We start from the raw sequence: 57671 nt of genomic DNA, 5'->3' as shown, positions 1-57671 counted from the left end.
TTCAGAGGTGTGCTCGGCAATGGCCATCTCCTTGAGCGGGTATGGCCGGATTATGGTGGCTGGAGCGCCGACGGGCAAATGCCGAAGTGAGGGCTGGCTCTCAGTTATCATGCCCGAGACTTCGCGCATGCCAATAATCGCTTACCCGCCGGAACATTTTGTCGACGTAGTAACCACCAAGGGGAAAACTAATTGCTGCACTTAAAAAAAGCCAAGGCAAGACTTTTTCATAGCTGGTATCAGGAAAAAAGAACATAAGGGGTGTCGGAACAACCAACCCTGCGAACATCCCGCCTACCCCTCCCAATGACCAGCCCCAGGAGACGTAACGCGATAGCCATGCGCCCAAAAGAAAGCCCGTGAGATATACAGCTCCGGTAGCAAGCGCCGGCGCGGGCTGACCAGGTGGAACAAAGAAAATCACGAAGAAAAAATTAACGACCGCTGCTAAAACGATGCCATAGACAATTAACTTTATTAGTTTCATTCCCACCTCGCAGGACAGTTAGTAAAGATGGAGTCATCTGCACCACCCGCAAGCAAAATATCCTCTACATAACTCACGCAATTACTGGGAATAGCAAGCCAATACCAAATATTTACGCTTAACGATTCAATCTTTTTTTGAGCACCCTCGGGATTGGAAATGAAGACCCGGCGCCTGAATATCTCAGTCTTCGCTCCCTCTCTCACATATCTTTGGTAGCCTGCCTCAGTGAGGTGAAATGGCCGATTCCAGCCATATACATGAAAGTAGTGATAGCCAGCTTTTAGCAAAGCGTGGCCACAAAAATTAATCCCATCACCACTCACAACCACCAGCCAAGTGTCATTCCAATCAAACGGAATCGCATCGCAGGAATAAAGATGGGTTCCAAGATAAGCCATAGCACGACCTCAAACAAAAGATCGTGCAAACCTAGCTCCAGTAGCGCTGAAAAATAAAGCGCAAATCCCAGCGCAACGAAACTTTCAGAAACAGCCTACAAGGCTGGAAGACTTGAGCGTTAAGTTAGCTGGAAAAACCCTACAACTTCAGCGCACCGACTCAAACTCATGCCCACACGCCAGGCAGTGACTCAACCACTCCCCCAGGAACAGATTGAGTTGGGCCTTTTCATCGGGCTGATGCATGTCGGCGTTGGGATAAGGATAAATGCCCTGAAAACGCCGCGCGTGTTCGGCGCCGATGACTTCGGCCATGCGCGCGTCGTGATAGACCTGGACTTCCAGCACAGGCACCGGCAGCCAGGGCAGGCTGTGCTCCTGGCGCACTTGTAGCGTGGTGGTGTAAGGACAGTCGAGTATGACCTCGACCGCCAGCACGCCCAGCATCTGATCGCCTTGCGTGACAGCGACCTTGCGTGAGCGCTGTGCATTGCGCATATCGGGTAACAAACGCATCAAGCGCGCGTAGTTCGCCTCGCAGGCTGCTTGCAGCCCGGCGAGGTCGACACGATAGCGCTCGCGCAGAAGATTCACGACCATAGCCCCCTTATCTCGGCGCGATTGAGCGCCAGCCATTGTATTGCGATGATAGTTGCCGCATTGACGATGCGTCCGTCTTTCACAGCCTGCATGGCATCTTCGAAGGACCAGACCGACACACGGATGTCTTCGGCTTCCTCTTCCAGGCCATGCAGCCCCCCTGCGCCTTCACTGTCGCATTTGCCCAGGTAGAGATGAACGAACTCGTTGCTGCCTCCAGGCGAAGGGAAATACTTGGTGATCGGCCAGAGTGCCTCGAAGACAAGCCCAGCTTCCTCCTCTCCCTCACGGTGAGCAACCTGTTCAGGCTCCTCTTTTTTGTCGATCAGGCCTGCAACCATTTCGATCAGCCAGGGGTTGGGGTACTTGCCCACCACGCCTACCCGGAACTGCTCGATCAGCACGACCTGATCGCGCTTGGCATCGTAAGGCAGCACGCAGACAGCGTCGTGTCTGACAAACAGCTCGCGCTTGATTTCCGGGCTCATGCCGCCGTCGAACAGTTCGTGGCGCAGGTGCAGTCGATCCAGCTGGTAGAACCCCTTGAAGCAGGTTTCGCGCTGAGTGATCTCGTGCTTCGTCGGTATCGATTTCGGGGTATCAGTCATACTTCTCTCACTGCTTGAGCACCTGTGTCCTGGCCCCATCCTAACGCGCTGCTGCGCTGGATGCAGCCCTTTGAGTTGGCAAATCCGGCCCTCAGGGTAGACGACGGCAAGCGAAAGGTTCTCTAATCGGCCCAGTGGCGAACTGATTGCGCCACCCGTAGTCGAAGCTGGTTGCCGTTACATCCGAGTGATGGCCCTTTATGCCAATGCCAAGGATCAACATGTCGTTTCTGAAGATCATTTCACTGGCCTGTCTGGCCCTGATACTGGGCGCCTGCCAAAGCCTTTTCCAACCCAATCTGCGCAGTCCGCTGACCGTTCAGCGTGACGCCTCCGAGCTGATCAAGCCCGGCTGCACCACAGACGATTGCCCGCTGGTGAACATCGACACCGTGCATTTCCCGGACGAGCCCAAACTGGATGCAATCGTTCAGCGCACGCTCCTGCAACTGACCCGCAGCGACACCGATGGTCCCGTTCCGCCAACGATCAAGGCGTATCAAGAGCAATTCCTGAGCCGTGCCCCGGCGCGCAACAGCAGTTACCTTCAAGCCAAAGTACGCGAGCAGCATGACGGAATCGTCGTCGTGGAGCTGTCGAGCTACCTGGACACCGGTGGCGCTCACGGCAATCCGGGCCGCGCGTTCATCAACTATTCGCGCCAGCAGCAGCGCGTTCTGACGCTGGCCGATATGCTGGTACCGGGCCAGGAAAGCGCGTTCTGGGAAAAAGCCGAACTGGCGCATCAAGCCTGGCAAGTGAGCACCAAGCTGGACAAGGACGCCGACTTTCAGAAGATGTGGCCATTCAAGCGAACTTCAAACGTCGCCCTGACGTACGGTGCCGTCATCCTGAAATACCCGGTGGACACCATCGCACCTTATTCGATGGGCCACATCGAGCTGAAGATTCCCTATCCACAGCTCAACGGGATCATCAAGCCTGAGCTGTTTCCGGGCCGGAGCTAATGGCTTTACTCAGGATCATCTGCAACACGCCAGCGACGACGAGCGCTGGCAGTGTTGCGCCGATATCCGGATAAAGATTGGCGAGCAGATGGTAGGTGAAAATCCCGCCGAGCCACGCCAGCAAGGTCATCCAGCGCAGACCGGTCGTCGCGGCGCCATGGCTGCGACGGCGCAGGATGAAATGATCCACCAGCACCACGCCGAACAGCGGCGCGAACACCGAGCCGATCAACAACAGGAAGTTCTGGTACTGCGCCAACGGGGCGAAGCACGCAATCACCGTGCAGATGATGCCGATCGCCAGCGCCAGATGTTCAACCTTGGCCTTCAACAGAATCCCGCTTGAAACGGCAGCCGAATGAATGTCGGCGAACGCATTTTCCGATTCGTCCAGCAGGATCAGCAACAGCGGAACGCCCATCCCTGCACCCGCCAGCGCCAGCAATAACGCATTGGCTTCGCCACTGGGTGCGAACGCGAGGGTGTAGGCGACGCCCAACGTCATCAGCCAGAAATTGCCGATGAAGAACCCCAGGACTGTCCCGCCGAATACGCCCGTCGCGCGTTTGCCGAAACGGGAGTAATCGGCAATGAGCGGCAGCCAGGATAGCGGCATCGCAATGGCGATATCGAAGCCAACCGCAAAAGGCAGCGAACCATCGCCGGCCCGGGACCAGAGCGCGGCCAGATCAGCTTTGGCGAATAGATTCCAGGTCAGCCACGCGCACGCCGCGAGCAGCAGCCAGATGCCCCACTTGCGCAAAATCTGCCGCACGAATGTGAGCGGCCCACTGACCGCGAGCAGGGTCGCCAGGCCGCCGAACAGCAGCGTCCACAGCAGCGGACTTGTCCACAGACTGCCTTCGCTGAATGCCCCGGCAGCGAGCAAACTGGCCGCGTCGCGCATCACGATGATCTCGAACGAACCCCAACCGACCAGTTGCAAGAGGTTGAGAATCGCCGGCACGCCCGCGCCTCTGGTGCCGAGGCTGAGCTTGAGCGCGGCCATCGACGACAGGCCGGTGTCGCTGCCGATTACGCCGACAGCCGCGAGCAGCAAGACGCCCACCAGAGTGCCCAGGACGATCGCGAGCATCGAGCCAGACATGCCGAGCCCCGGCGCCAGCAACGCACCGGTTTGCAGCACCATCAGGCCGATGCCGAGGGAGAACCACAGGGAAAACAGATCGCGCCCGCCGAAAACCCGCTTGCTGGCGGGGACGGGAATATCGGGTGAGTAGGTGCTGGGTGTGTTCACGTCGCAATCTCAATTGTTTAGACGACGATCATTCCCACGCTCTGCGTGGGAATGCCGCACGGGGCGCTCAGCGCCCCCTTGACGCAATGCGTCAAGAAGGGCGTTACCACGCGGAGCGTGGGAACGATCAATCAACAGGGGTAAAACCGCGTCAGACCTTTTTGTAAAGCTGACTGCCTTCCTGCCTGAAGCGCTCGGCCTGTTCGCGCATGCCTTCGGCCACGGACAGATCAACCGCCTCAATCTTCTGGTTGGCCGCGTATTCGCGGACTTCCTGGGTGATCTTCATCGAGCAGAATTTCGGCCCGCACATGGAGCAGAAATGCGCGACCTTCGCCGAGTCCTTTGGCAGGGTTTCGTCGTGATAGGAACGGGCCGTATCCGGATCAAGCCCAAGGTTGAACTGGTCCTCCCAACGGAATTCGAAGCGCGCCTTGCTCAACGCGTTGTCGCGAATCTGTGCGCCGGGGTGGCCTTTTGCGAGGTCGGCAGCGTGGGCAGCGATCTTGTAGGTAATGATCCCGGTCTTCACGTCATCCTTGTTTGGCAGACCCAAGTGTTCCTTGGGCGTGACATAGCAGAGCATCGCGCAACCAAACCAACCGATCATGGCGGCGCCGATACCGGACGTGATGTGGTCATAGCCGGGGGCGATGTCGGTGGTCAGCGGGCCGAGGGTGTAGAACGGCGCCTCGTCGCAGCATTCCAGCTGCTTGTCCATGTTCTCTTTGATCAGTTGCATCGGCACATGGCCCGGGCCTTCGATCATGCACTGGACGTCATGCTTCCAGGCAATCTTGGTCAGTTCGCCAAGGGTTTCCAGTTCGCCGAACTGCGCTTCGTCGTTGGCGTCGGCAATCGATCCTGGACGCAGGCCATCGCCCAGCGAGAAGCTGACGTCGTAGGCCTTCATGATTTCGCAGATTTCATCGAAGTGGGTGTAGAGGAAGTTTTCCTTGTGATGCGCCAGACACCACTTGGCCATGATCGACCCGCCACGGCTGACGATCCCGGTGACGCGCTTGGCGGTCAGCGGCACATAGCGCAGCAGCACGCCCGCATGGATGGTGAAGTAGTCGACGCCCTGCTCCGCCTGTTCGATCAGCGTGTCGCGAAACAGCTCCCAGGTCAGGTTTTCAGCGACACCACCGACTTTTTCCAGCGCCTGATAGATCGGCACAGTGCCAATCGGGACCGGCGAGTTGCGAATGATCCACTCGCGGGTTTCGTGGATGTGCTTGCCGGTGGACAGGTCCATCACCGTATCCGAGCCCCAGCGAATGCCCCAGGTCAGTTTCGCCACTTCTTCCTCGATGGACGATCCCAGCGCGCTGTTGCCGATATTGCCGTTGATCTTCACCAGGAAGTTGCGGCCGATGATCATCGGCTCCAGTTCCACATGATTGATGTTGGCGGGGATGATCGCGCGGCCTCGGGCAATCTCCTCGCGCACGAACTCAGGGGTGATTTCTTTCGGGATGCTGGCGCCGAAGCTGTGGCCGGCGTGTTGCTGCTTCAAAAGACCGGCAGCGCGGGCCTCTTGCAGCTTCATGTTTTCGCGGATGGCGACGTATTCCATCTCGGCGGTGATGATGCCCTGACGCGCGTAGTGCATCTGGCTGACGTTGGCCCCGGCCTTGGCGCGGCGCGGGTTGCGCACGTGGGCGAAGCGCAACTTGGTCAGCTCGGCATCGGCCAGGCGCTGTTGACCGAAGTCGGAACTCAGGCCATCGAGGCGTTCAGTGTCGCCGCGGTCATTGATCCACGCCGAGCGCACGTCGCCCAGGCCTTTGCGCACGTCGATGATGACGTTGGGGTCGGTGTACGGGCCCGAGGTGTCGTACACGCAGACTGGCGCGTTGATCTCGCCACCGAAGTCTGTGGGGGTAACGTCCAGGCTGATTTCCCGCATCGGCACACGGATGTCCGGACGCGATCCTTGAACGTAGATTTTCTGCGAACGGGTGAACGGCTGAACCGACCCCGAATCGACCTGGGCGGACTCACTCAGATTGGCGTTTTTTAGTGTTGTACTCATCACGGGCTCTCCAGACATCATCCAGCGGCGGATTGATTTGTCGGAGCGTGAGCCTGATTCGAACGGACGGATGCACCCTGGAATAGACACGGATGCTGAGAATCGAAAGACGAGGACTGTTCAGAATTTGAACAAAGACGACCCCGGACGACACTCAAGAGGACTCGCCGGGAGACGAGAAATCTTGTTCCCTACGCAGGCACTAACCTGATCAGGTTCAACGGGATCCGGATTATCCGATCTCAGCCTCACAGCAAGGCACCCCGACAAGAACGGCGTCAGTCTAGACGTCGCGTGTGGCAAACGCCAAGCGCGGAATTCAAACGCTTGTTAAATGGCTGTTTTGCCGGATTGTTGTCGACATCGTCCGGAACTACACTCGCTACGCGACGCCAAAGCCATCGGACCAAGATTTGGCGACAACAACTACTAGGGAATGTCTATGCTGCGCAAACTTTCACTGGCCATTGCCGTGTCGTGTGCTTCGAGTGCGATGGCCGGGGCAGCTGACTTGCCACTGCCGACCAAGACCGGTCTGGTGAGCGTTTATCAGGAAGCGGTCAACAACAACGCCGACCTGGCGGCCGCGCGCGCCAACTACGACGCGCAGAAAGAGATCGTGCCTCAGGCTCGCGCAGGCCTGCTGCCGAACATCTCGGGCGGCGCCGACATCAACGACACCCGAACCAAGATCGACGAACCCTCTGCCGTGATCAACCGCAGCGGCACGGTCTACCGCGCGACGCTGAGTCAGCCGATCTTTCGCGCCGATCGCTGGTTTCAACTCAAGGCTGCGAAGAACGTCAATGAGCAGGCAATTCTCCAACTGTCCGCAACCGAGCAGAACCTGATCCTGCAAAGCGCCGAAGATTATTTCGCAGTGCTGCGCGCCCAGGACAATCTGGCCTCGACCAAAGCTGAGGAAGCCGCGTTCAAGCGTCAGCTCGATCAGGCCAACGAGCGGTTCGATGTCGGGCTTTCGGACAAGACCGATGTGCTTCAGGCGCAAGCCAGTTATGACACGGCGCGCGCAGCACGCATCGTTGCCAAGCGTCAGGTGGATGATGCGTTTCAGGCGCTGATTACCCTGACCAACCGGGACTACAACTCGATCGAAGGCATCGTTCACACATTGCCGGTGCTGGCGCCGACGCCTAACGACGCCAAATCGTGGGTCGATACAGCGACCCAGCAGAACCTCAACCTGCTGGCCAGCAATTACGCTGTCAGCGCTGCGGAAGAAACTCTGCGCCAGCGCAAGGCCGGTCATGCGCCGACAGTCGATGCCGTGGCGCAGTACGAAAAAGGCGACAACGACCCGCTGGGCTTCACCAACCCCAACTACACTGGGCAAAGTTTTCATGGCAGCGTCGAGCAGCGCACCATCGGCCTGCAGGTGAACATTCCGATCTACAGCGGCGGCCTGACCAGCTCGCAAGTCCGCGAAGCCTATGCCCGCCTCGGCCAGACCGAGCAGCAACGCGAAGGACTGCGCCGCCAGGTGGTGGAAGACACCCGCAACCTGCACCGCGCGGTGAACACCGACGTGGAGCAGGTGCAGGCGCGCAAGCAGTCGATCATTTCCAACCAGAGCGCGCTGGAGGCCACGGAAATCGGCTATCAGGTCGGCACACGCAACATCGTTGACGTGCTGGATGCGCAGCGTCAGCTCTACGCCTCGGTGCGCGACTACAACAACACGCGCTATGACTACATCCTCGACAATCTGCGCCTGAAACAGGCCGCTGGCACCTTGAGCCCAGGCGACTTGCAGGATCTGTCGCGCTTCCTGAAACCGGACTACAACCCGGACAAAGACTTCCTCCCGCCTGATCTGGCGAAAGAAGCCGCGAAGAATTTCGAAAGGCCGACCGAGCGATAATCCGACGTCAGACCCGCAGGATCGAGGGTCTGGCGCTGGATGAGCTGCGGTGGATCGTCAGCCTTCGCGAGCAAGCTCGCTCCTACAGGTTTTGTGTCGTGGCTCGATACCAGTCAGCGACGCATTCCCCTTGTAGGAGCGCGCTTGCCCGCGAGTGCTGCGCAGCCGATCGTCCGAGTGCGGCCCAGAGCAAGCTCGCTGCTACAGGACGTGCGTCCGAGCCACGGCCTGGCGACCCCGCCTAACCTGTGGGAGTGAGCTTGCTCACGAACAGGCTGGTGCATCCGGCGGGAATGCAGCGTCAGGGCCCGGTTGCCGCGGATTCAGTGCAGCAAGCGGCCGATACCGTTCAGCAATTTCTGCAGCGCGCCCTGATTGGCTTTCATCACCGCCAGCCCTGCATCGGCCATGGCCTTCGCGGCTTCGGGGTGTTCGATCAGTCGCCTGACCGATGCAGCCAAGGCTGCCGAGTCGCTTGCCTCCTCCAACGCTCCCGCACCGCGCAGCATCGCGGCAATTTCGAGGAAGTTAAACAGGTGCGGACCGCTCAACACCGGTTTATCCAACGCCGCTGGCTCAAGCAGGTTATGCCCGCCATTGGGCACCAGACTCCCGCCGACGAACGCGATGTTCGCCAACGCATAGAGAAACAGCAGTTCGCCCATGGTATCGCCGACGAGCACCGACGTTGCCTGCGTAACGGGATCGCCCGTGGAGCGTCGAACGCTGGAAAAACCTTGCTGGCGAGTGAGTTCGAACACGCTGCCGAAACGTTCGGGATGACGCGGCACCACGATGAGCAAGGCGTCGGGGTGCGATTGCAGCACGTCGCGATGGGCGGACAAAACCACTTCATCCTCGCCGGCATGGGTGCTGGCTGCGATCCATACCGGGCGCTGAACAAGTCCCCAAGCCTCGCGCTGCTGCTCCGCGCGCGCCAGCAATTGGGGGTCAATCGTCAGATCGAACTTGATCGACCCGGTGACGACCACCGATTCCGCACGCGCGCCCAGATCGAGAAAGCGCTGAGCCTCGACCTGCGTCTGTGAGGCAATCAGGCTCATCTCGGCGAGCATCGGCCGCGTAAGCCTGGCGAACCGTGCATACCCCCGCGCCGAACGCTCTGACAACCGGGCGTTGGCGAGGACCGTTGGTATTCCCCGCTTCGCGCACTGATGGATGTGATTGGGCCAAAGCTCGGTTTCCATGATGACACCGATCTTCGGCTGAACATGATCAAGAAACCGCGAGGCCGCCCACGGAAAGTCGTAAGGCAGGTAGCAATGCTGCACGCGCGGCTCGTTGGCGAACATCGACTGAATGCGTTCGGAGCCGGTCGGCGTCATGCAGGTGATGGTCACCGGAAGCTGCGGATATCGCGTCAGCAGCGCTCGAATCATGGGCGCTGCAGCGATGCTCTCGCCCACCGACACGGCATGAACCCAGATACCGCCACGCTGCATGGCAGGCAGCCCAAAGGCGAAGCGCTCACCGATTCGTTGCGCGTACGCAGGCGCCTTGCGGGCACGAAGCCAGAGGCGCAGTGCAATAAAAGGCAGTCCAAGATGAAACAGGAAGGTGTAGAGAGTTCTATTCATGGGCGCGGAGTTTATCAGCCAATGGCCTTCAAATGATGAGTGAAACATTCGGCGAGCCAGCGCGCGGCAGGCCCGAGTGGCTCATCGCGTCGCCAGACCATTTCCACCACCAGCGCCGGCGGCGTCCATTCGCTGCTCAGCTCGATCATCTGATTTTGATAGGTCGGGTATTGCACCACGTGACGCGGCAGCCAGGCCCAACCCAGTCCTCTCATCAGCAGTTCTGCCATGGCGTAGAAACTGTCGGCACGCCATACCTGAGGGCTCAGTTGCTCACCGCCGGGGTAACCGCTCTGCTGCGGCGTAATGAGCAGCTGTCGATGCCGCGCCAACTGCTGGCGCGTGACAAGCGGCTGATCCGCCAACGGGTGACTGGTTGCACAGACCGTCACCATTTCAACGCTGCCCAGCGCTCGCCGCTCCAGGGCTTGAGGCATCTGTTCATGATGGAACAGCAGACCGAGATCGGCGCGACGCTCCAGCAGTTTGCGGGCAACGTCGCCCTGAGCGCCGCTGGCCAGTTGCACCTCGACACTCGGAAACCGATCGTCCAGCGCCTCAAGGCTGTCCAGCACCGGCTGATAAGGCATGGCTTCGTCGAGCGCCAGACGCAGGCGCGCCTCCTGCCCCCGCATCAGCGCCAGCGCCCGGCCATCCAGTCGTTCGCACTGACGCAGCAGCTCCCGAGCTTCTTCCAGCAACGCACTGCCCGCTTCGGTGAGACGCGGCTGCCGACCACTGCTGCGGTCGAACAGACTCACCCCCAAGTCGGATTCGAGCATCGCGATCGCGCTGCTGACCGCCGACTGCGCGCGTTTCGAAGCGCGCGCCACGGCAGAAAACGAGCGCTGCTCAGCGACGCTGACGAATAACTGGATTTGCTCGAGACTCCATTGCATCAGCCACAACCTATCAGCCAGTCAGATAGGTAATGACTTTACCGCATCTGAGCAACGCCTAGAATGGGCACAAGAATCAAGAACGCTTGTCACTGAGAGTCTCGCCATGCCTGCTTACTACCTGCTCGCCATCGCCATCTGCGCTGAAGTCATCGGTACCGTCTCGATGAAGGCGGTCAAAGGCTTCAGCACCCCGCTGCCGTTGCTGCTCGTCATCGTTGGCTACGCCGTCGCCTTCTGGATGCTGACCCTGGTCGTGCGCACCATTCCGGTGGGCGTTGCCTACGCGGTATGGGCAGGCATGGGCATCGTCATGGTGAGCATTGCAGCGCTGTTCATTTACGGACAGAAACTGGATCTGCCCGCCATCGCCGGCATGGGCCTGATCGTCGCGGGCGTGGTGGTCATCCAGCTGTTCTCGAAAACGGCGGGTCATTAAAGGGGTCATTGAAAAGCGGCTTCCCCTATAATGGCCGCTTCGATTCGCCATTCGAGGTGCGCATGTCATCCGCTATTTCCACTGACGTCCTGATTGTCGGCGCTGGCGTTGCCGGGCTCTGGCTCAACGCACGTCTGCGCCGACAGGGCTTTTCGACAGTCGTGGTGGAAAACGCCGGCCTTGGCGGCGGGCAGACGTTCAAGTCTCAGGGGATCATTCACGGTGGCGCTAAGTACGCTTTGCACGGCGCACTGTCCGGCGCCTCGGAAGCCATTGCCGACATGCCTCGGCGCTGGCGTGAGGCGCTCGCTGGCAAGGGCGAACTGAATCTGTCCGGCGTACGCCTGCTGTCTGAAGCACATTATTTGTGGTCGCCAGGCACCATCGCAGGCAATCTCACCAGTTTTTTCGCGAGCAAAGCCGTGCGCGGCCGAGTCGACCAGGTCAAGGGCTCGGAGCTGCCGCCAGCGCTGCAGAACCCCCGTTTCAAGGGCAAGGTTTATCGCCTGGCCGAGTTGGTCATCGACGTCCCGAGCCTCGTTGAGAACCTGGCCCAGCTTGCCGGCGACAGCCTGCTGGCCGGAGCCCTCATCGAACCTTTGCGTCACGAAGGCGAGCTGGTGGGCTTGCGTGTAGACGGTCGCGATATTCACGCCCAGCGCATCGTCCTCAGCGCGGGCGGTGGCAATGCCGAGCTGCTCAGCACCCTCGGTGTCAGCCATCCAGCCATGCAGCGTCGTCCGCTGCACATGGTGCTGGTCAAGGGTCCGACGCTCAAGCCGCTGTATGCGCATTGCCTGGGCGGCGGGCCGAAGCCGCGCATTACCGTGACCACTCACCCCGCAGCGGACGGCCAATGGGTGTGGTATCTGGGCGGCGATATTGCCGAGGCCGAAGGTGTCGCCCGCGACCCGGCGGAGCAGATCGCCGCTGCGAAAAAAGAACTCTCACAGCTGCTGCCATGGGTCGATCTCAGTCAGGCGCAATTCGCCACGCTGCGGGTCGACCGCGCAGAACCTCAGCAGACCGGCCTCGTGCGCCCGGACAACGCTTTCCTCGACGTGCAAGGTCGGCTGATGGTCGGCTGGCCCACCAAGCTGGCGCTGGCGCCGGACTTCGCCGACCGCGTGCTGGCGTCACTGTCCCGTGACGCCATTCACCCGATCCCGCAACCCACGCACAGCGACTTCCCCAAGCCGCCGCTCGCCACTCCTGTCTGGGATCTGCTGCTGCCATGAAAACCCTGCACGACTTGCATCGCCCACTGGGCAATCTCGGCATCAATGTGTCACCGATCGGCCTGGGCACGGTCAAGCTGGGCCGTGATCAAGGTGTGAAATACCCTAACGGCTTCACGATCCCCGATGATCACGAGGCGCAGATGCTGCTCAAGCTGACGCGGGATCTGGGTATCAACCTGATCGACACCGCCCCTGCCTATGGACGCAGCGAGGAACGGCTTGGCCCTTTGTTGCGCGGGCAGCGCCAGGATTGGGTGATCGTGAGCAAGGTGGGCGAAGAGTTCGAAGCAGGTCAATCCAGCCACGACTTCAGCGCAGCCCACACGCGGCTGTCGGTGGAGCGCAGCCTCAAGCGGCTGGAAACCGACTTCATCGATCTGGTGCTGGTGCACTCGGACGGCAGCGACCTGCACGTACTCACTGAGTGCGAGGTTTACCAGACGCTGGCCGACCTCAAGCGCGAAGGCAAGATTCGAGGCTTCGGGTTTTCCGGCAAAACCGTCGAGGGCGGGTTGCGAGCGTTGCAGGACGGCGATTGCGCAATGGTCACTTACAACCTCAACGAGCAAGGCGAAAAGCCGGTCCTCGACTACGCTGCTGCTCACGGCAAAGCGATACTGATAAAAAAAGCGCTGGCGAGCGGGCACGTTTGCCTGAGTCCCGGTGTCGATCCTGTGCAAGCCAGTTTCGAGCTGCTGTTTGGGCATCCCGGCGTCACTGGTGCTATCGTCGGGACGATCAATCCGCTGCACCTGGCCCATAACGTGGCAACCGCCGCTGCCGTGATTCGTCGCCAAGCCTGACTCGGGCGGCCGACCCCAACGCAAGAAGGAGCCGATATGCCGCGAACGTTGATTCGGAAAAACCCCAGCAACTTCAAGACCCTGCCGTTGTTTGTCGAAGCCACTCCCGAAAGCCTCAGCTACCAGAGCGTCGGGATGCCGCTGAATTTCGCCCAAACCCTCTCGCGCCGCCGCAAGATCGAAGTTGAGAACAGCGAGCGCTTTTCCACTGAGCTCGCCAACCTCGGCGTCTCGGTGCGCCTGACGCTCAACTGGCAGAACCGTGATTACTGGGTGCTCGTACGCCAGCGTCGGCAGGATCGCGGCGATGTGGTGTTGAAGCTGATTTCCGGATATGTCCCTGCGCACGAGCTGAACCTGCCGCTGCACACGGCCATTCAGGAAGTGGCCGAAGAATGCCTGATCGAGACGCCGCAAGGCTGGCTGGGCGGCCGCTTCAACGACACCTGGCTGCCGGCGCCCTACGCCGCAGCTCTGCATTATCGTGAAGCCATGCCGTTTCGCCTGAGCCCGCTTTCGGGCGCCGCTCGCCCGGTACGCTGCGGCAGCATGACCCTGATCGAACGCCCCCGCGCGTATGTGCACCTGCCTACTGCCTCACTGCAACTGATCTACGACATGCGCCTGGAAGTGCCGAAAGAAGCGCGGCCGCTCAGTCTTTTTCACGTCGATGAGAGCCTTGAGAACGACCAGCTGGTTGCGCGACTCAATCGCAGCAAACCCGACCTGTACTTGATGCCGCTGGAAAACGGCGCGCCGCTGCCTCAGCTGTTCACCCTGAAAAACGACAAGCTTTCACCGGCCGGAACCCGAGGCCTTTATCTGGCAGAAAGCTTTGCCGCGCAGGATGGCTGGGTGGTGCGCGACGAACGCATTCGCTGGAAAGACTGGATCGTCCAGCAAGGGCTGGCGCCCGGCAAGAAAACCCGCTCGCCCATGAAGCGGCTGCGAGTCAAAGCGCGCCAGCTTGTCAGGAAGATCCGCGAGCTGAAGGGTTAACGCGGGGCGTTTACTGCTCTGGCAAGTCTCGGAGCCGTCGATCCAGAAACGTGCGCACGCGCGCGAAGGCGTGGAAGTAGCGATTCTCGCGCTTGCCCATGCCACGTTTCGGCGAGAAGGACTCGTCCGCATACGCGCCGGTGATGCGAACGCGTGAAGCAGTGGTGTCCATCAGGCACACCTTGGCGCCGGCTTGCTGAAGGACGAATTTGAGCAGCCGCTCGGAGTGCAGCTTCCTTCCCGTGGCCTCGCAGAACGCGAATATCCGCTCGATGCGGTTGCCGTAGGCTGTGTAGACATCCCGTCCACAAATCGCGAAACGGTCATTCAGGCCGCCCCACCATTGCCAGTCCGGAATGTAGACATTCATGCGACGTGCCAGCGGGCGCTTGAATACATATGCCGGCAGCGGCTTGTGGTAGAAATTATCCGGGCGGGCAAACACCACGAAGTCTGGCTCGAACGTCTCGACCATCGCTGTCACTTCGCGCAGGGAGTTAAGCTGATAGATCAGATTGCGTAACGAAACGTGCTCATCACCCCACGTGTCGCCCTGCTCTTTTACGCGCTCGAAATCCCAGCGGTCCAGCACACCGTCCGTGAAGTCAAGCCGACCAGACATGCCCTGAAAAACGGCATAGTTGTCAGCATCAAGCGCAGCCGCTTCACCTGAGCGCGGGTTATGAACTTCGTCGATTTTATAAAGATGATAGAAACAGCGAACCTCAGCAGTCGAGGGCAACTGCGCGAGGATGTTTTCTTCAATGGACGGGAAGCAGATCTCGGAATTACGAGGAATCCCGAAGAACGCGACTGCGATTTTCAACACGTCATTTCACTCCGCCAACCCATCCATGTTCCACACTCAACGCTTTCATATGTAAACGTGAGCCACTCATTTGAGGCGCAGGATTTTCTGCCACCAGGCGCGCGGTTGCAACGCGATACGGACCACGTCCGACTGCATCAGCCACTCGCGCTCATATTCCCAGGCGTGGCCACTCCAGAGTTTTCCCGCTTCATTGGAAAAACCCAAGGTCAATAACTCAAATGAATAGCCGTGGTGCCGACGCAGCCAGTCCAGTAGCACCAATACGTTGAAGCCAGTGGACGGGCCGACATAGCGCTTGCCTCCCGGACGTTCGACCGGGTAGTTCCAGAGCGCGGGCAGTGGGATGCGATCGTGGTACAGCGCGACCTCGGGCAGCGGGCTGATGTCGCCGGTGCAACCTACCAACAGGGTGAAACAGCGGGCCTGTGGGTGCTGCATCAGCCGATTGATCTCAGGCCGGGCGGGGAGGCCAAAAAAATACCGGTCCGGGCCGTTGAAGCCATGCACGAACAGGTTGACCGTCGTGGGGGTCAGCAAGTCGGCCTTGATGCATTGATTGAACGTCACGACGGTGTCGTTGGCGTCAAGGCCGAGCGCTTGAACGTCCGCCTGACGGATGGCCGGATTATTGGCGACGAGAATCACGCGAGCGCTGCGACGCAGACTCTCTTGCAGCCGTGGAGGCAGGATACCCAGCACGTCCTGATGTCCGCCTGGAAGTTTCTCCAGATTCAGCGAGTCCCCATCAAGCGAGTCCTGAGCCGGGTTTTGTTGCTCCACCATTCAGCCTGCCACCTTCATCCCGTAACGCAGTTTTGCCCAGAGACGGGCGATCATACCGGGCGGCGTCCAGGGGCGCATGTCGGCCTGTATCGCTGCGGCCAGATCACGGCCCACGCGTGTGAATGAATAGCGGGTTTGCGCAAACGCCTGGCCGTTGCGGGCAATGGATTCGGCGAGTTCAGGGTTGTCTTGCAGCCACTTGAGCTTGTCCAGCGCTTCACTTTCCGAGCGATACAGCACAACGTTATGCATGTCCCGGAAGCCGAGCAGTTCGTCTTCCTCGCCCTGACTCCACGCCAGCAGCACGCAGCCGCAGGCCATGGCCTCGAAGTTCTTGATCATGAACTCGCCCATGCCGATGTCAGCGCTCACGAAGATACGAATGCGGTTGAGCATGTGCAGATAGTCTTCGCCGGATTCAGTGCGCGTTACCAGCATGCCGGTCTGGGCGGCCATGTGTTCGAGAAAGGCTTTGCGGCGGCCGTATTCAGTGCTTTTCAGACTGCCCAGGAAGCCAAGCGGTATGTCTCGTTCAGTCTCGGTATTGCACAGCATCGCGTCGTCGTACCCTTTGGAGACGAACACCGCATCGATGCCTTCATCGCGAAAGCGACGGGCCACGACGCTGCCCGAGACGATCACGCGAGACCATGGCAGCCGACTGTAGAGCAACGAATACCGGCCGCGGTATTTACTCTCGGGCATGTAATTCTGATAGGCATCGTGTTCAAGGAACACCAGACCGGGCACGCATTTGAGCACCGGCACCTGCGGGGCGAGACGTTTCAGTCTGGAGAAAATCACCACGCGATCGAAGCGTTGGTAATCGACCGACGCCAGAAACGTCCCCAACTTCAGCTGCTGAGCCTTGCTGAGGCGATAGATGATGCACTCGTCACAATGGTGCTGCACGATCTCGTACAGGCGGTCCAGTATCACGCGCTGCTCATCCATCACCACCAGCATGACTCTCATCGAACTGCCTTACCTTAAAATTACGCCAAAAGGTGCAGTAAAGCCGAAGTCAGCGGCTCCGGATTTTCTCCACGATCGCTGTCGTCGAACTGTTCTCCACCAACCCAAGCACTTTGACCGTTCCGCCATAGGCAGTGACGATGTCAGCGCCCACGACCTGATCGACCGAGTAATCCCCTCCTTTGACCAGCACGTCCGGGCGGACATGGGTCAGCAGATTCTCGGGAGTGCCTTCTGAAAAGCTGACCACCCAATCCACTGCGCCAAGGCCTGCAAGCACCGCCATGCGACGATCGACGCTGTTGATCGGCCGACCCGGTCCTTTCAGGCGACTGACCGAGGCGTCGTCATTCACTGCGACGATCAGCCGGTCTCCCTGCGCCCTCGCCTGCTCCAGATAAGCCACATGGCCTGCGTGGAGAATGTCGAAGCAACCGTTGGTGAAAACGATCTTTTCGCCATGGGCGCGGGCGTCATCGGTCGCGAGCAGCAACTGGTCAAGCGTCAGCACGCCGCGCTCGGAACCCTCCGCCCGCTGGATCGCGCGGCGAAGCTCTGGCGCGCTGATGGCGGCCGTGCCCAGTTTGCCTACGACGATACCGGCTGCCAGATTCGCCAATGCGACGGCATGCGGCAGGTCTTCTCCTGCCGCAATGGCGGCTGCCAATGTGGAAATCACGGTGTCACCCGCGCCAGTCACATCGAAAACCTCGCGTGCGCGGGCAGGCAGATGAAGAGCCGAATGGTCTGGACGCAACAAGGTCATGCCGTGTTCGCCACGGGTGACCAGCAATGCCCCCAGCTCCAAATCAGCCATCAGACGGGCACCTCTGGCCACAAGTTCCGCTTCGTCGGAACAATGTCCAACGATAGCTTCGAACTCGCTAAGGTTAGGTGTGATCAGCGTGGCGCCACGATAGATCGTGAAATCCTTGCCTTTGGGGTCAGCCAGCACGGGAATGCCGCGCTCGCGGGCGGCCTGAATCAGCGCTTGATGGTTTTTCAGGGCGCCTTTGCCGTAGTCGGACAGCACCATGACTCTCACGCCGTCGAGCAACGCGTCGACTTCCTGGCTGAGTGCGACAGGGTCGGTGGTGAACGACTCTTCGAAATCGATCCGCAGCAGTTGCTGATGGCGGCTCATGACGCGCAGCTTGACGATGGTGGGCTGGTGCGCGATGCGCTGGAAGCAGGCATTCACGCCAGCGGCCTTCAGGCTGTCGGCGAGGCTGACGGCCGCTTCGTCCTCACCGGTCACACCGACCAGCGAAGCCTTGGCACCAAGCGCTGCAATGTTCAGCGCAACGTTGGCTGCGCCACCCGGACGGTCTTCGATCTGATCGACCTTGACCACGGGAACAGGCGCTTCAGGGGAAATTCTCGACGTTCCGCCATGCCAATAGCGGTCGAGCATGACGTCGCCGACTACCAACACTGGTGCCTGATCAAAACGCGGCATGGACAACTTCATCGAACAACCCGTAGCTGAAATGGACAAGGGCGGAATCTTAGCACAGCCTGTATCGGACGGCGCTCAGCTCCCGGGAATTGCCCTGTGTGACCCGTTTCAGTCGGCGAAAGGCCGCACCATGAACACCTCATGGCGACGCACGGCCTTGCGGAAGAACTCGTCCTCCCCCGTCGCAGGCCATTGGCGGCCGACCAGCACGCGCTGGATCCAGCGCCGCACCAGCCGCTTGAACGGCGGACGCCCCTGCAGATCGTGCTGCATGGCCAGCGCCATTGCTTTGTCCATCTGCGTCGACGCGTCCAGCGACGGGCTCCAGAGGCTGTCGCTCGAAGTCTGGTAGACAAACGGCGGCAACGCTACGCCGCTGCCTGCCCGGCCCATCGGCCAGCGGTCGTTGTCGTGGAGGTGATTGGCGTAAAGCAGCGCGACCGACGGTTTCCAGGTGCTCTGCGCAACGGCCTGATACAGCGCCTGCGTCGTCGCGACGTGGTCGGCATGGGGGTCGAGCTCTGGGTGCGGCATCACAATCACCTCTGGCTCGAAACGCTGGAGCAGCGCCACCAGATCGGCCACCAGATTGTCCCAGCAAGGTTTTCCATCCGCGTCGCCCGGCAGCGCGAACGGATTATGGCGGCGCGCCGTGCGGATATCGCTCTCCTGCGACTCTCGCGAACCGAAGGATTGTGTGGGCGCCTCGCGCATCGCGGGCAATTGCAGACAGTAGTAGCCCAGTTGCACGCAGCGGTCCTGCGCGACGCCACCCCACAGCGGAACCGCCAGGCTGTCCCAGGTCCGCAGACGTCCCTTCAACCGGGCCGCTTCAGCCGGGTTCAGGCCCAACCGCTGATAGCCCTCGGCCTCGATCTCGCCTTGCGTCAGGGTCACGATGGTCGGGTCGACCGCCTTGCTGTACAGCCCGAATGCCGCCAGCTCGGCGTCATCGGCATGAGGCGCCAGCACCATGACGCGCTTGTCGGCGTAATCCGGGTGGCTGAGGACGTAGAGTGTCGTCGGGGTCGAGACGCGGCAGTGATGCCCTTCAAGCCGCAAACCGTCAGCCATCAGCGCCGCGTGCTGCCCTGAAAGATTCAGATAGCGCTTGCCACGCGCCCCCCGCTCGAACTCCTGTCGGTCGTCGCCGATGCTGACATACGGATCGACCCAGCGCCCAAGCCACGTGCTTCGCAGCTCAAGCTCGAGCACCAGCGTCTGCCCCGCGTCCACGGACGAGTCGAGGCGCAAGGTGCCGTTGACCAGGCTGACAGGGCGAACGTCGGCATCAGCAGGAAACGTATAGAGGTAGTCGCTCGCCGGCGAATAGAAAAGGTGATCCGAGAACCACGCCTCGTGCGCGACCCAGCAGACAACCAGCAGGATCGGAACCCACCACCAGGCGATGAACAGGCCGGCCGCGACGAGGGCTGCCAGGATGAACAGCATCGCCACACGCTTGGCGCGTCGATGCTTTTTGAGAAGTGCTTGCTTATGCCCGCTCATGTGAGATCAGACCTTGTAGACCGGCACCGTCCGGCACCAACGATCTTTATATTCGCGATCGGAACGCCCGAAAGAATAGCGCAGCGGTTTGTCGAGCGATCGGGCGTCGGACCAGGCGTTTTGCGTGTTGACGTAACTCAGCACGCTGCCAGGACTCAATGCCTGCTGTTGAGGATCGACGCCGCCGTTGACGTATTCGACCGACACCCAGTTGGGCGACTCGACGCGATACAGCACCTGAATCGCGATCGCTTGCTCGTCGAGCATGATCACCGAGCCTGTCATGAACTCACGCATCAGGGTGAACACATCGCCCAGATGCGCTTTGCCGGGCACTTCGAAGTTCCAACGAGCCTGAAACAGCCGCTCGTACATTGCCGCAAGCTCGGCAGGCGTGAAATCCAGCACGGGACGCAATACAGCACCCGCTTCTTCGAGCAAACGCTGCTCGCGACGCTGGTTGTAACGAAATTTCTTCGAGTAATCCTCAGGCTCGCGCGCAAGGGCCAGGCTCTCGGCCTGCGGCTTGAGCGATGTGACCAAGGGCAGATTCAGCTCCGAGACGTAGCTCATGCGCTGGCGCACTGGTACACGAACGTCCTGTGCAACGGGGAGGATGACTTCGGCGTTGCCGAGGTCGAAAAATCCTCGCTTGCCCTGCTGCTTGAGCACCTTTCTGGACAACGCCAGATCTCGCCCCCAGCAAGCGACCGCAGCAACGATGTCGCCATCAGCCTGCCAGCCCAGGTACCTGACAGGTATGCCAACCAGTCCTGCGAGACGTTCGATCACCCGAGGATGGGTCGCCACGCTGCCGCCAAACCGGCTCCATGCCTGCTCGTAAGCAGCTGCATCGATAACCGTCCAGCCTCGTTCACGCCAGAATCGCAACGCATTCAACATGCATCGATTACCTGACCGGCGTTGCTGGCGGGCTCATCTTCGAACTGTTTGGCGTGCAGACGCGTGTAATAACCGTTTTGAGCCAGCAGAGAGGCGTGCGTCCCGCGCTCAACGATACGGCCCTCATCCATGACGAGGATCAGATCGGCCTTCTCGATGGTGGTCAGACGGTGAGCAATCACCAGCGTGGTCCGCCCCTTCATGACCTTATCCAGCGCGTGCTGGATGTGGCGCTCGGACTCGGTGTCCAGCGCCGAGGTGGCTTCGTCGAGGATCAACAGCGGTGCGTTCTTGAGCAGCGCGCGGGCAATTGCCAGGCGCTGACGCTGACCACCGGACAGCAAGACGCCGTTCTCACCCACCAGCGTCTGATACTTCTGCGGCAGCTTGTCGATGAACTCATCGGCAAAAGCGTCCGCCGACACCTGCTGAATGTCCTCCAGCGGCGCCCCTGCCAGATCACCGTACGCGATGTTGTTGGCAATTGTGTCGTTGAACAGCGTGACGTGCTGCGTCACCAGCGCGATATGCCGGCGCAGGTTGCGCAGCGTGTAGTCTTCGATCGCAGTCTCATCGAGCAGAATCTGGCCTTGACTGTGATCGTAGAAGCGCGGGATCAGACCGGCCAGCGTGGATTTACCGCTGCCTGAACGACCGACCAGCGCCACCATCTGACCTGCTTCGGCGACGAAACTGACGTCATCCAGGACGCGCTTTTCCGTGCCCGGGTAGGTGAACGACAGGTTCTTGACCTCCAGCCGGCCGCTGACCTGTTCACGTTCAACGGTGCCGCTGTCGTGTTCAGGCGTTTCGTCGAGCTGTTCGAAAATGCTTTCGGCCCCGGCAACGCCCTTCTGAATGGTCGAACTGACCTCGGACAACTGCCGGATTGGCTTGGGCAGCAAACCGGCCATGGTGATGTAGGCCACCAGATCGCCCGCTGAAGAATCTCCGCGCAGATAAAGCACCAGAAACATCACGATGGCCATGCCGGTGTACGTCACCAACTGCAACATCGGGGTGTAGACCGCGCCCGTCTTGGTCATCGTCAACTGTTTTTTGGTGTTGCTGCGGCTCGCCTTTTCAAAGCGGCCTTTTTCGTAATCTTCCCCGCCGAAACTGCGCACGACGCGATAGCCGTGGATGGTCTCGGACGCCACGTGGGTGACGTCGCCCATCGCGACCTGAATCTTCTTGCTCTGTTTGCGGAATTTGCGGCTGGTGCTGTTCACCATCACTGCGATGAGCGGCAGGATGGCCAGCATGACCAGGGTCAGCTCCCAGTTCATCCACAGCAACGCGCCGAACAGGAAAATGACCGTCATGCCTTCGCGGATGACGACCTTGATGGCGTCGGTCGCGGCCCCCGTCACCATGGTGACGTTGAACGTAATACGGGAAATCAGGTGCCCGGAGTTGTGGTTGTCGAAATACCGGTTCGGCAACGTCAGCAACTTGTTGAACAGCACCAGACGCAGATCGTGCACCAGCCCCAGTGAGACTTGTGCCAGGAAGTAGTTGCCCAGATAGGAACCTGCGCCCTGCCAGATGGCGATCAGTACGATCATCAAGGGCACGGCCTGCAACAGTTGAAGGTCGCCCAGGTAGGGCACGCCGGGAAACAGTCGCGCCTCTGGATTGGCCAGACCGTCGACGAAATACTTGAGGATGTAAGCGAGCATCGGCTGGGTCGATGCGAAGATCAGGAAGCCCACGATACTCAGAACGAACAGGCCGATATACGGCCTGACGTACGTCAGCAACCGGAAATAGATGGCCAGAGTGGATTTGCCGCGAGGTTCAGGACTGCTCATGGGGATCCGCGTAAAAAAATGAGTCGGCTATCTTAACACAGCTCTCCGAATGGCGAGCCGGGGAGCCAAGCCCGCCCGAGTCGGGTAAGATGGCGAATTTTTCAGGTAGTAGAACTGATGCACTCGATGAAACACAGCGACTATCTGGCCTTGCGAGAAAACGCGACAGTGCTGGAAGCCGATGGGTCGGGAGACAAGGTGCTGCTGCTCGCCAATGGTGACATCCTCAAGCTGTTCCGTCGCAAGCGCCTGCTGAGCTCGGCACTGCTGTTCCCTTATGCCAAGCGCTTTGCCGACAACATTGCCGCCCTTGAACAACGGCAGATTCGCTGCCCGTACATGGTCGACACCTATCGCATCGGCAGCATCAAAAGAGATGCCGTGCGGTATGAACCACTGGCCGGAATCACCCTGCGGCAGGCCATCAAGCAGAATAACGAAGGCAATGGCTTGCGCGCCAAGCTGGGCACCTTCATCGCCCGGCTGCATGATCAGGGCGTCTATTTCCGCTCCCTGCATCTGGGCAACGTCATTCTCACGCCCGATAACGCGCTGGGCCTGATCGACATCTCGGACATGCGCTGCCAGAGCCCGTCGCTGAGCCGCAGCAAACGGCTGCGCAACTTTCAGCACCTGCTTCGTTACAAGGAAGATCGCGCCTGGTTGTTGGGCGAGGATGCCGGCGCGACATTCCTGAACGCTTACATCCAGAGCCTTGAGGCCCCGATCCGGAGCCCGCGCTTCGTCTCAGACCTTCAGGCCATGCTCGGCTGACACGACGTCAGCCGCGTGGCAGCAGCTCATCAAGCTGCTCGGCGGTCAGTTTCGGCACGACGCTATGGGGCAAGCGGCTTTCCAGCGACAGGTTGAAAACCTGCAAGCCGGTGCGCGGCACAATCCTTTTCGCCATCAACTCGAAGCTGGGCAAGATGTACTGCTCGAAATCCTCATCCAGGCTGCTCGGCAGCGCCGCCTGACCCTGCTCGTAGAACCGCCCGCCCTGCTGACGCAAATCCACGCCGATCAGAAACGCCTGGCGAAACCCCAGGTGGCAAGACAACTGAAGCCCTGCAAAAGGGATGGTCCGGCTGCCGAAATAGCCCCGCGCCAGATTCAGGCTGAACCCGATCCGGTTGGGCTTGCGCCGCAACAGCGAGAAGTTCGAGATCAGTTCAGGATCGTGACGAATCGACCAGGCATACGCGCGATCGGAGAGGATCGGTTTGCGGTCGCTGCGATTGACCCGCTCCAGCAAGTAGACCTTTTTGCCCTGCAGAGCCGTGCGGTCAGCCGCGTGAATCTGCTCAAGCACGTCCAGACTCATTGCCAGACGCTCGCCATGAAGCGCGCCCTTGATCGCAAATTCCGGGCGCCCAATGACGAAGTTCGGATCATCACAGAGGTAGAAGAAGGGACGGATGCCCTGCTCGATGCACCGCAGCACGGAGCCATTCATGGCGATGACCGGACAGGTCCGATAATCATGCAGCGGGAAATGGCTGGCAGACGGACCTGACGCGAGCAGGAAAACCGGCCCGCTGAAGGCGTCGCGTACCGTCGCAAAGTCCTGGAGCTGCAACTCCAGATCCGGTGCGATCAGCCAGCGAGCATTGCCCCTGCTCTCAACCTTCACGTTGCGCAACCTCCCTCGACACGGCGATGGCACCGGCGAGCGGGAGCCACAGCCACATCCACACAAGCCCCGGCGTGCCGATGAACGTGTGCAGCTCTACCACCATGACAATCGCGATGCCCGCAAGCATCGCGATCCACAGGCCGGCCTCTTTCGAACGCGCCAGCGCACGGGACAAGCTGACCGCAGCGAATGCCATCGTGATCACAAGCAGGGCGAGACCGACGATACCCAGCTGGTAGAGCACTTCGAGATAAAGACTGTGGGTGTTGCCGACGATTTGCCCTGTGTGCAGGCGCACCTGACCCAGCGCCGTGCCCGCGCCTCGGCCGAACCACCAGTGATCCGTCAGGCGCGAAAAAATCATGCTCCAGACTTCATTCCGCCCGGTGACCCCACGCACGTTCACTTCGAACATCAGCTCCCGGAAGCCCAGAATCGCAATCGCCACGATACCGACGGCAATGGCGATCAACAGGCTGCGCCGGACTTTCCCCTGAGTCATCACACAGACCAGCAGCAGGCAGCCGGCCGCGCACCCCATCCACGCGCTGCGGGCAAAGGTGAAATAGATGTACACCGCGAGAACCGCGCAGCACAGCAGCCAGAAGAGGCTTTCCCGGCGCTTTTCAGCCGTCAGCATCAGCCACGCGCCTGCGATCAGGAAGAAAGCGTAGTGCATGCCTGCCACGATGGTATTACCGAAATCGGCGACATTGACCACGCCAGAGGTGGCCAGCTTCATTTCGCGATAACCAAACTTGAAGGCGCCGTGGGTCATGAGATTGACCATCGAAAACAGCGCAAAGCCTGTCGCGAGGCAGACGCCGATCTGCATGATGCGCGTCCAGTTAAGGACGGACTGCGGCTTTATTGCACTGACCGCTGCGATAAACAGGCAGATGAGTACCAATCGACGCGTGGACTGAAAGTTATCCCCGGAAAAGAAGCTGTTCAGGAACATATAGCCCAGCAGCACCGCCGTCGCGATGATCAGCGGGTTCAGCGAAAACGAACGACGGCTGAACAGCCCGAACGAGGCCAGCAGCGAAAGGAGCAAGGCAATGCGGATAAACGATGCCCACGCACTTGATGAGCCCGGCCACCAGAATGAGCCGAGGAACATGGCAAGTATCGCAAGAGCAGCAAAGAGTGATGAGCAAAGACGAAAGCGAGACGACCAAACACTACTGACCATTACAAATCCGATAGATCAACTTGAAAGCAATACGAGCCCGCACTGACGGTGAACTCGCCCTTGGTTCTTTTTGCCAGTTAAAAGCGGGTTATATATCCGGCAGGCAATCGGTAACTTGCGGCAAACGCCAGAAGACCTTGCGCACGGCGTCATCCGAAAAGGTGTCGTGCAGGCGCTGCATCATCAACGAAGCACACGATTGCCGTTGCTCGGCATCCAGCCGCGACAGATGCACCAGCCCCTGAGCCAGATGTTCGCCATCGCCCAGAGGAAAGAGAATGCCCACACCTTCGACGACTTCCTTTGCCCCGCCGCAGGCCGTCGCAATGAGCGGCACGCCCGCAACCATAGCCTCGAGCAGCACCATGCCGAACGGCTCATGATCCGAACTCAGGGCAAACACATCGAACGCCTTGAAATAGCGACTGGCCTGGGGCACTTGCCCCAACAGCATCACCTGATGGCCGATACCCAGCTCCATTGCCAGCTCTTTGAGGTCCTGCTCCAGCCGTCCGGTACCGAGAATAACCAACTGGCTGTCGGCCGGAAGATTCGGCAATGCCTGAGCGAACCCGCGCAGCAGCGTGGCCTGATCCTTGTCCGGATGCAGCCGTCCGACGTTGCCGACCACCCACGCATCCTGAGCGAGCCCAAGTGCTTCGCGGGCCTGTTCACGGGGCAACAGCGTAGTCGCGAGCCCGTCCACGTCGATGCGGTTATAAAGCGTCTGAATTCGGCCGGTCGGCCATTTCGGCAGAGCTTTTCGCAGATCATCACGCACGGCATCCGACACCCCGAGAAGGCTCAGGCGCATGCGGAACAGGTGCGCGAACAGCTTGCGACTGCGTCGGGTGTAATCACCGTAGGCGTGATGCACGCCGATCACCGGCAAACCGGTGGCTAACAGCGCGATATAAACCGGTTTGAAACGATGAGCGATGCAGAAGACAAAATCCCGCGAAGCAGCGATTTTCCGCAGATCACGAATGGCGCCCAGCTTCAGGCCACGGATGGCCTTGGAGCTGTACTCCATGAACAACACTTCGTCCGAAGCGCAGGCGGATGCCACCTCAGGGTCAGCGGCTCCGGTCAGGAATACCGTGGTGACACGGTATCCCTTGCCTGCGAACAGGCTGGCATATTGCCGGGCGCAGTCCCGAAACGGCCCGTCATAGCCGTGACAGAACTGCAGAACATGGCGCTCAGCCGAGCGTGTCATAGGAGTCTGCGCCGTCTTTGACCACCAGGATGTCTTCCATGATCAGGTACTGCAGATCCGAGCCGAAGAACATATTCAAGGCATCGGTGGGCGAGCAGATCATTGGTTCGCCACGACGGTTCAGCGAGGTGTTGAGCGACACGCCGTTGCCGGTGAGGTTCTCCAGCGCTTTCATCATGTCGTAGTAGCGCGGATTGTATTCGCGCTTGAGCACCTGGGCGCGAGAAGTGCCGTCTTCATGGACGACTTCCGGAACGCGGGTCTTCCACTCTTCAGCCACTTCGAACGTGAACGTCATGAAGGGCGCCGGGTGATCGATCTTGATCATCTGTGGAGCGACGGTGTCGAGCATCGACGGGCAGAAAGGCCTCCAGCGCTCGCGGAACTTGATCTGATGGTTGATGCGATCGGCCACGCCGGCCACGCTTGGGCAACCGATGATGGAACGACCGCCGAGCGCGCGTGGACCGAACTCCATACGTCCCTGGAACCAGGCCACGGGATTGCCATCGACCATGATTTTGGCGATCTGCTCAGGCATGTTCTCGAGCTTGCGCCATTTCGGCTGGCTCGGATGGCGCGCGCAGGCGGCAATGACATCTTCGTTGCTGTACGAAGGGCCAAGGTACACGTGCTCCATCTTCTCGACTGGCACGCCGCGAGCATGGGACACGTACGCAGCGGCGCCGACAGCGGTCCCGGCATCACCGGAAGCAGGCTGCACGAACAGTTCTTTCACCTCGGGACGCGCGATGATCTTCTGGTTGAGCTTGACGTTCAGCGCGCAACCGCCCGCGAAGGCAATCTTGCCGGTTTCCTTGAGGATGTCGCCCAGATAGTGATCCATCATCTGCAGCGCCAGCTTCTCGAACAGCGCCTGCATGCTGGCGGCGTAATGGATGTAAGGCTCGTCGGCGATGTCGCCCTCACGTTTCGGGCCCAGCCACTCGATCAGCTTCGGCGAGAAATAGAAGCCCTTGCCCTTCTCTTTATAACGACGCAGGCCGATGACGTTGGCGTACTCGGTATTGATGACCAGTTCGCCGTTCTCGAAACTGGCCAGACGCGAGAAGTCATACTTGCTGGCGTCGCCATAAGGCGCCATGCCCATGACCTTGAACTCGCCATCGAGCATCTCGAAACCGAGGAACTCAGTGATCGCACCGTACAGGCCGCCCAAGGAATCGGGATCGTAGAATTCCTTGATCTTGTGGATCTTGCCGTTTTCGCCATAGCCGAAGAACGTCGTGGCGTATTCACCTTTGCCGTCGATGCCGAGGATCGCGGTCTTCTCTTGAAAGCCGGAGCAGTGATAAGCGCTGGAGGCGTGGGCCAGGTGGTGCTCCACCGGTTCGATCTTGATCTTCTTCGGATCGAAACCCAGCTGCTCCAGACACCAGACGATCTTGTTGCGATAGCGCTTGTAGCGACGGTTACCCATCAGGATGGCGTCGAGCGCACGATCCGGGGCGTACCAGTAACGCTTGGCGTAGTGCCAGCGCGCCTCACCGAACAGGCTGATCGGGGCGAACGGGATGGCCACGACATCGACGTCCGAGGGCTTGATGCCCGCCTGCTCGAGGCAGAACTTAGCCGATTCGTACGGCATGCGGTTCTTGGCATGCTTGTCGCGAACGAAACGCTCTTCTTCGGCAGCAGCAATCAGCTTGCCGTCGATGTACAGGGCCGCGGAAGGATCATGGCTAAGGGCGCCGGACAGGCCAAGGATCGTCAATGCCACTAGGGTCTAGCCTCTTCAGTCTGCATGCAGGCGTCATGCGCCTGACAAATAAGGTGTGCCTGGCGCGAGTGCGGCGGGCAGCTAAAGGGCGGGATTATAGCGTAACGGCGCCGGATTTGGTCGCGGGTAAATGAAGCGTGTTGCGATCTATTCAGATGGGTGTGGCTTACCCATATTCAGGTGAACGGACTTATCTCGAAACATCCCTGAGTGGCAGGGGACGTTGACAGCCAGCACCTTCGCCCTGAGAATTCGCCCACGACTCAACCCTGTACACGGTGATTCAGTTCAACGACAGTCAGGGTGAAAAAACCGGCCAGCCAGCCGGTTTTTTCGTTTCCCAAGGATGGAAAAATGCGCACGGCCTGCTTTGTTGACGGATATAACCTTTATTACGGAATGCTACGCGGTACGCCTTATAAATGGCTCGACCTGCACTCCGTTCAAGCCACGCGATAACTATTTAGCACCTCACCCCATCAGCGTTCTGATTGATTCGAAGCTCAACGAATCGACGGGCCCGGCGCCCGGCTCTGCGACCCTTCGCGGAGTTCATGACAGGAACGCAACACGCCATGGAAACACAGACACTTAACCCGCCCGCGCTCGATCGTCTGACGACGCTGGCCAGGGTACTTGAAGCCGAGCTCGATCATCTGCCTGCGGCCAGTATCAGTACGGATGACCAGATCGGGATGACGCCAACGGAGCAGGTCGAACATCTGCACGCGCGCATCGCGCAGTTCTGGAGCCAGGCCAGTGCCCGGGACATTTCGCGACGTGAATTATTTGTGACGGGGCTCGAACTGGCCCTGCGCGACGATGTGTCATTGAGCATCGAGGAAGGCGAGTTGCACGCCGATTATCAACGCTGCCTGCCGGGGGCTGACGAGCAAGCGCGCGTCGAATTCAGCTCGTTGCAGTTGCAGATCGACGATGGGCGCTGGATCGAGATCGCCGGCGCGATCATCTCCACCGCAGAGAACGGCCAGACGTTGCTGTCCTTGCCGGGGCAAAGCGGTGAAGGCTTCACTTCAAAACAGGCGATGACGGACGAGCTAACCCGACGCATCAACCATCCCGTTCTGCGCCTGCCTTTGCTGCGCACGCTGCCGGAAAGCACTCGCGACGCCTGGTCGGGCATTCAGGCTGAGGGTGACCTCTTCCTGGAAAACTGGACTGCCTCGGACTGGCGGCTGACACGCGTCAAGGGCTCGGCCTTCGACTACGCCTTCGACCGCCTGCTGGACAAGCAGCACGGCGACATCAACGAGCTGTTCGCAACGAGCGTCGCGGGCACCGAAGCCTTCGCCGCGCGTCTGGATGCCCTGATGCGCATGCCGAAATCCTGGGGGCCTGACGGCATGATCGTAGCAATCGATCATCGCCTCTGGCTGCGCAGTGAACGCCAGAAGTGGCCTGACTGGCTGAGGATGGCAACGGTGCAGGAGCGTCAGCACTATGCCCGCGCGCTGGAGGAAACCGGCCAGGCGATCAGCGTGCTGACCAGCGTGATGGGCGACGCGGCTTCGCCAGAGCATTACGCCCGCAGCCACCTGCGCGCACGCATTGCCAACGACCTGGGTCATGACATCGATCCTGACCAATTGCGCTTGTCGACCCAGCGCCCGCTGCCCGGCGTGGCGCAGACCTATACCAACAGCCGCTCGCTGACCCAGCTTGGGCTGATCGGCTTGCACCCCGGCGACTCGTTGGCGGGGTCGAGCTTTCTGACTGACACGCAGGTCACCCTGAACGGCCGCCCGCTCACGTCGGCTCACGAGCGATTGACGCTCGCGTATCTGGCGAAGCTTATCGACGAGCTGGATCTGCGCAGCGCGTTTGGGCAGGCACAACGGCAGATCTACGGTTCGGAAACGACTCAGCGACAGATGCGCGAGGTCATGCATCGTCAACTGTTGACCCACGGCTATGCTGCGGCGCTTCAGGGGCATCTTTCGCCAGGCGGGTATGCGCTGATCGAGTCCTTGAATCCGGCGACCACGGCGCCGAAAAATCACAACGTCACGATCCAGCGACTGGTGCTCAACGGACGCGATACGCTGGGCGGCGTTCTGGTGCTGCGCACGCTCAACGACGCGGGCGAGCTCGACAGTCTGATGCTGTACGCGGCGGATATTCCGCGCGCTCAGCGCTTTCAACGCTTCACCAGTGAACGCCAGCTGCTCAATGAACTGGTGAGCTGGAGTCGCAGCACGCAATTGAGCGAGTTTCTCGTGGCCCACGTCGCGCCCACGCATCAGGCCGCGCTGGTAACCCAATTGCAACGGTTGGCTGAGCTCCCGGCACCACCGGAGAACTTCGTCAGCTACTCGACCTGTCCCGATTATGACGCCGGCCTGCGCGGACTGGTGTCGGCGCACATACAAATGAAGCTGGCCGAGCAACGTCAGCACACGCCCGACTGGTACTTGAATGCCTCGAAGGAACAGCGCCAGCAACTGGTAGCGCTGGAGGATGCGCTCGTTGCCGTGCGCTCACGCTACGAAGCACAGCCCCACACTCACGTGCCGGATTTCGAGGCGTTCGTGCACAGCCATGCTTCACGCAAGATCAACGAATTGCTGGGGCTGCCCGACGGTGCTGTCGATCCCGATCAGATCATCATCACCTCACCGCGAGAAACCCTGAGCTATACGCGCATGCTGCGTGACGGCTATGACGACAGCCTGAGCCTGCTCACGGCAACCGCCGATACCACGGCATCGTTCACTGGCCCTGCCGGCCTGGACCTGAGCAAGCTGACCCCGAGCAAAGTCGCTCGCTCTGTGCACGGTCAATGGGTGCTCGACAAATACGTTGAGAAAGTCCGCAGCCAACTGCTCGATCCTCAAAGCGAAGGCTATGCCTGGCGCAGACGTCAGAGCCTGTTCCTGACGCAATTGCAGATGAGCGCCGATGCATTGCGCAGCCTGCTCAAAGGGCAGATCGATGCCGGGCAGCATCAATGGCTGAGTCGTACCCTCGAACACCTGCATTCGACGGACCCGGTCCTGCGCGCCCGTTACCCGGTTTATCCGCTGCAACTGAAAGTCGATGTGCTGGCGGTGGCTGTGAAGGTCGAAACCCTGCAGGGTTGTTACCTGCTGCGCCCTGAAGGTCCGGGCGCAGCGTCGCAGGCCTTGCTCTATACACCGCAGGCGCCGGACGGATACGCGTTTCGCCCACTCGAATCGTTCAGCAACACCTTGCTGCGCGACGGCATGGGCGACTACTACCTCAAGCGCGGTCGTGCTGGCGCCGGGCGTTCACTGGCGTTCGCACTGGCCGACCTGAAGAAGGGCAAAGGCATGGCGCCCGCCTTCGCGGATCGGCCTCCCACCGATCTGCACGATGTGTGCTTCAACCACATTATCGAGCGCAAGATCGCCGACGCACAGGCCACGACTACCGGCCGCGCCGACATGCTCGCCCGGCTGATCTGGAGCAGCGTGGAGATGGTCGCAATCGTGCTGACCCTGCCCTTTCCGCCGGCGAGCTTCGCAGTCGGCATGGTCATGGCCGGTGTCGACAGCTACCGCGCATTGGCAGCGTTGCATGAGCGCGACCATGAAGCCGCAAGTCTGTATGTCCTCAGCGCATGGCTGAATACAGCAGGTTCGGCGGGCGACCTGTATTCGGGAATGAAAGGCCTCGGCGGCGTGCTGAAAAGGGTCGCACGCAGCGATCAATCTGTCCCCACATCCAGCCTGCCGGGCGTTAAAACCGAAGGCCCTCTCACACCGGTGATCGTGCAGGATGAAGTGTTCTGGGCGGCTGCGTCTGAAACCCGTCGTCACGTACCGCTGTACCGCACGCATGCATTGATGCCGGACACCTTGCAGCCCACCGGTCATTTCGCGGAAACCGACATCAGCGGAGTCTGGAAAGCCTTGCAGCAAGACAGCGCGAACCCCGCTTACGTCGTAAGCATCTCGCTGGCCGAAGGCACGCCCCTGGATGCCGCCCACGCACAGGGCGTGACGATGCTGCGCGGCAAGTGTTACATCACGATGCACGACCAGATTTTTCAGGTCCAGTACGACGCCAGCATGCGTATCTGGCAGATCGTGGATCCGGGCAATCCGTTCGCCTTTTTCGGCAGGCAGCCGGTACGACGCAATGAGCAGGGTCTGTGGGAAACCCTCGAACCATTGAAGTTGCGCGGCGGGGTCCTGCCCGTCTATCAGTCGCTTGACGAGACCGCCGCAGGACCGACCACTGCCGCGAACAGCCTGAGCGACTACGAGATGCCCGAAGGCCTGCAGCCTTACGTGTTTGGCATCGTCAGCGTCCGACAGGCCGAGAGCTACAGCGACAGCACTGGCCATCTTCGTTTCATGTTCGACGACATTTTCCTGGCCGGACGCGAAACCTACTCCACGCTGCGTCAGAACCTGTACCGAGACGCAGCGGAGTTCTTCGAACAGCCCGCTCTGAAGACCAAGCCAGCGCTGCCTCAACTGGAGAGCGAAACCTCCGTCGAAGCTTTCTTGAAGGCGGCGTTCACAGACGCCAATGGTCTGGTCATCGGCGAGGCGCCGACGCTGATCGCCAGCAAACAGTTGCTGATCGACAACATGCCGCTGCTTGCCGAGCAGAAAATCGAGGTGCTTTATCTGGAGCATTTGCAGACTGATCAGCACGTGCACAAGCTACAGAAATACAAAGCGCTGGGGAGCAAGACCCGCAGCGGTTCGCATCAGCTCAAACACTATCTGGACACCGTCAACGACGGCGCGCTGAAGAGCCGCAGCGACAAATACGATTACTACCACGTGATCAAGGCCGCCCATCGGCACGGCATTGAGGTCAAGCCGTTCAGCTCCTCAGTCAGCTATGACTTCGCCGACAACGAGGTGAGCGCGGCACTGGGCGACCCGCTCGCGCAGCACAAGATGTCAGCGTTTTTCGGCAACAAGGTCATCAGCGACGACGTTCAGGCTCAGCCTCAACGCCGCTGGATTGCCCTGCTCGACCATCGGATCGCCAACGACTGGCAGCACCAGCCGGGCATCAGTGAATTGCAGGGGGTGATCAGTCTTCGTGTCGTCGAGGTGCCGCAGGGCCAGGCTCAACTGATTGCCCGCGACACCGATGATGCCCTCGGCGCGGCACAGACCCGAGGCGATTTCCGGGTAGAAATCCCATGCGCCCACGCCACGCCGACGGCAGGCACGAGCGCAACGGCAGCAGAGCCTTCGACTGCGCTGGATGATGCGCTGTACAACTTGCTGGAGCGCCGCTCACCTCTGGAATGGGGTCTGGACCCGCAGCGCAAATCCTTCGTCTCGCAGCGCAAGCTGGCGGCCAATCTCTACGCCGGTGAACACGGTTTCCAGTGGCATGCCGACGGCTACTGGGCGCGAGCGCAGGCTTCCCAATGGCCGAAGAACCCGGCACTCAACGCCATTCAGATATCGCTGATCGATGACAGCTATCAGTTACCCGTAGCGATGCGACCGGTCTTTCATGAGCTCGCCTACTTCCGGCATCGGGGCCTGAACCCGAATTACTTCTTTCCGGAAACCGAGCTGGCAGAAGTTCGCAAGACGTTCTTCGAACTGGGCGCCTCGCTGCAAAAAAGCGCCCGCGAACTGCTGTCCGCCGAGGTGCCCACTCGCGTGGCCATGCCGGACATCAAGGCTGACACGCCGATCAGCATGTTTCTGGAAGAGCTGTACGAAAATACTTCTGGCGTTGTCATTGGCGAATCCCATGCTGCGATTGCGAGCAAGCGCCTGATCCTCGACAACCTGGAGTATCTGTCAAAGCAAAACGTGAAGACGCTCTACATGGAGCATCTGCTGACGGACCTGCATCAGGCTGACCTCGATCTGTTCGCCGAAACAGGCTTGATGAGCAAGACCCTGCTGCATGACATCAAGGCCATGGACAAGGGCTTCCGCACCGACAAGGAGGGCGTCTATACCTTCGAGAACTTGTTGCTGCAAGCCCGACGCCACGGTGTCGAGGTGCGTGCGATCGATTGCGCGGCGTCCTACTTCATTCGCAATCTGCCGACGACGTCCGACTCGACGCGCCAGCAGGTGTTCAGCTATTTCGCCTCGCGCACGATCCGCAAACATCAAAGCGTCATCGGGGCGCACAAATGGATAGCGCTGGTCGGCAATTCCCACGCCAACACCTTCAAGAACAGCGTGCCCGGCATTGCCGAGCTGGAGCGCGCCATCGGTGTGCGTGTGATGGACGTGGCGCCAGGCAAAGGCCGCGGCATCATGCTCGATCCGGGCGAGGAAGTGAGTCAGGGTATCGCGAGCGGGCAGGTGTTTCTCAAGAACGATTTCAGGGTTGAAATCGAGCTTCAGCCCCGCGCGCAACTGGCGATTCCGGTCGGCGACCGCCTCTATAATCCCGGCATGTTTTTGCTGGAACAGAGCGATTCGGCGCGACCAGTGATCATCCATCGCTCTCGGGACAGAACGCTCAAGCGAACGCCTGTGCGACTCAATGGCGAAGGCAGGTTTTACATCGAGCGAGACGCATGGCCTCAGGTGCATCTCAAGCCCTTCGATGACCTCGCGTCGCTGACTGACGCACTCGTGCAGATGAAACTCAAACACGTGGCCTGAGCGTGAACGGGCGCGATTCACCCTGCGGTGAGTCGCGCCCTCAGGCTTATTCGAGCGTTTTCGAGACGGTGGGGATACGCTGTTCCAGCAATTGGTGCAGCGCACTGTCGGCGGGCCAGTTGCGCATGAAACGCGCGCGATCCCTGGCGAACGCAGCGGCGAATGCACTCTGGGAGCCGTGCTGACACATGGCGTCCAGATCGATCAACGCCCATCGATCCTGCTGCCAGAACACGTTGTGCCCCTTCAGGTCGCCATGGCTGATGCGTTCACGAATCAGCTGTGCAAACAGCGTGTCCAGCGCCTGCAACTCACTTTCGGGAGCATCGGCATTAGCCACGTAGGGCGCAAACCGCTCGATGATGTCGGGGCCCGGCAGGTGCTCGGTTATCAGATACGCTTTGCGCCGCAGCCAGAAGAACCGCTGCTCCAGCAGCGCGAGCGGCCTGGGCGTTGCGATGCCGAGAAACATCAGGCGATTGCCTTCACGCCATGAATGCCAGGCACGGCTGGGGCGCCAGAACCGCTTGAGCCAGTGCGCGAAATTCTTAATGTTGTAACGCTTGATCACCAGCGCTCGCCCCGCGACGTCGGCTTTTGCCACGCTGGCCGCGCCACCGGTCTTGTACAGATGACCGCTGTCGATCAGCGCATCAGCGTTGTCGAGCACCGGCAGCATCGCGGCTTCTTCCTCGCGGCGGATTGCGCGCAAGGCAAACGGCCCGTCTTTAACGGCGAAGAGGCTGCATTCCCGGCCGATCTTGGTCAGATAATCTTTCAGCCGCCAGCTGCGCACTTTGTCGATCTGCTTCTGCAGGGCCTCGACCGGCAGACCGTGCTCGCCGTTGCTCAGCAGGTAGTAGACCAGTAACTCTTCAGTGAAGGGTTCCAGCGATTTAGGCAGCTGGGCGAAGAACACGCCGAGGTTTTCCAGCACTTTCTGCCGGGACAATGGCTTGCCGGCCTCCTCCACGCGAATACCCGCGCCGTCGATCAAGTACAGCTTGCCGTGCTGACGCAGCAGGTTGTCGAGGTGAAGGTCTTCCTGCCAAAGCCCCTTGGCGTGCATCTGGCCGACGGCGGCTAACGCGTCACCCAGCACGGCTTGCTGTTCATCAGCCAGCGCTGGCAGATGCTCCACCGCCTTCCACGCCTCGCCCAGGCTCTGAGCCTGATCGAGAAACTCGAACAGCAGCCAGCCGCCCTCGCCGTCCTCGAGCCCGTCGGCGAGCAGCAACGGGGTGGTCAGGCCCTGCGCAGCGAGCAACTGGACACCGGCGCGCTCGCGCTGAAAATGCCGGGGCGCCTTCTGGCCGACCAGCAATTTGGCCAGCACCGGCCGGCCCCGCCAGATTCCCGCGCCCACATAACGCTGCCCCGGCAGCACGCGCAGCAGGCTCAACAGCTGCAATTCGGCCGGACCCGCAGCGTCGGCCAGCGCAATGCTCATTGGCAGCGCTGGCGTGCGACCGGCGTTTTTCAGTTCAGACAAACGCATCGGCGCCCTCTTTCATCAGCTAGAACCCTAATCAGTGGCCCATCAGGCACGCAGCTCACTGTCACAGACCTGCATGCCAATCCAAATCCTGCTTACCGGCCGCTGCGCTTATGACTGCCTCGTTTCGCCAGCCGCTGCCACCATGCATCCACCAGTCCGCTGTCGCCGGGGGCCTGAAGGTAGGCGGACAGCATTTCGCGGATCTCGGCCTCATTCCAGACCGGCGCCCGACGCAGCAATGGCTCGATGTCCTTGACCCGATCACGCTGGCCGAAGATCGACTTGCGGGTTTTCTCGAGATCGATCAACTGCGCCAGATAGGCGCCGCCACGGGCCTTGAGGAAAATATGTTTGGGGTAAAAACAGCCATGCACCTGACCCGCCTGATGCAGCGTACGGGCCAGCGTGCCACACGCCTGCAGAATCGCCAGGCGCTGGGTCGCGGTCAGGTCGTTCCACTGCTGCAGCAAAGTATCGAGATCGGTCCAGCCGTCCAGCGCGCGGGTCATTAGGATTGCGCGGCGCTCGCCGTCGACCTTCTTCTCGCCGTAGAACACGGCGTGCAGCGCCGGGATGCCGAGCTTCTGATACAGGCTGATATTGCGAAACTCGCGGGAGAACGAAGGCTCGCCCAGCGGGTGATGCAGCGTGCGCGTCAAGTAATTGCTCTGACGCTTGAGGTAGTAACCGGAGCCCTCCAGCTCCAGCCGGAACACGCTGCTCCAGCCGCCGCGTCCGGTATTGGGCTCGTCCACGGCATCGAGTTCGACATCCCACAGCGAATCGAAATCAGCCAGACCATGACGCTCGAGCAAGCCTCGGTCGGCGTCTGCGATGAAAACACTCATTCACGCCCCTCGAAAAAACCGACGATATGACGGATGCGCTTCTTGTCCGAATCGTTCAAGCGTTCGCGCCCGCGATACTGCAGATAAAAGCGCAGACGCTGAGTCGCGGAAAGGTGATATTTGGCGACCTTGTCCAGGCAGGCCAGATCCTTGGTGATGCGATAACGCAACATGAAGCTGACCCAGAACGCGCCGTTGGGGCAGTCGATCAGGAACACGGTCGATTGGTCGTCCACCAGCAGATTGCGCCACTTCAGGTCATTGTGGGTGAAGTGATGGTCGTGCATGGTCCGGGTATAACGCGCGACCTGCCGGCTGATGGCGTCGACCCAGGCGCGGTCATGCAGGCGAAGATCCTTGTGTTTGGCCAGATCGGACAGATCCTCGGTGCGCGGCAGCTCGCGGGTGATCAACGCGCCGCGATCATAAGCGGCGCCATTACGCTCCAGTCCCCAGGCCACGACCTCGGCGGTCGGAATGCCCCATTTCGCGAAACGCTTGAGGTTCTGCCACTCGGACTTGACCCGTGGTCGGCCCAGGTAACGGCGCAAGCCCTTGCCTGCCGCCACATAGCGTTTGACGTAGTAGTTCACGCCGTTGCGCTCCACCCGGATCACTTCCGACAGCGGATCACGGGTCAGGCGCTCGCCTTTGAGGGCGAATACGGCGTCCAGCGTGCCGAAATCGTCAGCCAGCTCAGCGTAGGCGGATTCAAGATTCCAGCCCGCCATCAGAGCGCATCCCCATAGCGCAGTTTGCGCTGATACAGCTTCTCGGCCTTGCCCTCCAGCCAGCTGAGCAGCGCAGACTCTTCGGCCAGAATCCTGCGCAGCGGCTGCTGAAAGTAGCCCTTGAGAAAGCGCAGTTTGTCGCGGCGCGTCAGGCCGATATCCATCGCTGAAAAATACAGCGCCGCCAGATCCTTGTTGCGCCAGCGCATCGGGATTGCAGAGCGGGTCTGGGCACGGTGCAGGTCGATGACCGACAGTTTGAAGTCTTCGGGCGTGACCGGCTTGTCGGTGTGCAGCAGGAAATGGCAGATGTAGCAGTCGCGATGATTGACGCCGGCGCGATGCATCATGCCGACCAGCCGCGCAACTTCGGCAATGTAGGCGCGCTTCATCCGCGGCTCTGGCGGCTGGTTGCGCCAGTTGATGCTGACGTCTTCCAGGCTTTCGGTCGGCGCCAGCTCCTCGGTGATGATGAACGAATGCTGCGCGGCAGGATTGTTGCCGCGCTCGCCATAGGCCACGGACGTCATGGTGGGTACGCCGACTTCATGCAAACGGTTGATCGCCTGCCATTCCTGGCCGGCGCCGAGCACCGGCAACTTGGCCGACAGAAGATTCTTCGCCACTTCGCCCCAGCCAATGCCGCGATGGATTTTGACGAAATAACCGCGCCCGTCGACTTCCGTGCGCAGCGTGCGCCGGCCTTCGAGCTCGCGATAGACCTGGCCCTGCAGCGCCTCGACGGCCTCGAACGCATCGCGCCCGGCCCACAGGCTCTTGAAGGGTTCAGCAAGGATCAATTTCATCCGTGGTGCTCCGCCAGAATCACATCCGCAGCGTGCTGCGGCATGCTGTAAAGATCAGCCGTGTCGGCGAATGCCAGCCCGTTCCGGCTCCAGGTGCTGCGCGCGGCATCGTCCTTGAGCATGCGGGCCAGGTACTGATTGAGCTGGCTCTGCTCCAGCGGTTCGTCGAGTACCAGGCCGCTGTCGGCCTCAGCGATGTAGTGAGCATAACCACACACCGCGCTGACCAGCACCGGCAGGCCGGCCACCAGCGCTTCAAGCAGCACAGTGCCGGTGTTCTCGTTGTAAGCCGGATGAATGAGCAGGTCCGCCCCCAACAGGAAACGCGGGATGTCGCTGCGCCCCTTCATGAAGGTGACGTTGTCGCTCAACCCGAGCGCCGTGCTTTGCAGCTGGAATACTTTGGGGTCGTCCTGCCCGATTACAAACAGTCGCGTGCGTTTTTTCAGTTCCGGGGGCAGCGCCGCGAGCGCCTTGAGGCTGCGATCGACGCCTTTGGTCTTGAAGCCCGAGCCGATCTGCACCAACAGCAAGTCGTCATCGGCCAGATTGAATTCGCGACGAAACTCGGCACGGATCTGGGCAGCATTGGCGGGCGCGCGGCGATCCTGAGAAATCCCGGGCGGCAACAGATGAAACCGTTCGAGCGGGGTGTCGTAGTGCTTGATGAACAGCGGCTGCTGGACTTCGGAAATCATCAGCACTTCGGTTTTCGCATCCTTGGCGAACACGGCGCGCTCGTAGTCGGCGAAATGGCGATAACGGCCCCAGTACTTGTACAGGCCGTGGCGCAGGTTCTGCGCTTTGTCCTCATAGCAACCGTCGGCGGCGTAGTACACGTCCAGCCCAGGCATTTTGTTGAAGCCGATCAGACGATCCACGGGACGCCTGGCCAGGTCGGCATTCATCCAGTCGGTCAGTTTTTCGTTACGACGGTGGTTGAAGATCGCCTTGACCGGCGCCACCAGCACTTCGAAGCCAGGAGGCACGTCACCTTCCCAGATCAGCGTGTAGACGCGGATCGAATGGCCGCGCTGCTGACACTCCAGCGCGATGCGCATGAAGTCGCGCTGCAGGCCGCCGAAAGGAAAGTATTTATAAAGCACGAATGCCAGTTGCATCACGGATGTTCCTTTGCCAGCAACAGCGAACCCAACTGGCTCGCTACTCGCTCGGGATTCAGGCGAGTGAAGCACATCGGCCACTCGCGTTCGGTATCGAACTGACGCTTGTCTTCAGGCGTCGGTTGATAAGTGCATTTCTTTTGCAGGCACGGCGCGCAGGCCGGATAATCGCCCGCGAGGTGAACCTGCGATTTGCCATAAGCGCCGGTCAGCCCGGGGTTGGTCGGGCCGAACAGCGACAACGTCGGCACATCCAGCGCAGCGGCCAGATGACCCAGCCCGGTGTCGACGGCAACGCAGCCCTGGGCGCCGGCCAGCACTCTGGCGACGCCCGCCAGATTCAGTTTGGGCAGGACGTGCGCTTTATCAAGGCCAAGGGCGATGCGCTCGGCGCGCGCCTTTTCCGCAGGGTTGCCCCAAGGCAGATGAACCTCGACCCCTTGACCGATCATGCGCTCGGCAAGCTGGCGCCAATACACCTCAGGCCAGTGCTTGGTCACCCAGGTGGTGCCATGCAGGAACAGCACGTAAGGCGCGCCACCATCGGCATCGAGCAGACGGCTGCGATCCAGCCCGTAGTCACCGAGCCCTGCCGGGATGTCATAGCCCAAAGCCTGAGCGAACAACTGACGCAAACGCTCGACCGCATGCTGACCACGGGCCACGGGATACGGCCGGTCGTAGAAGCGCGCGGCCAGTGGCTCACGCGCAGAATGTTTGTCCAGCCCGGCGATCGGCGCCTTGACGTAACGCGTCAGCCAGGCGCTCTTCAACAAGCCCTGGGCGTCGATCACCAGATCGTACCGGGTCTCGCGCAGACGCTGCTTGAACTGACGCCACTCGCCCGTTTTCAGGGTCTGCCAAAGGTTTTTACGCCACCGCCGAATCGCCACCGGGATCACCGTGGAGACAGCCGGATGCCACGTCGGAATTTCGGAAAAGCCCTCTTCCACCACCCAGTCGAACTGGATGCCAGGCAGTGCGCGGGCAGCGTCGGTCAGGGCAGGCAATGTATGGATCACATCACCCAGCGACGAGGTTTTGATCAGCAGTACCCGCAAGTCAGGCGACCTCGACCGGCGTGCCGCCCAGGCGACCGAGGGCTTGAATCACCGATTCGGGCTCCAGCAGGCGCAAGCAGTTGTAATGACCGAATCGACAGGTGCGCTCGAAGCACGGGCTGCACTCGATGCCCAACTGAACGATTTCGACCTGATCGGCCAGCGGCGGGGTGAAGCCCGGCGATGTCGAACCATAGACGGCAACGAGCGGCCGATTCAGTGCAGCGGCGACATGCATCAGGCCCGAATCGTTGGACACCACGCCGTCGGCGCAGGACAGCAAGTCGATGGCTTCGGCCAGAGAAGTGCCGCCACTGAGGTTGGCCGATTCCTCGCGCAGCCCCGGAATCAACCGCTCCCGAATGCTCTCGCCGACCGCGTGGTCGTTCTTCGAGCCGAACAGCCACACTTGCCAGCCCTCACGAATCTTCGCTTCGGCGACACTGGCGTAATGCTCGGATGGCCAGCGCTTGGATTCGCCGAACTCCGCGCCCGGACACAGTGCGAGCACGGGACGATCTAGCGACAGACCGAACTTGGCCAGCGCGGCATCACGACTGGCGGGCTCGATGCGCAAAGCGGGTTTTGGGTACGGACGCGGCAGCTCGGCGTCCTTGTCGTAGGCCAGCGCCATGAAGCGCTCGATCATCAGCGGGTATTTCTGCTTATCCAGCGTGCGCACATCGTTGAGCAGGCCATAGCGAAACTCGCCACGCCAGCCGGTGCGCTTCGGGATGCCCGCGAAGAACGGCACGAGTGCCGATTTCAACGAGTTCGGCAGCAGGATCGCCTGGTCGTACTGGCCTTTGAGGGATTTACCGATACGGCGACGGGTCGCCAGCTCCAGCGCACCATGGCCGAGCGGAAAGCTCAAGGCCGTGCGTACCTCTGGCATGCGCTCAAGGATCGGCCGGCTCCACTCGGGCGCCAATACATCGATTTGGCATTGCGGGTGACGCTGTTTCAGGCACTGGAACAGCGTTTGCGCCATCACCATGTCACCGACCCAGCTGGGCCCTACGATCAGAATTCTCATGCTCAATCCAAAAACGACCAGAAACGAGCAGGGAGGCTCATCAGACTGCGTGACGCTTCCACACAGCCTGACGCCTCCCTGTCATAGCTTTATATAGGTCCATTACATCCAGACCTTGCAGCGCTTTCACTGACGTCATCGCGAGCAAGCTCACTCCTGCAGGGGTAATTGACCACTGCAGGAACAAGCGCGCGTCTACAGGGGATATTCAATCTCTGTAGGAGTGAGCTCGCTCGCGATGAGGCCCCAGGATTCAGTGAAGAATCCTTCATGCCTTAACTCAACCCTAACTGCGCCCAGATCCGCATCACTTCGCGCCGCTCGGCGACAAACTGATCGCCGGAGACAACGCCCGCATCCTTCTGCAGAGCCTGTCGATGGGCCGCTGAGCGGTAGGCTTTATACACCTCGCGCAGCAGGCTGGCATCGGCGGCAGGCATCAGACCCACCTCTTCCAGGCCCTCGAGAATCCGGATGTTATCGGTGTAGCGAAGCAGTGCGGGATGCTCTCTGGACCACGCCAGGGCCGCGTATTGCACCATAAATTCGATATCGACGATACCACCGGCGTCCTGCTTGAGATCGAAGGAGGCCGTGGCTTCGAAGGCATTTGGCCCCTTGCCCGCCGCAGTGGCCCGAGTCCCGAGGTTGTCGCGCATTTTAGCGCGCATCTCGCTGACCTCCTGGCGCAACTTGTCCAGGTCGCGCTCGCGCCCCAGTACGGCGGCACGCACCGCCTCGAACCCGCGACCCACATCGGCACTGCCGACCAGCACCCGTGCGCGAACCAGCGCCTGATGCTCCCAGGTCCAGGCCTCGTTCTCCTGATAACGGGAAAACGCGCCGAGCGAACTGACCAGCAGCCCGGCGGCACCGGAAGGCCGCAAGCGCATGTCCACCTCATACAACTGGCCGGAGTTGGTCTGCGTCGTGATCAAGTGAATGATCCGCTGCCCCAACCGGGTAAAAAACTGCGCGCCGTCGATGGGTTTGGGACCGTCAGTTTCGGCCTGGGGGTCGCCATCATGAATGAACACCAGGTCCAGATCCGAACCATGGCCCAATTCGATGCCGCCGACTTTCCCATAACCGACGATCACGAAACCCGGATCGCACACGCTGCCATCAGGCCGACGCGGCGCGCCGTGCCGGGCAACCGTGTGACGCCATGCCAGCGCCAGCACCTGCTCCAGAATCGCCTCGGCCAGCCAGGTCAGGTAATCGCTGACCTTCATCAGCGGCAGGCTGCCGGTGATCTCCGAGGCGGCCACGCGCAACCGGTGCGCGAGCTTGAAATGCCGCAGCGCCTCCATTTGCTGTTCGAGGTCGTCCTCGGGAATACGCGTCAAACGCTCGCGCAGCTCGGCGGCCAGTTCCGGGGCCTGCGGCGGGCTGAACAGACGGCCTTCATTGAGCAACTCATCGAGCAGCAGCGGGAAACGCGCGATCTGCTCGGCGATCCACGGGCTGGCTGCACACAGGGTAAGCAGACGGCGTAATGCGCCAGGGTTTTCAGTCAGCAAGACTAGGTAGGCCGAACGCCGCGCCACGGCCTCGACCAGCGGCAGGACCCGCTCAAGGGTCAGATCAGGATTGTCGTGCTCCACCGCTTGCGCCAGCAGGCGAGGAATGAAGGCGTCCAGGCGTTCGCGTCCCAGCCGCTGCATCGAGCGTAATTGGGAGCTGTTGCGCAGATTGTTGAGGTGCTTCAAGGCCTTTTCCGCGTCCGCGAACCCGCCTTCCTGCAACTGGCGGCAGGCGCTTTCCTCGTTCTGGGACTCTTCCCACAGAGGCAGCCACTCACCTCCGACGATCTCTTCGCCACCTTCTGGCTGACCTTCTTCCTCATCCGGGTCGGCGATGACCTGACGGAAATGCCAGTCGACCCGGCCACGCCAATACATGAGCTTTTCGTGAAAGCTGTTCCAGTCGGCAAAGCCCATGATGAACGCGATACGCGCCTGATCCTGCGCGCCATCGGGCAACATTTGGGTCTGACGGTCGGCGATCGCCTGGATGGCGTGCTCGGTGTAACGCAGAAACTCATAGCCCTGGCGCAGTTCGTCAATCACCGCCGCGGGCAAGTAGCCTTGCCCTTCGAGCGTACGCAGCACCTTGAGCAACGGCCGCTGCTGCAGGCTGAGGTCGCGCCCGCCATGGATCAATTGAAAGGCCTGCGCGATGAATTCGACTTCGCGAATGCCGCCCGAGCCCAGCTTGATGTTCTCGGCCATGCCTTTGCGCCGGACTTCCTGCTGAATCAGCTGCTTCATGGTGCGCAGCGCTTCGATCGCGGAGAAGTCCAGATAACGCCGATAGACGAACGGGCGCAGCATTTCCAGCAGCTCGTCACCCTTGGCCCGATCGCCGCCGACCACCCGCGCCTTGATCATCGCGTAGCGTTCCCAGTCACGGCCCTGATCCTGGTAATACTGCTCCAGCGCGTTGAAGCTCAGCACCAGCGCGCCGGAGGAGCCATACGGACGCAGGCGCATGTCAACGCGAAACACAAAGCCATCCACCGTCACCGGGTCCAGCGCCTTGATCAGCCGCTGGCCGAGCCGGATGAAAAACTCCTGGTTATCCAGCGCCCGCTTCACCCCTTGCGTTTCGCCGCCTTCGGGATAGGCGAAGATCAGATCGATGTCCGAGGAAAGGTTCAGCTCCACGGCGCCCAGCTTGCCCATGCCGAGGATGACCATCTGTTGCGGCTCGCCTGTCCGACGGCCGGTCGGCGTGCCGAATTGCTGGCAATGACGCTCGTAAAGCCATCGATAGGCAAGGTCGATGCTGCCATCGGCCATGTCGGAAAGGTCGCGGCAGGTTTCGACAAGATCAGCCTGCCTGGTCAGGTCACGCCAGATAATTCGCACTTGCTGGCGCGTGCGTTGACGACGTAGATTACGCCCCAGTTCATCGTCGGTGGTCGCTTCAACGACCGCTCGCGCAATCTGGCCGTGTAATTCGCCAGCGCCAAAACTGCGCTCCAGCTCGCCGGACTCGGCCAGTTCGAGGAGCATCAGTGGATCGCGGGCCACATGCTCGGCCACGAAATCACTGGCGCCGCAGACGCGGTCGAACGCCGCCAGTCGAGCGTGCGGCCAAGTGTCGAACCTAGCCTTGTCGACGTCCGTCAGTGCGTCGAGCGATGCGCGGAACGACTGTTGTGCACGAGTGACCAACGGCAGCAGGATGGCCGGCAACTCAGCCAGCGAGGGTAGGCTCATGGTCTATCCTAGGTCGGCGTTCGAAAGACTACCTGCCCTGGTAGGCACACCTGTCGCTGACAGGACTGTCGAACAAAGGTTAAAAATTGCTGGCGATTTGTTTTCTTTGACTGCCAGCATTGGTTTTAAGGTTTTTCATTTGATCTTTTAACTAGAATTACCGTTTTATCTGACACAGCAACGCGAGCGAAAACATCGCTAAGCTGTAGTTTTACTACTGTATATACAAGTCAAAAAGCTGAATTAGCCGAAGATTTGTAGTAAAACTACACAACGCCGGGTACCACTCCGGTCATCCAAGAATTTTTACGTCGTCTGCCCACAAGGCCAGTCGCAACAAACTCAGGCAACCGATTCTGGAAGCCTTTCCGCCCTGGAGCAAGCCATGCAAGACCTCGATCCCGTCGAAACCCAGGAATGGCTGGACGCCCTGGAATCGGTTCTCGACAAAGAAGGCGAAGACCGTGCTCATTACCTGATGACCCGTATGGGTGAGCTGGCCACAAGAAGTGGTTCGCAGCTGCCTTACGCCATCACTACGCCTTATCGCAACACCATTCCTGTTACCCACGAAGCACGCATGCCTGGCGACCTGTTCATGGAACGCCGCATTCGCTCGTTGGTACGTTGGAACGCCCTGGCAATGGTTGTGAAAACCAACATCGGCGATCCGGATCTGGGCGGTCACATCTCCAGCTTCGCTTCCAGTGCAACCCTGTACGACATCGGCTTCAACTATTTCTTCCAGGCCCCGACCGACGAACACGGCGGCGACCTGATCTACTTCCAGGGTCACGCATCGCCAGGCGTCTACGCCCGTGCGTTCATGGAAGGCCGTATTTCCGAAGAGCAAATGACCAACTTCCGTCAGGAAGTCGATGGCAATGGCCTGTCTTCTTATCCACACCCGTGGCTGATGAAAGACTTCTGGCAGTTCCCGACCGTTTCGATGGGTCTGGGCCCGATCCAGGCGATCTATCAGGCGCGCTTCATGAAGTACCTGGAGCACCGCGGTTATATCCCGGAAGGCAAGCAGAAAGTCTGGTGCTTCCTGGGCGACGGCGAGACCGACGAGCCGGAATCCCTGGGCGCCATCGCCCTGGCCGGTCGCGAGAAGCTGGACAACCTGATCTTCGTGGTCAACTGCAACCTGCAGCGCCTCGACGGCCCGGTGCGCGGCAACGCCAAGATCATCCAGGAACTGGAAGGCGTTTTCCGTGGCGCCCAGTGGAACGTGACGAAAGTCATCTGGGGCCGTTTCTGGGACCCACTGCTGGCCAAGGACGTCGACGGCATCCTGCAACGTCGCATGGACGAAGTCATCGACGGCGAGTACCAGAACTACAAGGCCAAAGACGGCGCCTTCGTACGTGAGCACTTCTTCAACACGCCAGAACTCAAGGCGATGGTTGCGGACATGTCCGACGACGAAATCTGGAAACTCAACCGTGGCGGCCACGACCCGTACAAGGTTTACGCGGCTTATCATCAGGCGGTTAACCACAAGGGTCAGCCGACCGTGGTTCTGGCCAAGACCATCAAGGGTTATGGCACCGGCGCCGGTGAAGCGAAGAACACTGCGCACAACACCAAGAAAGTCGACGTGGACAGCCTGCGTCACTTCCGCGACCGCTTCGACATCCCGGTCAAAGACGATCAGCTGGAATCCCTGCCATTCTTCAAACCGGAAGAAGGCAGCGCCGAAGCCCGTTACCTGAGCGAGCGTCGTGCTGCGCTGGGCGGCTTCGTACCACAGCGTCGCGCCGAAAGCTTCAGCCTGCCGACGCCGCCGCTGGACACCCTCAAGGCCATCCTTGACGGCACCGGCGACCGCGAAATCTCCACCACCATGGCCTTCGTGCGCATCCTGACGCAGTTGGTCAAGGACAAGGAAGTGGGTCAGCGCATCGTTCCGATCATCCCGGACGAAGCCCGTACCTTCGGTATGGAAGGCATGTTCCGTCAGTTGGGCATCTACTCTTCCGTAGGCCAGCTGTACGAGCCGGTCGACAAAGAACAAGTGATGTTCTACCGCGAGGACAAGAAAGGTCAGATCCTCGAAGAAGGCATCAACGAAGCAGGCGCGATGTCCTCCTTCATCGCTGCAGGTACTTCGTACAGCAGCCACAACCAGCCGATGATTCCGTTCTACATCTTCTATTCGATGTTCGGTTTCCAGCGTATCGGCGACCTGGCATGGGCCGCAGGCGACAGCCGCACCCGTGGCTTCCTGGTCGGCGGCACCGCCGGTCGTACCACCCTGAACGGTGAAGGTCTGCAGCACGAAGACGGTCACAGCCACATCCTGGCTTCGACCATCCCGAACTGCCGCACCTACGATCCAACCTACGGCTACGAGCTGGCGGTGATCATTCAGGACGGCATGAAGAAGATGTTCGAAGAACAGCAGGACGTCTTCTACTACCTGACCGTGATGAACGAATCCTACGTCCAGCCAGCCATGCCGGCCGGTTCCGAAGAAGGCATCGTCAAGGGCATGTACCTGCTCGAAGAAGACACCAAGGAAGCGGCGCACCACGTGCAGCTCCTGGGTTCGGGCACTATCCTGCGCGAAGTACGCGAAGCGGCGAAGATCCTGCGCGAGCAGTTCAACGTCGGCGCCGATGTCTGGAGCGTTACCAGCTTCAACGAACTGCGTCGCGACGGCCTGGCCGTAGAGCGCAGCAACCGCCTGAAGCCCGGCCAGAAGCCACAACTGAGCTACGTTGAAGAATGCCTCAACGGCCGTAAAGGTCCGGTGATCGCTTCGACCGACTACATGAAGCTCTTCGCTGACCAGATCCGTCAGTGGGTTCCGACCAAGGAATACAAAGTCTTGGGCACCGACGGTTTCGGCCGTTCCGACAGCCGCAAGAAGCTGCGTAACTTCTTCGAAGTCGACCGTCACTTCGTTGTGCTGGCCGCCCTGGAAGCCTTGGCCGATCGCGGCGATATCGAACCGAAGGTCGTGGCCGAAGCCATTGCCAAGTTCGGCATCGACCCTGAAAAACGCAACCCGCTGGACTGCTGAGCGTCTGCGTAAAGATCGTATAGAGCGCTGACAGATTGCGCGGAACAGCCGGCGATGCGGAATTTACTTCGGTAAATGAGCATCCAGGCTGTTTCGTCGCAACTGGAACAGCGCAGTCGAGGAACAGGTTCTCCTGAGGAGAGACATTGTGAGTGAGCTAATTCGCGTACCCGACATCGGCAACGGTGAAGGTGAAGTCATTGAGTTGTTCGTGAAGGTCGGTGATCGCATCGAAGCGGACCAGAGCGTTCTGACGCTGGAGTCTGACAAGGCGAGCATGGAAATCCCGGCTCCCAAGGCCGGCGTCATCAAGGCCATGAAGGTCAAGCTGGGCGACCGCCTGAAAGAAGGCGACGAGCTGTTCGAACTGGAAGCAGAAGGCGAAGCTGCCGCCGCACCGGCTGCTGAACCGGCTGCCGCTGCGCCTGCTCCGGCTGCACCTGCTGCTGAAAAACCGGCTGAAGCCGCTGCCCCTGCTGCGCCAGCTCCAGCCGCCGAAGCGGCTGTTCAGGACATCCACGTTCCGGACATCGGTTCATCGGGCAAGGCTCGCATCATCGAGCTGATGGTCAAGGTCGGTGACAGCATCGAGGCTGACCAGTCCCTGATCACCCTGGAATCCGACAAAGCATCGATGGAGATTCCGTCTCCAGCGGCAGGCGTTGTCGAGAGCATCAGCGTCAAGGTCGAAGATGAAGTCGGCACTGGCGACCTGATCCTGAAACTGAAGGTCGCTGGCGCTGCGCCGGCCGCCGCTCCTGCTCCGGCTGCAGCACCGGCTCCGGCCAAGGCTGAAGCCCCTGCTGCCGCCCCGGCCGCCGCTCCAGCCGCCGCTCCAGCTGCAAAAACCGAAGCCGCTCCGGCTCCGGCTGCTGCACCTGCAGCCAGCGGTGCCAAGGTTCATGCAGGTCCGGCTGTTCGTCAGCTGGCGCGTGAATTCGGCGTCGAGCTCAGCGCCGTGACGGCCACCGGCCCGCATGGTCGCGTGCTGAAAGAGGACGTGCAGGCTTACGTCAAATCGATCATGACCAAGTCCAAGGACGCGCCAGCCGCTGGCGGCGCTGCCGGCGGCATGGGCATCCCACCGATTCCGGAAGTCGATTTCAGCCGTTTCGGCGAAATCGAAGAAGTGCCGATGACCCGCCTGATGCAACTGGGCGCGACCGGTCTGCACCGCAGCTGGCTGAACATCCCGCACGTGACTCAGTTCGATCAGGCCGACATCACTGACCTGGAAGCTTTCCGCGTTGCGCAGAAAGCCGTCGCTGAAAAGGCCGGCGTGAAACTGACCGTGCTTCCACTGCTGCTCAAGTCCATCGCGCACCTGCTCAAGGAACTGCCGGACTTCAACAGCTCGCTGGCGCCAAGCGGTAAAGCCGTCATTCGCAAAAAGTACTTCCACATCGGGTTCGCGGTGGATACTCCGGACGGCCTGCTGGTCCCTGTGATCAAGAACGTCGACCAGAAGAGCCTGCTGCAACTGGCTGCGGAAGCTGCCGAGCTGGCTGAAAAAGCGCGCTCCAAAAAGCTGTCGGCCAACGACATGCAGGGCGCCTGCTTCACCATCTCAAGCCTGGGTCACATTGGCGGCACCGGCTTCACGCCGATCGTCAACGCGCCGGAAGTCGCGATCCTGGGCGTGTCCAAGGCCACCATGCAACCGGTCTGGGACGGCAAGGCATTCCAGCCGCGCCTGATGCTGCCACTGTCGCTGTCCTACGATCACCGCGTGATCAACGGCGCCGCTGCTGCGCGCTTCACCAAGCGTCTGGGCGAAGTGCTGGCGGATATCCGCACGATCCTGCTGTAAGCCTCAAAAGGCCCGCTCTTCATTGAGCGGGTCTCGCAGTTTTTCGAGCTGCCACGCTCGTACCTCAACCCCGCTTATCTGGCGGGGCTTTTTTTGGGCGGATGTTTTGTCGGGTTGGCGCTCTCCCCTGGCTGCAGGAGCGCGGCTGCCGGCAATCTGCCGGGTACCCGATGCAGAACCTTCTAAGACCCAAGTGCCTGCGCGCGACCCGTCCAGACACTAATAACAACCACTTACCGCCCCATTCCGACAAATCCGACCAACAACCTTCAGTTAATCCCGGTTTTGCCGACAGATTTATAGCACTAAGCCATCGCGCTCACTTGTCAGCCCGTTCGCCATGATGCAACCTTGCGACACGCGATTTAACGATGGGCTCCTTGCCCATGCGCGACCGTACTCTTAAAGCGAGTTCCTTCATGAAAAGCCAACCTGATGCTGCCGGAAGACCGGCGGCCGAGGTCGTGACGCAGCTGCCGGTGCCCTCGCGGCTCGGCATGCTGCGTTTCGAGCGGCTTAATGAAGCCAGTTGGGCCATGCTTTATCTGGACCCCAACTGCGAAAAGCACTTCAGCATGCCAGCGATGGAGCTGTGCGCGCTGATCGGCTCGCCTTACGCCAGCCTGATGGAGCCTGAAGCGCGCTATCAACTACACGACGCGGTGCAGATGCAGCTGGCGAGCAACACCCATTACCTGATCCGCTACACCTTGCACACGCTGCGCGGCCCTCTGGGCCTGCTCGAGATCGGTGAAGGCTACAAGCAACATAACCGGCACTTGCTGCGCGGCTACCTGATGGTGGTCGATGAAGTCTTCGACGCCAGCGAGCTGGCTTTTAGCCCGGACCTGGAAGTGCAGAACTCGCGCCTGCAGATCGCTTTGGAGCTGAACCAGCGCGCTCAGCATGAGCAGCTGCAGCATCTAGAGCGCGTGCGCGCCCAACAGAGCCTGATTCTGCGCCTGGCGCGCCATCGCTACAGCTCCAACAATTCGTTGCAAGAAGCGGCCGAACTGATCACCAAAAGCGCCTGCGAGATCTACGACATCGACCGCGCCGCGATCTGGAATCTCAACGGCAAGACGCTGGAACCCATTGCCGAATACCGCCGCGAAACGGATCAGTACCACAAGCCCGCGCCGATCGACATCAGCTGTTACCCCAGCTATCTGGAAGCCTTGCACACCAGTCGCGCCATCGATGCCAACGACGTGCAGCTCGACCCGCGCACCCGCGAACTGGCCCAGAGCCTGGGCCCTCGTGACATCAACGCCATCCTCGACGCCAGTATCCGCATAGATGGCCAGGTGGTCGGCGTGTTGTGCCTGGAGCAAACCGGCACGCCGCGGGACTGGCAGTCCGATGAAATTGCGTTCGCTGGGGAGCTGGCCGACCAGTTTGCCCAGGCGATCAATAACCACAACCGCCGCACCGCCACCAACGCCCTGCACCTGTTTCAGCGCGCCGTGGAGCAAAGTGCGAACGCCTTCCTGCTGGTCAATTGCGACGGCGTCGTGGAGTACGTCAACCCAAGCTTCACCGAGATCACCCAGTACACCGCTGATGAAGTCCACGGCCATCGCTTGTCGGAACTGCCAGCACTGGAAAACCTCGGTTCGCTGCTGCTCGACGCCAATTCAAGCCTGGCGAGCGGCAATAGCTGGCAGGGCGAATTCAAGAGCCGGCGCAAGAACCTCGAACCGTACTGGGGCCAGCTGTCGATCTCCAAGGTGTACGGCGATAACCGCGAGCTGACCCATTACATCGGCATCTACGAAGACATCACCCAGGCCAAGCTCTCGCAACAGCGCATCGAGCGGCTGGCATACACCGACAACCTGACCAATCTGGGCAACCGCCCTGCGTTCATTCGCACGCTCGACGAGCACTTCGCGCGCGACGTGGAGACGCCGATCAGCCTGTTGCTGGTGGACATCGACAATTTCAAGCGCATCAACGACAGCCTCGGCCATCAGACCGGTGACAAGCTGCTGATCAGCCTGGCCCGGCGTCTGCGCAACAGCCTCAGCCCGACCGGCATTCTGGCGCGCTTTGCCAGTAACGAGTTCGCCGTGCTGCTGGACGATACCGGCCCGGAGGAAGGCCAGCGGATCGCCAGTCAGGTGCTGACGACGCTGGACAAGCCGATGTTCGTCGACAACCAGTTGATCAGCGTCACCGGCTCGGTTGGCCTTGCGTGCGCGCCCATTCATGGCCGCGACCCGCAGACACTGATGAAGAACGCCGGCCTTGCGCTGCACAAGGCCAAGGCCAACGGCAAGCACCAGGTGCAAGTGTTCACCGAGGCGTTGAACGCCGAGGCCAGCTACAAACTGTTCGTCGAGAACAACCTGCGCCGCGCGCTGACTCAGAACGAACTCGAGGTCTTCTATCAGCCCAAGCTGTGCCTGCGAACAGGTCGCCTTCTGGGCATGGAGGCGCTGCTGCGCTGGAATCATCCCGAGAAAGGCATGATCCGGCCGGACCAGTTCATCAGCGTGGCCGAAGAGACCGGGCTGATCATCCCGATCGGCAAATGGGTTGCGCGCCAGTCCTGCCGCATGAGCAAGCAACTGACCGCCGCCGGTTACGGCAAACTGCATGTGGCCATCAACGTATCGCCCAAACAGTTTTCGGACCCGGAGCTGGTCGACTCGCTCGCCAACATTCTGCGCGAGGAACAACTCGATCCGTCGCTGCTTGAACTGGAGTTGACCGAGGGCCTGCTGCTGGAGGCCACCGAAGACACGCGCCTGCAACTGGAGTCGTTGAAAACCCTCGGCCTGACCCTGGCGATGGACGACTTCGGCACCGGCTATTCGTCGTTCAGTTACCTGAAGAAATTCCCCATCGACGTGATCAAGATCGATCGCAGCTTCATCCGCGATATCCCGGATGATCAGGACGACATGGAAATCACGTCGGCGGTGATCGCCATGGCGCACAACCTCAAGCTGACGGTGGTCGCCGAAGGGATCGAAACGGCCGAGCAACTGGCCTTTCTGCGTCGCCACCGTTGCGATGTGGGTCAGGGCTACCTGTTCGACAAGCCGATTCCAGGTGAGGACCTGATCAACGCCCTCAGGCGTTATCCACGCGGTCCTGCAGCCTGAGGCCTTCCCCACGCACTTGTGGTACGGCACACTTGCCGCCCTGCATTTGTATCCGCTGAAACTGACCCCATATCTGCCATTCACTGACAAACCCTGTCGGTTGTCCTGCCCCCAGAGAGGATTTGCCTCATGGTCTTGCGCTCGGAAATTCTTGTGAACAAAAACGAACTCCCTACCGCCCAGCAGGCTTTGCCGGGCCGTGAAACCCCGATGGCTTTGCCAGAAACCCACTTCGTCAACGGCCGTCCGCTGCTGGGACCGTTCTTCGAAAACGTCGAATTCGCGATTTTCGGCCTGGGCTGCTTCTGGGGCGCCGAGCGGCGCTTCTGGCAACGTGAAGGCGTGGTTAGCACGGTCGTCGGCTACGCGGGCGGCTTCACACCCAACCCGACCTATGAAGAAGTCTGCTCCGGCCTGACCGGCCACAGCGAAGTCGTATTAGTGGTGTACGAGCCGGAAAAAGTCAGCTACGAAGCGCTGCTGGCGATGTTCTGGGAACTGCACAATCCAACTCAGGGCATGCGCCAAGGCAACGACATCGGCACGCAATACCGCTCGGTGATCTACGCCACCACCCCGCAGCAACTGGCCGCAGCCAAGGCCAGCGCCGAGGTGTTCCAGGCTGAACTGACCAAGGCCGGCCACGGCACCATCACCACCGAAATCGACCAGGCCCCGACCGTGTACTTCGCCGAGGCGTACCATCAGCAATACCTGGCGAAAAATCCACAGGGCTATTGCGGCATTGGCGGCACGGGCGTTTGCATGCCCGCTTCGTTAAATCCTTGAAACGCTGAAAGCCAGATAAAGGCTTAGAACTTTCAGTCTGCCATTGCGGTAATGGGTCGCGCTTCGCCGCAGGCTGAAAGTTTAAAGCTCCTGCCTATTCGAAATTAGAACGTTCAATTCAATCGCGAAGGAATCTAATCCTACTTCGACGGCATGACTACGCTGATCAATACCTGACATGGAGATCAATGTAATGACTAAGCAAAGTCACACCTCAGACCAGAAAGCGGTACCTGACCCGGCGTTTGTAAGCGATGTCGATAGTGGCAATGAATATATTACTCAGCTCTTAGTCCTGCCAGACAATAGCATCATCATGAGTATTGATTCCGGTAGCACTGTGCCTTCGCGCTACTGTAAGACAGACTCGGAGGGGCAAGTTGATTCGAGTTTCGGCAAAGAGGGTTATCTGACGCTTCCCTTCGACCCTGATGTAAACCCCTTTCTGACAACTGGCCTGCACAGCTTGCCCGGTACTGGAAAAGTGTTGATTCGGTTGTTGGTAAGGTTGACCTCCAATGATAATGGAGTTCCGGTCACCGTTCCTGCAACGGCCCGTATTTCAGAAGATGGAACGCTGGATGAAAGTTATGGGAAGGGCGGAGTGCAGCACTACCTCCTGCCATTTGAAGATAATAAAAAGCTGAGCGATGCGTTACCCCCATTGGACCGTTACTCAGCGCAAAATGAGGATATACAAAATAGGTGTGACTGGGGCGGCTTCATTCCTCTTGCAGAGGGCGGATGCTTTTTAGCAGCCGAAACTTTCCAATTAGGTACAGAGCCGTGGAATTACAAACTCCACACCTATTTAATAAAACTTACAGAATCGGGGGAACTTGATACCGCTTTCAACGAACAGGGCTACGTCAGACTGATGCCCGAGAAAAGATGGTTTCCGACCGGACTTCACCTTGCTTCACCAGAAGGCGATTCGTTTATTGTGAGTGGCGAGGTGCCCGCAACCGCTGAAGTGCGTGAAGGAGAAAGTTTCGTCATTAAAGTCGACAGCAGCGGCAACCTCGACCACAGTTTCGCGGAGAATGGCTATTTCAAAAAATTCACCGAAGTCGGCTATTTTCCTTGTCAACGGATGATTCCGGTAAAAGAGAACCTCATCATTGTGGGTAACGTGGCGGGAGGCATCTTCCTGGCGTCTTTGAACAACCAAGGGGAAATACCTGAGGAGTTCAATGGCGGAGAAATAAAAATCATCTATCCCGAGACAGGGCCTGACCTGCCCTTATCTGACGCTTTTTTAGACTCTGAAGACAGAATTGTCGTCTGTGGACGTTATATGACCCCATTTGGAGATCCTAACTTTGGCATGATCGGGCGCTTTGATGCGGAGTCAGGTGAACCTGATCCCGGATTCGGCGATAAATACGGCTTGGCGAATGTGGAGGGAGCGCGATGGTGTACCGCAGGTGCATTGCAGGAGAGCAACTACTTATTCGGTATCAGACGTACCCTCGATGGCGGCACAGTGGTGCGATGGCTAGCTGACTCACAAACCTAGCCGCCGCGCCTGTCTACCAACCCCATCAGCCCGCCTCGAACCACCAAGAAGTTCGAGGCGGGCTTTGGCCCTCGCACATCACGTGAATCAACTCTCCGCTATCAACCAATCCATCTTCCAGTCACCCTGAGTCTGACCGAGCTTCTCGGCCAGCCACGGCAGTAGCTCGCGTAGCTCTTCTTCCAGGCCCCATGGCGGATTGGCGATCGCAAGCCCGGAGCCGTTGAGGCTGTTGGGCGTTTCCAGCGGATGCACCAGCAACTCCACCCGCAGCAGCTTCGGCGCGCCGGTTTCGGCGAGGTCCTGATAGAAGCGTTTCAGGGCGCGCTGGTCTTTGACCGGATACCAGATGGCGGCGACGGCCTGGCGCATGCGCGCGATGGCCTCCTTGAGCGCAACGGAGCAACGCTTCATCTCGTCCAGTTGCTCGAAAGGCGGATCAATGAGCATGACCGCGCGCTTTTCCTGAACCGGCAGCAGAGCCCGGGGCACATACCAGCCCTCACCCAGATGCACCGCGACGCGACGGTCGTATTTCATGTTGTCTTTGAGCAGCGCGCCATCTTCGGGGTGCTTTTCGTTGAGCAGCACACGGTCCTGCTCACGGGTCAGGCGACGCGCCAACTCCGGGGAGCCGGGGTAGTAACGCAGCTCACCGGTCTTGCGGTTCATGTGACGAATGACGTCCATGTAACCCGCGGCCATCGGCGGCACGTCGTCGGCATCCCACAGACGGCCGATGCCTTCGATCCACTCACCGGTACGTGTCGCCTGATCGCCCTGCAGGTCGTACAGCCCCAGGCCAGCATGGGTGTCGAGATAGGCAAAAGGCTGCTCTTTGCGCGACATCAGCGCGATCAATCGAGTCAGGACGATGTGTTTGAAAACGTCGGCGTGGTTGCCAGCGTGGAAGGCGTGACGGTAGTTCATGGCGGCTCCTGGAAGGCTGCGGAGTTTACCAAAACAGCCGCCGTCGCGCAGACCGCTCATACCCTGCAGCACACAGGGCACCCAAATGGCAGGCAAAAAAATCCCCGGTTAAGCCGTTACAAAACCGGGGCTGAGGCACTTGCGCAGGCTAGAGGGTGACCAAACCATGACCTGCGCAATTTTGAATGAGGCCATTATGCCGAATTAACTAAACAGTTACATAGCCGAAAACGACACCGTTATGCGTATGTCAGACATTGCCGACGACAGGTATTGCCGAGCCCTTCGGGCCCCACCAGAATCGAATCATTCCCAATAAAAGGAGCCAACGTCATGATGCATGCGGACCTGATCGACCAGGACGATCTCATCGGCCAACTCAGATCCATCGGCTTTGAAACGCCCTCCGGCGCCAGCGCCGAACAGGCGTGCGCCCAAGCCGTCTGCGGTCTGACCGAAGACCGCGCCCGAGCGCTGCGACAATTGGTGGAAAGAATGCTCAGCGGCAGTGCGACCATCCTCCCGGCGGTGCGCCAGGCGATTGATCAGCAGTTGCTGCCAGCGCTGGCGACGTATAACAAGGCCCGCACCGAGGCGTAATTTTGCCGGAGCGCGCTTGCCCGCAGTGGAGGTTGCCTGCAACCGATGTGTCGACTGACACGCCGCAATCGCGGGCAAGCTGTTGTGGCTCAATATTTATGGACCATGATGTAGGAGTATCAACCTAAGGAAGTCTCATGGGGTTTCGAGTCGTTACAGCTGAAGAAAAGGCAGAGGCCATCCGCTTGGTCGTCGAATTGAATTATTCGGTGCCCAAGGCCTGCGAGCAGACCGGCGTGGGGCCGACGGCGCTACGTCGATGGGTGTCGAGGTGGCGCAAGGAGCAGGTAGGAGCGTCGCAAACTGCCCGGCCGCAGGATCAGGATCTCATCGATTCGCTGAATGCCAGAGTGGCGATGCTGGAAGCTGAGAATGATGTCCTAAAAAAGCAGTTGCCCTCTCATCTGAAGGTGCTGTTTGGCCGAAAGAAATGATCGAGGGCACCACGGGAAAGCTTTCGGTTCGGCACCGGTGCCGCGTGTTGGGCGTGCCGCGCAGCAGTTACTACGCGATGCGCCGGCCCAGGCCTGAGCGCCAGATCGAGCCGCAGCTGGAAAGGAAGATCCGTTTTCTGCACAAAGAACACCGGGGTGCGCTGGGCAGTCGTGGCTTGGCCAAAGCCCTGAAAACACAGGGTTTCGTGGTCGGACGCCATCGCATGCGAAGCC

45 protein-coding genes, 1 pseudogene and 1 riboswitch (1 of these 47 running past the window's edge) are annotated in these 57671 nt (G+C 60.2%); of the genes and pseudogenes, 17 read left to right on the top strand and 29 right to left on the bottom strand.

Annotated features, from left to right (window positions below; genetic code table 11):
* The 5 genes from cpdA to QRN36_RS26595 form a co-directional block, all read right to left on the bottom strand.
* Positions 1-20: the 5' portion of a 3',5'-cyclic-AMP phosphodiesterase gene (cpdA, locus tag QRN36_RS26615; RefSeq protein WP_285426757.1), read on the bottom strand. 790 nt of this gene lie to the left of the window's left edge; 20 of the gene's 810 nt are visible here — the first part of the coding sequence; its start codon is at positions 18-20; its stop codon lies off the left edge, out of view.
* An 80-nt stretch (positions 21-100) separates the two neighbouring features.
* The gene (locus tag QRN36_RS26610) at positions 101-487 is read right to left on the bottom strand and encodes a hypothetical protein (RefSeq protein WP_285426756.1); all 387 of its coding nucleotides are present in this window, start codon (positions 485-487) and stop codon (positions 101-103) included.
* A complete protein-coding gene (locus QRN36_RS26605) occupies positions 484-888 on the bottom strand; it encodes a hypothetical protein (protein ID WP_285426755.1) in 405 nt (134 codons plus the stop codon). Before QRN36_RS26605 ends, QRN36_RS26610 begins: the two co-directional genes overlap by 4 nt.
* Positions 889-1035: 147 nt before the next feature.
* Positions 1036-1488, bottom strand: coding sequence for a DUF1249 domain-containing protein (locus QRN36_RS26600; protein WP_285426754.1), 453 nt, complete (start codon positions 1486-1488; stop codon positions 1036-1038).
* The gene (locus QRN36_RS26595) at positions 1479-2096 is read right to left on the bottom strand and encodes an NUDIX domain-containing protein (protein ID WP_093465111.1); all 618 of its coding nucleotides are present in this window, start codon (positions 2094-2096) and stop codon (positions 1479-1481) included. The genes QRN36_RS26600 and QRN36_RS26595 overlap by 10 nt, the downstream gene beginning before the upstream one ends.
* Before the next feature lie 221 nt (positions 2097-2317).
* Here QRN36_RS26595 and QRN36_RS26590 point away from each other — a divergent pair, with 221 nt between their 5' ends.
* Positions 2318-3064: an RsiV family protein gene (locus QRN36_RS26590; protein WP_285426753.1), complete on the top strand. Its 747-nt coding sequence runs from the start codon at positions 2318-2320 to the stop codon at positions 3062-3064.
* Here the strand turns inward: QRN36_RS26590 and cytX are convergent.
* Both cytX and thiC read right to left on the bottom strand, forming a co-directional pair.
* Positions 3033-4322 (bottom strand): putative hydroxymethylpyrimidine transporter CytX, encoded by a 1290-nt coding sequence (cytX, locus tag QRN36_RS26585; RefSeq protein ID WP_285426752.1) that lies wholly within the window; start codon positions 4320-4322, stop codon positions 3033-3035. The genes QRN36_RS26590 and cytX overlap by 32 nt on opposite strands.
* A 151-nt stretch (positions 4323-4473) precedes the next feature.
* The gene (thiC, locus tag QRN36_RS26580; RefSeq protein WP_285426751.1) at positions 4474-6360 is read right to left on the bottom strand and encodes a phosphomethylpyrimidine synthase ThiC; all 1887 of its coding nucleotides are present in this window, start codon (positions 6358-6360) and stop codon (positions 4474-4476) included.
* A gap of 171 nt (positions 6361-6531) precedes the next feature.
* Positions 6532-6636: riboswitch (TPP riboswitch) on the bottom strand.
* A 166-nt stretch (positions 6637-6802) separates the two neighbouring features.
* Between thiC and QRN36_RS26575 the strand changes: the two genes are divergently transcribed.
* Positions 6803-8242: a TolC family outer membrane protein gene (locus QRN36_RS26575; RefSeq protein ID WP_285426750.1), complete on the top strand. Its 1440-nt coding sequence runs from the start codon at positions 6803-6805 to the stop codon at positions 8240-8242.
* Positions 8243-8565: 323 nt separating this feature from the next.
* On the opposite strand, the gene waaA is transcribed toward QRN36_RS26575, so the two are convergent.
* Positions 8566-9840, bottom strand: coding sequence for a lipid IV(A) 3-deoxy-D-manno-octulosonic acid transferase (gene waaA / locus QRN36_RS26570; protein WP_285426749.1), 1275 nt, complete (start codon positions 9838-9840; stop codon positions 8566-8568).
* 14 nt (positions 9841-9854) lie between these two features.
* The gene (locus QRN36_RS26565; RefSeq protein WP_285426748.1) at positions 9855-10739 is read right to left on the bottom strand and encodes a LysR family transcriptional regulator; all 885 of its coding nucleotides are present in this window, start codon (positions 10737-10739) and stop codon (positions 9855-9857) included.
* Positions 10740-10845: 106 nt separating this feature from the next.
* Here QRN36_RS26565 and QRN36_RS26560 point away from each other — a divergent pair, with 106 nt between their 5' ends.
* From QRN36_RS26560 to QRN36_RS26545, 4 genes are all read left to right on the top strand, one after another.
* Positions 10846-11178: a multidrug efflux SMR transporter gene (locus QRN36_RS26560; RefSeq protein WP_093465145.1), complete on the top strand. Its 333-nt coding sequence runs from the start codon at positions 10846-10848 to the stop codon at positions 11176-11178.
* 62 nt (positions 11179-11240) lie between these two features.
* The gene (locus tag QRN36_RS26555; RefSeq protein ID WP_285426747.1) at positions 11241-12416 is read left to right on the top strand and encodes an FAD-dependent oxidoreductase; all 1176 of its coding nucleotides are present in this window, start codon (positions 11241-11243) and stop codon (positions 12414-12416) included.
* The gene (locus tag QRN36_RS26550; protein WP_285426746.1) at positions 12413-13222 is read left to right on the top strand and encodes an aldo/keto reductase; all 810 of its coding nucleotides are present in this window, start codon (positions 12413-12415) and stop codon (positions 13220-13222) included. The genes QRN36_RS26555 and QRN36_RS26550 overlap by 4 nt, the downstream gene beginning before the upstream one ends.
* Positions 13223-13258: 36 nt before the next feature.
* On the top strand, positions 13259-14221 hold the full coding sequence (locus QRN36_RS26545) for a metal ABC transporter ATPase (protein ID WP_285426745.1): 963 nt from the start codon (positions 13259-13261) through the stop codon (positions 14219-14221).
* A gap of 10 nt (positions 14222-14231) precedes the next feature.
* On the opposite strand, the gene QRN36_RS26540 is transcribed toward QRN36_RS26545, so the two are convergent.
* The 7 genes from QRN36_RS26540 to msbA form a co-directional block, all read right to left on the bottom strand.
* Positions 14232-15050, bottom strand: coding sequence for a hypothetical protein (locus QRN36_RS26540; RefSeq protein WP_285426744.1), 819 nt, complete (start codon positions 15048-15050; stop codon positions 14232-14234).
* 66 nt (positions 15051-15116) lie between these two features.
* A complete protein-coding gene (locus tag QRN36_RS26535) occupies positions 15117-15836 on the bottom strand; it encodes a hypothetical protein (RefSeq protein WP_285426743.1) in 720 nt (239 codons plus the stop codon).
* Positions 15837-16811, bottom strand: a complete 975-nt coding sequence (locus QRN36_RS26530) for a glycosyltransferase (RefSeq protein ID WP_285426742.1) — start codon at positions 16809-16811, stop codon at positions 15837-15839.
* Positions 16812-16860: 49 nt separating this feature from the next.
* Positions 16861-18282, bottom strand: coding sequence for a bifunctional D-glycero-beta-D-manno-heptose-7-phosphate kinase/D-glycero-beta-D-manno-heptose 1-phosphate adenylyltransferase HldE (gene hldE, locus QRN36_RS26525; protein WP_285426741.1), 1422 nt, complete (start codon positions 18280-18282; stop codon positions 16861-16863).
* Positions 18283-18378: 96 nt separating this feature from the next.
* Positions 18379-19779 carry a PIG-L family deacetylase gene (locus tag QRN36_RS26520; RefSeq protein ID WP_285426740.1) on the bottom strand — a complete coding sequence of 467 codons (1401 nt, stop codon included), beginning with the start codon at positions 19777-19779 and terminating at the stop codon, positions 18379-18381.
* A 6-nt stretch (positions 19780-19785) separates the two neighbouring features.
* Entirely contained in the window at positions 19786-20682 is an 897-nt protein-coding gene (locus QRN36_RS26515; protein ID WP_285426739.1) for a GNAT family N-acetyltransferase, read from the bottom strand.
* On the bottom strand, positions 20676-22496 hold the full coding sequence (gene msbA / locus QRN36_RS26510; protein ID WP_285426738.1) for a lipid A export permease/ATP-binding protein MsbA: 1821 nt from the start codon (positions 22494-22496) through the stop codon (positions 20676-20678). The genes QRN36_RS26515 and msbA overlap by 7 nt, the downstream gene beginning before the upstream one ends.
* Before the next feature lie 117 nt (positions 22497-22613).
* Here msbA and QRN36_RS26505 point away from each other — a divergent pair, with 117 nt between their 5' ends.
* Entirely contained in the window at positions 22614-23270 is a 657-nt protein-coding gene (locus QRN36_RS26505) for a toluene tolerance protein (RefSeq protein WP_285426737.1), read from the top strand.
* A gap of 7 nt (positions 23271-23277) precedes the next feature.
* Here the strand turns inward: QRN36_RS26505 and QRN36_RS26500 are convergent, their stop codons facing one another.
* The 4 genes from QRN36_RS26500 to QRN36_RS26485 all read right to left on the bottom strand — a co-directional run bounded on the left by QRN36_RS26500 (position 23278) and on the right by QRN36_RS26485 (position 28287).
* The gene (locus QRN36_RS26500) at positions 23278-24129 is read right to left on the bottom strand and encodes a lipopolysaccharide core biosynthesis protein (RefSeq protein WP_285426736.1); all 852 of its coding nucleotides are present in this window, start codon (positions 24127-24129) and stop codon (positions 23278-23280) included.
* Positions 24119-25255 carry an O-antigen ligase family protein gene (locus QRN36_RS26495; protein ID WP_285426735.1) on the bottom strand — a complete coding sequence of 379 codons (1137 nt, stop codon included), beginning with the start codon at positions 25253-25255 and terminating at the stop codon, positions 24119-24121. The genes QRN36_RS26500 and QRN36_RS26495 overlap by 11 nt, the downstream gene beginning before the upstream one ends.
* Before the next feature lie 160 nt (positions 25256-25415).
* Positions 25416-26546 (bottom strand): glycosyltransferase, encoded by a 1131-nt coding sequence (locus QRN36_RS26490; RefSeq protein WP_285426734.1) that lies wholly within the window; start codon positions 26544-26546, stop codon positions 25416-25418.
* Positions 26530-28287: a carbamoyltransferase gene (locus tag QRN36_RS26485; RefSeq protein WP_285426733.1), complete on the bottom strand. Its 1758-nt coding sequence runs from the start codon at positions 28285-28287 to the stop codon at positions 26530-26532. Before QRN36_RS26485 ends, QRN36_RS26490 begins: the two co-directional genes overlap by 17 nt.
* Positions 28288-28641: 354 nt before the next feature.
* Between QRN36_RS26485 and QRN36_RS26480 the strand changes: the two are divergent.
* Positions 28642-28731, top strand: a pseudogene (locus QRN36_RS26480) (NYN domain-containing protein); the annotation flags it as partial.
* Between the two features lie 131 nt (positions 28732-28862).
* Positions 28863-34880 carry a membrane-targeted effector domain-containing toxin gene (locus QRN36_RS26475; protein WP_285426732.1) on the top strand — a complete coding sequence of 2006 codons (6018 nt, stop codon included), beginning with the start codon at positions 28863-28865 and terminating at the stop codon, positions 34878-34880.
* Positions 34881-34926: 46 nt separating this feature from the next.
* Here the strand turns inward: QRN36_RS26475 and QRN36_RS26470 are convergent, their stop codons facing one another.
* The 8 genes from QRN36_RS26470 to glnE form a co-directional block, all read right to left on the bottom strand.
* On the bottom strand, positions 34927-36378 hold the full coding sequence (locus tag QRN36_RS26470; RefSeq protein ID WP_285426731.1) for a lipopolysaccharide kinase InaA family protein: 1452 nt from the start codon (positions 36376-36378) through the stop codon (positions 34927-34929).
* A 92-nt stretch (positions 36379-36470) separates the two neighbouring features.
* Complete coding sequence (locus tag QRN36_RS26465; RefSeq protein ID WP_285426730.1) at positions 36471-37226, bottom strand: lipopolysaccharide kinase InaA family protein; 756 nt, start codon at positions 37224-37226, stop codon at positions 36471-36473.
* Positions 37223-37957 (bottom strand): lipopolysaccharide kinase InaA family protein, encoded by a 735-nt coding sequence (locus QRN36_RS26460; protein ID WP_093465197.1) that lies wholly within the window; start codon positions 37955-37957, stop codon positions 37223-37225. The genes QRN36_RS26465 and QRN36_RS26460 overlap by 4 nt, the downstream gene beginning before the upstream one ends.
* A complete protein-coding gene (gene rfaP / locus QRN36_RS26455; protein ID WP_285426729.1) occupies positions 37957-38763 on the bottom strand; it encodes a lipopolysaccharide core heptose(I) kinase RfaP in 807 nt (268 codons plus the stop codon). The genes QRN36_RS26460 and rfaP overlap by 1 nt, the downstream gene beginning before the upstream one ends.
* Positions 38760-39884 (bottom strand): glycosyltransferase family 4 protein, encoded by a 1125-nt coding sequence (locus QRN36_RS26450; protein WP_285426728.1) that lies wholly within the window; start codon positions 39882-39884, stop codon positions 38760-38762. Before QRN36_RS26450 ends, rfaP begins: the two co-directional genes overlap by 4 nt.
* On the bottom strand, positions 39884-40948 hold the full coding sequence (gene waaC / locus QRN36_RS26445) for a lipopolysaccharide heptosyltransferase I (protein WP_285426727.1): 1065 nt from the start codon (positions 40946-40948) through the stop codon (positions 39884-39886). The genes QRN36_RS26450 and waaC overlap by 1 nt, the downstream gene beginning before the upstream one ends.
* 1 nt (position 40949) lies before the next feature.
* The gene (gene waaF / locus QRN36_RS26440) at positions 40950-41984 is read right to left on the bottom strand and encodes a lipopolysaccharide heptosyltransferase II (protein WP_285426726.1); all 1035 of its coding nucleotides are present in this window, start codon (positions 41982-41984) and stop codon (positions 40950-40952) included.
* A gap of 275 nt (positions 41985-42259) precedes the next feature.
* Complete coding sequence (glnE, locus tag QRN36_RS26435) at positions 42260-45211, bottom strand: bifunctional [glutamate--ammonia ligase]-adenylyl-L-tyrosine phosphorylase/[glutamate--ammonia-ligase] adenylyltransferase (protein WP_285426725.1); 2952 nt, start codon at positions 45209-45211, stop codon at positions 42260-42262.
* Positions 45212-45596: 385 nt separating this feature from the next.
* Here glnE and aceE point away from each other — a divergent pair, with 385 nt between their 5' ends.
* From aceE to QRN36_RS26410, 5 genes are all read left to right on the top strand, one after another.
* A complete protein-coding gene (gene aceE, locus QRN36_RS26430) occupies positions 45597-48242 on the top strand; it encodes a pyruvate dehydrogenase (acetyl-transferring), homodimeric type (protein ID WP_285426724.1) in 2646 nt (881 codons plus the stop codon).
* 148 nt (positions 48243-48390) lie between these two features.
* Positions 48391-50052, top strand: coding sequence for a dihydrolipoyllysine-residue acetyltransferase (aceF, locus tag QRN36_RS26425; RefSeq protein WP_285426723.1), 1662 nt, complete (start codon positions 48391-48393; stop codon positions 50050-50052).
* Positions 50053-50471: 419 nt separating this feature from the next.
* Positions 50472-53165 carry a bifunctional diguanylate cyclase/phosphodiesterase gene (locus tag QRN36_RS26420; RefSeq protein WP_285426722.1) on the top strand — a complete coding sequence of 898 codons (2694 nt, stop codon included), beginning with the start codon at positions 50472-50474 and terminating at the stop codon, positions 53163-53165.
* 129 nt (positions 53166-53294) lie between these two features.
* A complete protein-coding gene (msrA, locus tag QRN36_RS26415) occupies positions 53295-53954 on the top strand; it encodes a peptide-methionine (S)-S-oxide reductase MsrA (RefSeq protein WP_285426721.1) in 660 nt (219 codons plus the stop codon).
* Positions 53955-54147: 193 nt separating this feature from the next.
* Positions 54148-55473, top strand: coding sequence for a hypothetical protein (locus QRN36_RS26410; RefSeq protein WP_285426720.1), 1326 nt, complete (start codon positions 54148-54150; stop codon positions 55471-55473).
* A gap of 87 nt (positions 55474-55560) precedes the next feature.
* On the opposite strand, the gene QRN36_RS26405 is transcribed toward QRN36_RS26410, so the two are convergent.
* Entirely contained in the window at positions 55561-56403 is an 843-nt protein-coding gene (locus QRN36_RS26405) for a 23S rRNA (adenine(2030)-N(6))-methyltransferase RlmJ (protein ID WP_285426719.1), read from the bottom strand.
* Between the two features lie 333 nt (positions 56404-56736).
* On the opposite strand from QRN36_RS26405, the gene QRN36_RS26400 reads away from it, so the two are divergent.
* The 3 genes from QRN36_RS26400 to QRN36_RS26390 all read left to right on the top strand — a co-directional run.
* A complete protein-coding gene (locus QRN36_RS26400) occupies positions 56737-57003 on the top strand; it encodes a hypothetical protein (protein ID WP_285426718.1) in 267 nt (88 codons plus the stop codon).
* Between the two features lie 137 nt (positions 57004-57140).
* The gene (locus QRN36_RS26395; protein ID WP_285426717.1) at positions 57141-57437 is read left to right on the top strand and encodes a transposase; all 297 of its coding nucleotides are present in this window, start codon (positions 57141-57143) and stop codon (positions 57435-57437) included.
* A gap of 53 nt (positions 57438-57490) precedes the next feature.
* Positions 57491-57671: IS3 family transposase (locus tag QRN36_RS26390; protein ID WP_373568803.1), on the top strand; the 181-nt coding region annotated here is incomplete at its 3' end.

It is taken from the genome of Pseudomonas sp. efr-133-TYG-103a (genome assembly GCF_030209235.1).
Taxonomy (GTDB): domain Bacteria; phylum Pseudomonadota; class Gammaproteobacteria; order Pseudomonadales; family Pseudomonadaceae; genus Aquipseudomonas.
The sequence above is the reverse complement of the archived record's forward strand: the minus strand, read 5'-3'. Positions and strand labels throughout refer to the sequence as shown.

Bases quoted from the DNA above. Each gene is read 5' to 3' on its own strand.
- QRN36_RS26610 (WP_285426756.1), bottom strand. From the start codon at position 487: ATGAAACTAATAAAGTTAATTGTCTATGGCATCGTTTTAGCAGCGGTC.
- QRN36_RS26605 (WP_285426755.1), bottom strand. From the start codon at position 888: ATGGCTTATCTTGGAACCCATCTTTATTCCTGCGATGCGATTCCGTTT.
- QRN36_RS26600 (WP_285426754.1), bottom strand. From the start codon at position 1,488: ATGGTCGTGAATCTTCTGCGCGAGCGCTATCGTGTCGACCTCGCCGGG.
- QRN36_RS26595 (WP_093465111.1), bottom strand. From the start codon at position 2,096: ATGACTGATACCCCGAAATCGATACCGACGAAGCACGAGATCACTCAG.
- QRN36_RS26590 (WP_285426753.1), top strand. From the start codon at position 2,318: ATGTCGTTTCTGAAGATCATTTCACTGGCCTGTCTGGCCCTGATACTG.
- thiC (WP_285426751.1), bottom strand. From the start codon at position 6,360: ATGAGTACAACACTAAAAAACGCCAATCTGAGTGAGTCCGCCCAGGTC.
- QRN36_RS26575 (WP_285426750.1), top strand. From the start codon at position 6,803: ATGCTGCGCAAACTTTCACTGGCCATTGCCGTGTCGTGTGCTTCGAGT.
- waaA (WP_285426749.1), bottom strand. From the start codon at position 9,840: ATGAATAGAACTCTCTACACCTTCCTGTTTCATCTTGGACTGCCTTTT.
- QRN36_RS26565 (WP_285426748.1), bottom strand. From the start codon at position 10,739: ATGCAATGGAGTCTCGAGCAAATCCAGTTATTCGTCAGCGTCGCTGAG.
- QRN36_RS26560 (WP_093465145.1), top strand. From the start codon at position 10,846: ATGCCTGCTTACTACCTGCTCGCCATCGCCATCTGCGCTGAAGTCATC.
- QRN36_RS26555 (WP_285426747.1), top strand. From the start codon at position 11,241: ATGTCATCCGCTATTTCCACTGACGTCCTGATTGTCGGCGCTGGCGTT.
- QRN36_RS26550 (WP_285426746.1), top strand. From the start codon at position 12,413: ATGAAAACCCTGCACGACTTGCATCGCCCACTGGGCAATCTCGGCATC.
- QRN36_RS26545 (WP_285426745.1), top strand. From the start codon at position 13,259: ATGCCGCGAACGTTGATTCGGAAAAACCCCAGCAACTTCAAGACCCTG.
- QRN36_RS26535 (WP_285426743.1), bottom strand. From the start codon at position 15,836: ATGGTGGAGCAACAAAACCCGGCTCAGGACTCGCTTGATGGGGACTCG.
- QRN36_RS26530 (WP_285426742.1), bottom strand. From the start codon at position 16,811: ATGAGAGTCATGCTGGTGGTGATGGATGAGCAGCGCGTGATACTGGAC.
- hldE (WP_285426741.1), bottom strand. From the start codon at position 18,282: ATGAAGTTGTCCATGCCGCGTTTTGATCAGGCACCAGTGTTGGTAGTC.
- QRN36_RS26520 (WP_285426740.1), bottom strand. From the start codon at position 19,779: ATGAGCGGGCATAAGCAAGCACTTCTCAAAAAGCATCGACGCGCCAAG.
- QRN36_RS26515 (WP_285426739.1), bottom strand. From the start codon at position 20,682: ATGTTGAATGCGTTGCGATTCTGGCGTGAACGAGGCTGGACGGTTATC.
- msbA (WP_285426738.1), bottom strand. From the start codon at position 22,496: ATGAGCAGTCCTGAACCTCGCGGCAAATCCACTCTGGCCATCTATTTC.
- QRN36_RS26505 (WP_285426737.1), top strand. From the start codon at position 22,614: ATGCACTCGATGAAACACAGCGACTATCTGGCCTTGCGAGAAAACGCG.
- QRN36_RS26495 (WP_285426735.1), bottom strand. From the start codon at position 25,255: ATGTTCCTCGGCTCATTCTGGTGGCCGGGCTCATCAAGTGCGTGGGCA.
- QRN36_RS26490 (WP_285426734.1), bottom strand. From the start codon at position 26,546: ATGACACGCTCGGCTGAGCGCCATGTTCTGCAGTTCTGTCACGGCTAT.
- QRN36_RS26475 (WP_285426732.1), top strand. From the start codon at position 28,863: ATGGAAACACAGACACTTAACCCGCCCGCGCTCGATCGTCTGACGACG.
- QRN36_RS26470 (WP_285426731.1), bottom strand. From the start codon at position 36,378: ATGCGTTTGTCTGAACTGAAAAACGCCGGTCGCACGCCAGCGCTGCCA.
- QRN36_RS26465 (WP_285426730.1), bottom strand. From the start codon at position 37,226: ATGAGTGTTTTCATCGCAGACGCCGACCGAGGCTTGCTCGAGCGTCAT.
- QRN36_RS26460 (WP_093465197.1), bottom strand. From the start codon at position 37,957: ATGGCGGGCTGGAATCTTGAATCCGCCTACGCTGAGCTGGCTGACGAT.
- rfaP (WP_285426729.1), bottom strand. From the start codon at position 38,763: ATGAAATTGATCCTTGCTGAACCCTTCAAGAGCCTGTGGGCCGGGCGC.
- QRN36_RS26450 (WP_285426728.1), bottom strand. From the start codon at position 39,884: ATGCAACTGGCATTCGTGCTTTATAAATACTTTCCTTTCGGCGGCCTG.
- waaF (WP_285426726.1), bottom strand. From the start codon at position 41,984: ATGAGAATTCTGATCGTAGGGCCCAGCTGGGTCGGTGACATGGTGATG.
- glnE (WP_285426725.1), bottom strand. From the start codon at position 45,211: ATGAGCCTACCCTCGCTGGCTGAGTTGCCGGCCATCCTGCTGCCGTTG.
- aceE (WP_285426724.1), top strand. From the start codon at position 45,597: ATGCAAGACCTCGATCCCGTCGAAACCCAGGAATGGCTGGACGCCCTG.
- QRN36_RS26420 (WP_285426722.1), top strand. From the start codon at position 50,472: ATGAAAAGCCAACCTGATGCTGCCGGAAGACCGGCGGCCGAGGTCGTG.
- msrA (WP_285426721.1), top strand. From the start codon at position 53,295: ATGGTCTTGCGCTCGGAAATTCTTGTGAACAAAAACGAACTCCCTACC.
- QRN36_RS26410 (WP_285426720.1), top strand. From the start codon at position 54,148: ATGACTAAGCAAAGTCACACCTCAGACCAGAAAGCGGTACCTGACCCG.
- QRN36_RS26405 (WP_285426719.1), bottom strand. From the start codon at position 56,403: ATGAACTACCGTCACGCCTTCCACGCTGGCAACCACGCCGACGTTTTC.
- QRN36_RS26400 (WP_285426718.1), top strand. From the start codon at position 56,737: ATGATGCATGCGGACCTGATCGACCAGGACGATCTCATCGGCCAACTC.
- QRN36_RS26395 (WP_285426717.1), top strand. From the start codon at position 57,141: ATGGGGTTTCGAGTCGTTACAGCTGAAGAAAAGGCAGAGGCCATCCGC.